Below are 52,876 nucleotides of genomic sequence, written 5' to 3'. Positions count from 1 at the left end.
CCAAATCAGAAGACCTTTAGAGAATCCTTTTTCCTCAACAATTCAATCCAATAGAAACCATATGCGATTCCCCTGCCGGAGGCGGGGAGAGGGGACTATGGCGCAAGTTCGGTCACCGCTCAGATCGGCCGATTGATCCTCTTATACGTCTCATCCAGCTCCTTCATCCGCTCCTGATAAGACGACGTCAAACACCCGACATCCGCGCCACATGCCTGCCGCTTCTTCAGCCAGGCGGACTGTTCATCCTGCAGCGTACCACGCGAACCCATGGCGAGCAGGCCGGAGAGCAGGTCGAAGGTCGTCACCATCTTCACGTCGGCATCGTTGAGCGCCCTGACATCGCAGATCGTCTTTTCGTCCGGCTGAAGATTCTGCGCGTCGCAATTGAAGCTCGCGGCCCGGGATGTGCCGGTTGAGGCAAGTGTGCCGAGGAGGGTGAGGGAGGTGATGAGGAAGGCTGCCGTCAGGCTGTTTGATCGCATAAGGTCACTCCATTTGCCTATTTCGGAAGTGAAATGCGCAATCACACAGTTTTGTTCATTCCACCTGTTTTTTATGAGCGCGCACGACCATCTATGCTTCATGCTTCCGCCCTCTTTTCTTTCTAGCGTCGGGCGCTACAACGTTGTTTCAAGAGCATTTAAAAAGGAAAATTCCATGCAGGTCCTGCTGAAGCGCACTGCCGTTTCGATGATTGCCCTCATCATGGCGATGCCGCTTTCCGCCGCGGCGCAGACTGCGAAGTCGGTGCCGGAAAGCCAGATGCAAATGCAGCTGTCGTTCGCGCCGCTGGTCAAGCAGACGGCCGGTGCGGTGGTCAATGTCTATGCCGAGCGGGTGGTGCAGCGGCAATCGCCCTTTGCCGGCGATCCCTTCTTCGAGCAGTTCTTCGGCCAGCGCATGCCGAATCGTACGGAGAAGCAATCCTCGCTGGGCTCCGGCGTCATCGTCGAGGCAAACGGTACTGTCATCACCAACAACCACGTTGTCGATGGCGCCGATGATATCAAGATTGCGCTGTCGGATGGCCGCGAGTTCCCCTGCAAAGTCATCCTGAAGGATGAGCGCGTCGATCTCGCGGTACTGAAGATCCAGTCGAAGAACGAGACCTTCCCGATTCTGCCGCTCGGCAATTCCGATGGCGTTGAAGTCGGCGATCTCGTACTGGCGATCGGCAATCCCTTCGGCGTCGGCCAGACGGTGACGAGCGGTATCGTCTCGGCGCTTGCCCGCAACCAGGTGAAGAACGAAGTCGGCTTCTTCATCCAGACCGACGCTTCGATCAATCCCGGCAATTCCGGCGGCGCGCTTGCGAATATGAGCGGCGAACTCATCGGCCTCAACACGGCAATCTTCTCGCAGGGCGGCGGCTCCAACGGTATCGGCTTCGCCATCCCGGCCAATCTGGTCAAGGTTTTCCTTGCTGCCGCGGATCGTGGCGACAAGACCTTTGACCGGCCCTATATCGGCGCCTCCTTTGAGCCGGTGACGTCGGACGTTGCCGAAGCGCTCGGCCTCGACAAGGTGCGCGGTGCGCTGGTGACCAAGGTGATTGATGGTGGGCCGGCGGCAAAGGCGGGCCTGAAGCCGGGCGAAGTCGTCACTGCCCTCAACAATATCCCGGTCGAGCATCCGGACGCATTGGGCTACCGTCTGACGACGGCCGGCCTCGGCGCCACCGTGACCTTGACGGTCCTGGATGGCGGCAAGGAACATGAGGCCAGCATGACGCTCGCAGCCGCGCCGGAAACCACGCCACGCGAGGAAAAGCTCATTCAGGGCAACAATCCCTTCGCCGGCATAACGGTTGCCAATCTCTCGCCACGCGTTGCCGACGAATTGCATTTGCCGCCGGATACTGCCGGGGTCGTGGTCGAAAGCCTGAAGGCGAATTCGCCGGCCGATCGCGTTGGTTTCGCGCCGAAGGATATCATTATTTCCGTCAACGGCGTCGCCATTGCCACGACCGACGTGTTACAGCAGACCGTTAGCGGCAATCCAAGCTTCTGGCGCGTCGAGATCGAACGCGACGGCCAGCGCATACGGCAGTTCTTCCGATGAGTGATGACCTGTTTGCACCGAAGATACCGGAAGGGGTCGCTAGCAAGCGGCCTCTTGCCGATCGTCTGCGGCCGCAAACTCTGGCTGATGTCACCGGTCAGTCACACCTGACCGGGGAGGATGGCGCGCTGCGGCGGATGATCGAGTCCGGTTCGCTTGGCTCGATGATCTTCTGGGGGCCGCCCGGCACCGGCAAGACGACGGTGGCGCGGCTGCTGTCGGGCGAGGCGGGCCTGGCCTTCGAGCAGATCTCGGCAATCTTCTCCGGCGTCGCGGATCTCAAGAAGGTGTTCGAAACCGCCCGTCTGCGCCGCATGGATGGCCGCCAGACGCTGTTGTTCGTCGACGAGATCCATCGCTTCAACCGCGCTCAGCAAGATAGCTTCCTGCCCGTCATGGAGGACGGAACCGTTATTCTGGTGGGGGCTACGACCGAGAACCCGTCCTTCGAACTCAACGCCGCTCTTTTGTCCCGCGCTCGCGTCCTGACGTTTCGCTCGCATGACGAGGAAAGCCTGGCGGAGCTGCTGAGCCGCGCCGAAAAGACGGAAGGCAAGCCGCTGCCGCTCACCGAGGATGCCCGGGCCAGCCTGATCCGCATGGCGGATGGCGACGGCCGCTCGGTGCTGACGCTGGCCGAGGAAGTCTGGCGTGCCGCCCGCAAGGATGAGCTTTTCGATCCAGACGCGCTGGTGAAGATCGTACAGCGCCGCGCGCCGGTCTACGACAAGGCGCAGGATGGCCACTACAATCTGATTTCGGCTCTGCATAAATCCGTGCGCGGCTCCGATCCCGATGCGGCGCTCTACTATCTCGCCCGCATGTTCGATGCCGGCGAAGACCCGCTTTATCTCGGGCGAAGGCTGGTGCGGATGGCGGTCGAGGATATCGGGCTTGCCGATCCGCAGGCGCTGGTGATCTGCAACGCCGCCAAGGACGCCTATGATTATCTGGGCTCGCCGGAGGGGGAATTGGCGCTGGCGCAGGCCTGTGTCTATCTTGCCACCGCCCCCAAATCGAACGCCCTCTACACCGCCTTCAAGGCTGCAACGCAGGCGGCCAAGGAAAACGGCTCGCTGTTGCCGCCCAAGCAGATCCTCAATGCGCCGACGAAGCTGATGCGTACCGAGGGCTATGGCGACGGCTACCGCTACGATCACGACGAGCCGGATGCCTTTTCAGGCCAGAACTACTTTCCGGAAAAGATGGGCCGCCAGACCTTCTACGATCCGCCGGAGCGCGGCTTTGAGCGCGAAATCCGCAAGCGGCTGGACTGGTGGGCGAAGCTGCGCAAGGAGCGCGGCGAGCGGTAGGTTAGATATCACCGATTGGTGAGCGTCTGGGCTCCGGTCTTCTGCATACGCGGTGCCGGCGCCTTGTCGATCATCTTGACGCTCGATTCCGCCAGGCCGTTATGACCTTCCATGTCGACGACGAGATGCCAAAGGCCGGTCTCCGGTATCGTCAGGCGGATCGGCGATTTCTTGGCGACACCGCCAAGGAACTGATGCTTCAGGGTTTCCGTAAAGCGTTCGAAATTGGAGCTGTTCATCAGCCGGACATTGGCGATGGCCGATAGCGTGATCTCGATCACGGTTCCGGCGCGCTGCTCCTTGAGATCGTAGTGGCTATAACGGAAGGCAGGCTTCGACATTGCGCTTTTACTCTGATGGCACCCGGCCGCTATTTTACCCAAGCGTGGGTTAAGGAAGCGTTGGGCCGGGTGCGCGAGGCGGTCGAAGAGTTTCTCGAACTATCCCGCCTTAATGCAGGTTGGAGAACGGTATGACGAGGCCGTTGAGATCGAGAACCGAACCTTCCGGGGCGCGGCAGATATCGGCCGGGTTATGATTGCACTCTTCCGCCGCGAAATGCAGCGCCGCTGCTTCGTTGGCGAACAGGCCGCCAACGAGGCCCTGCCGATCCTGGACGATCCAGGTGCCGCGCCGGTCGCGGCCGACGGTGAAACGGGCGGGTGCCGGGGAAACGGCCATATGAGCCGTGCGGCGCTGGATATGCTGTGCGTTTGCCATGGTTTTCTCTCGTAAATTCCCTTCGATAGGCTCAGTTGACGGCCCAGTGCATCAGCACCTGGACGACGCCGGCGGCGAGAACGACGAGGGCAAGCCGCGGCGCGATGGCGAGAAGGCCGTCTTGCAATGCATGCGAACGGGCCAGGCGCATGGCCCTGGCAGGGGCCGCGGCCCGAGGACGTTGAAGCGGGTCGGCGACACCGCCGTATTCCATGTAGCGTGACATCATAGTTCCTTTCCAAGTGTCACCGGCGCTGTTGTCGATTTTGACCGACGCGAGGGCCACGCAACCAAATCTATGTGCTATGCGGTATGATTTCCATTTGGCAGGAAAGGCTAAAATATAAAAATCTCATAGGGATAGAGCGCTTTTATAATCCCAGGCGGAAGGCCAGTGGGGCAGGAGCACGGTGATCGCAATCCAGTCGAAGCGAAGCAATGGCCGTCTGGATTGCCGCATGAGTCTCTGCCTCGACGCAGGTCAACGGCAGACGCACATCGGGGCTCATATCTTTCATCAAGGCTAGCGCATGCTTGACCGTCGCCGGGTCGCTTTCGCGCGCGAGGGCTTTGAACAACAATTGCAGCCGGTCATCGATCGACCGCACCGCCGCCAGATGCTCACATCCAGCTGACATCTGCATGGAGTGGTAGAGACGTGGCACGATATTGGCGGCGCTGGAAAATGCTCCTCGTCCACCCGCAAGGGTAAAGGCAAGCGCCGTCGCATCGTGTGTCGAATAAAGCCCGATCCGCTCCGGCAGCAACGGCCGCCAGGCATTGACGCGCGTGACGTCGCCGCTGCCGTCGGCAATGCCGATGATGCTGGGAATCTCCGCCAGCCGCGCAACCGTCGTTGGCGTCAGGTCGACAGCGGTGTGGGACGGAAGGTTATGAATGATCAACGGCAGATCGGTGCTCTCCGCCAGCTGCTCGAAGTGATGGATGATGCCCTTCCGGGTCGGCTTGGAATAATAGGGAAGGGTGACGAAGGCGGCGTCGGCGCCAAGCTTTTCAGCCTGCCGTGTCTCCTCGATGGTCGTTGCCGTATCATTGGTGCCCGTGGCGACGATGACGGGAACTCGTCCCTCCGTCAGTTCGACGCAGATTTCGATGACCCGCGCCCGCTCGGCTTCTTCAAGCACCGGACCTTCGCCGGTCAGCGAACAGGCGAGCAGCCCGTCGATGCCGCTGAGCAATTGCCATTCTACGTGTGCCATCAGACCGACGCTGTCGAGCACCCCGTCGCGAAACGGCGTTACGAGCGCGGTGATCGCGCCGCCAATGCGCCTTTGCAAGGCTGTTTTCGTCATGATCCTGAGGCCGCTTAGAGATAGTGCAGCACGATGAAGAGCTCGAGGGCGCCTAGCAGCAGCCCGAAGGCGAACATCGCATGAAAGGTGCGCTTCTCGCGGACCTGCCGGTTACGAAGCCGGCGTTTCGGCTGGACCCTGCCGACAGGGGTGGAAGCGGCAACGCGATGGTGCCTCTTGTCGCTATCATGGACAAGGAAGCGGATGGACTCGGTCAGGTTGGGCGAATGTGTATCAAGCATGGCGTCTACCTCTGCATTCGACCGTGAGGGTAACGCCGGGCGGCATAGGAAATCCATTCGCGGCGAGAGGCGAAGAAATAAGTGGGATATAAAGACGTGGATGCTGGGTTTGTAACTCCCTCTTCCCGCGCAAACGGGATGAGGGTCGAGGTGATCAAGGGCCAAGCCTGTTGCAAACCTGTCCGCTGTCGTCCGCTCGCATGACAACTCAGGGTGCGTTTCCATGCCAACATGCGTGGATGAAAGCATCAGGGCCGGAGGAAGTCGTGGACATTTACAGTCTTGCCATCACACACACTCACACCGGGGCTCGACCGGTGCGGATGAGCGCCTGGACAGAGGACCGCTACTACTCGAACCAGATGGGCCTGCGGCGCTTGAGCCCGGGGCTGCTTGGGTCGATCGCGATAACGGTTGGTGTGGTCCTGATCCTTGGCATGACACTGATCTGAGGTAGCCTAGTGCCGTGAGATATCAGCGTGTTATGCTGCGACCCGACGTCACCGGAGATCGTGGAATGGACGAAAGCGAGGCTGGCAAGGCCGCGATCATTGCAGTTGTCCGCAGCGAGACCGAGGCCTGGTTGCAGCGGGACTTCGAGGCAGTGGCAAGCCACTGGGTGCAGTCGCCGCAAACCCGGCGGATGGACTCCTTCGTCTCACTGGGCATCCGGGTCGACGAAGGCTGGGACGCGATCGCCGCGCGACTTAAGACGATCGTGGAGCGATTTCCGGAGAAACACCTCTTTTCAGAGCGCGTTCGGTGGGAGAAGGTCAACGTCATCGTTGCCGGGAATATGGCCTGGGTCACCTACGACGAGATCGGCACCAACGCCAACGACGATCTGAAGCGCATGCTAAAAATCCTGCACCGGGTCGATGGTATCTGGAAGATCGGTTGCATGGTGATGATGGAGAGCGCTGTCGAACAGGCGAACTCCCCGTTGATTGAGGTCGATGCTGATAGGCGTATCTTGTGGAGCAACCGACTCGCGCAAGAGCGGATACGCCACCATCAGGGACTCGCCGTCGCCGCCGGATGCCTCCGCGCCCGGCGGCGCGAACACGATCCCGCGCTTCGTGACGCCGTCCGCCTGGCCTTTCGCGAATTGCAGGGCCAGACACGGCTACGTTTATCGCCAAAGCAAGCCTGGGCGGTGGCACTTGGCGAGGACGCGGCGGGGATACCGATGCACTGCTGGGTCCTGCTCGAAGATGGCAAGGCACTGGTGTCGTTCGACGATGCGGAGACGGTCGCCCGCCGGATAGATGGGGCACGGGAGATCTATGGTTTGTCACCCGCGCAGGTCAAGCTTGCCCACCTCATCGTCGATGGCCACGATCTCGCGGAGGCAGCCGGCCTCCTGGCAGTTAGCGTCAATACGCTACGCACTCAGCTGCAGCGCATTTTCGACAAAACCGGTGTGCGTAGCCAGGCTGCATTGGTGCGTTCGCTGCTCAGCGTCACCGCGCCCAACAAGTAGCACTGCACCTTGCAGACTGCGACACCCTCCGTGAGCGGACCTCACAGAACCCTCCAGATTCCCACCTCAGCATGAGGGCGGGTGACGGCTACTCCGACGCCCGCAAGTTCTCCTGATCCAATTGCGTCACCAGCGCCAGGATCGTCGCCGAGGTTGGCGTTGGTATGCCCGTCAACTTGCCGAGCGAGACGACCGCGCCCACCAGCGGTGTGATTTCCAGCGCCTTGCCCGCGAGAAGATCCTGTAGCATGGAGGTTCGCACCGGGCCGATGTGGCGGGAGCGTTCGAGGCGCTCCTCGATGGAGATCGCCAGGTGTGAACCCACGGCTTCCGCGACTGACTTCACCTCGTTCATCACTTGGCCGACCATGGCCGACAAAGCAGGGTTGGCCATGATCTCCGACATCCGCGCCCGTGTCAGCGCGCTGATGGGATTGAAGGCGGCATTGCCCATCAGCTTGCTCCAGATCTCGTCGCGAATGCGCGGCGAGATCGAGATGTTGACACCCACCTGTTTCAACAGGGCCGCGATGGCTTCGATGTCGCCTGAGGTCTCGCCCGAGGGTTCGCCGAGGATGAAATGGCCGTTGTTGCTGAGTTCGATTTCGCCGGGATTGATGACCTCCGCGCCCTGATAGGCGACGCATCCGATGACGCGTTCAGGACCGATCGATCGCCAGAGATTGCCGTTCGGGTCGAGTTCCTCCATCTGGCGCTCTGCGTGGCCGCTTTGCTGGTCCCGATGAAAATACCACCACGGTATGCCGTTCAGGATCATCATGACGCGCGTGCCGGCATGCAGCAGCTTGGCGATGCCGGGCACTGCGGCGCTGAGCTGGTGGCCCTTAAGCCCGGTGATCACCAGGTCCTGCGGCGGCAGTTCTGTCGCATCGTCGGTCGCCGTCACCTGTGCCACAAGCGGCTTGTCCGCCCCGGCCTCCCAGAGACGGATACCCTGCGTGCGAATGCCATCCAGATGCGCGCCGCGTGCGATAACGGAAATGCATGCCTGTTCCCCAAGCCCTGACGCCAGTTTTGCCGCAATCGCGCCGCCAAGCGCGCCGGCGCCGTAGATACAAATATTCTTGAGGGGGGAGGATGTCATGGCCTTGATCTCCGGCTCTGTCACGATTGGAGCAAATTAGGCGATCTTGATGATTTGGCGAGCGGTTTATTGAGGCTCGTGACAAAAATCCGTGGCCTTTGCCGTCGACCGCGGCGGCTTCCCGGCCGGCAAGATTCTTTCGGGCTATTCTTTACCACAATCCCGTTTTAACTTCACCGGCGCTGCTCTGGACCAGGGACAACCGGTGCGATATCGGTTTATCGCTAGTCCTTTTAAAGTTGACGGTTTCGCCTGGGGAAAATCATTGCGTTTTGAAGCCTTAAACCGCCTCTGGGAGACAGCTCGGGAGACCAGCCATGATTTTCGGGCCTCGACCGATGTGTTTCCCGTTGTCGATATCGAGAAGCTAAGCACGACGCTCAGCCTGAAGGAGAAGGGTGCGACCGCCGGTAGGCTCAACCGGCCAGGGTCGAGCGCGCAATCCCTCGACGAGACCGAGCAGCATGTCGTCGCCTGGATCGAGGCGGAAAAGAAAAGCTCCCATCAGGTCCTCGAGGATCAATTTCAGACCTTCGACAGCCGCCTGCGCAACCTTGATTTCGAAGGGCAGTTCGGGCTGATCCGCCAGGCGAATGCGTCGAGCATTTCCGATTTCAAGGCGGAGGTGGCGAGTGGGGTCGACGAACTGCACGGCCTGCGCCGCAAGTTGAAGACTGCCGAGGATGAGTTGGTGGACTTCAAGTCGAGGCACAAGTTGCAGCGGGCCGCGAAGATTTCCAGCAAGGCCGCCTGGGGTTTCAAAGTGGCGCTGATCGTCTTTCTCATCCTGATCGAAATGGTGATGAACGGCAGCTTCCTTGCCAAGGGAAGCGAGCAGGGTGTCGTCGGCGGCGTGACGGAAGCGGCGGCCTTCGCCTTCCTGAATATCGGCGCGGCGCTGATGTTTTCCTTCTTCTGCGTTCGTTTCCTCGTGCATAGGTCGTTTCTTCTGAAGCTGCTCGGCTTGCTCGGTCTGGTCGCCTATGTCGCCGTGGCGCTGGCGATCAACATTGCGCTGGCGCATTACCGCGAGGTGTCGGCAACCATTCTTTCCGGCGCCGGCGTGGAGGTGATGCAGCGGCTGAAGACGGCGCCGCTCGGCCTGCAGGAGCTGAATTCCTGGATGCTGTTTGCCGTCGGCCTGATGTTTTCGCTCGTAGCCTTCATCGACGGCTGCTACCTGACCGATCCCTATCCGGGCTTTGCTGGCGTGCAGAAGCGGCTTGATGCGGCGAGAAGCAGCTATATCGACCGCAAGCTCGATCTGATCGACGATCTCCGGGATATCCGCGACGAACATAATAGCAAGATCGAGGCGATTATCCGCGATCTCAGCATGCGCCGGCAGGAGACCGCCGCGATCCTTGCCCACCGTGCACGGACGGCCGGCCTCTTCGCCGAACAACAGAACCATCTCGAGCGCACCGCCAACACGCTTTTGACCATCTATCGAGAGGCCAATCGAGGTGCGCGCACGGAGCCGGAACCGGTCTATTTCGCCTCCCGCTATCAGCTTGAGCGGCTGGTGCCGGTGCTGCACAGCAACGAGGAATGGGATGACAAATTGCTCGGCGAGCGCATCCAGAGCGCGCAGGCCGAACTAAGCGAGCAGATCAAGCGGATCGGCGACGAATTCGAGAGCGCCATCGAGAAGTATCACAAGCTCGACAATCTTTTCCCGGAGAGCACCATTGGCACGACGCAAGCGGCGTAGTCGGGGCGGCAGCTCGGCGGGTCTGATCATCGCGACGGTTTGCCTTGCCGTCCTGTCCCTTGGCATTGTCGGCGCGTTCGGCTGGCTGCGTTACAAGGCGAATGCCAATGTCGCGGTCGATCAGGCATCGCTTTGCCCGGTGGACGGACCGAAATCGGAAACGGCAATCCTGCTCGACGTCACCGATCCCATTTCGGACACGACGGCGCTCGACCTGCGCAACCATTTCCAGAAGATCGTCGCCGATGTGCCTATCGGCGGCGCGATCGATATCTACGCGTTGACGGCGAAGGAAGGCGAGCTCATCCAGACCTTCCACGGCTGCAATCCCGGAAGCGGCGCCAATGTCGATGAATGGACCAGCAATCCGCGGCTGGCGCAAGCGCGTTGGGAGAAGGGGTTCCAGAAGCCGCTTGCCGATATTGCCGGCAAGCTGAGCGTCGGCGAGGCGGGCAAGCTGTCGCCGATCATGGCCGCCATCCAGAAGATCAATCTGGAGGTCTTCGCGAGCGCTGCCCCCGGCGTGCCGAAACATCTCTACATCGCGTCCGACATGCTGGAGCACACAGACGCCTTCTCGAACTATCGCGACGGCGCCTCCTACCAGAAGTTCCAGGCGAGCCCCGCGCGCGACAAGTACCGGACATCACTGGATGGTGTCATGATCAGGATCCTCGCCTTTCAAAGGCCGAATACGAAGTTCACCATGGAGGAGCTTGCAAACTTCTGGGCGCAGTGGATCAAGAACAACAATGGCTATTTCGACGGCTTCGTCCGATTGGAGGGGATACGCTGATGGCCGACAGTGAGGCAAGGTTCGCCATGCGCGACTATGGGCCGATGGTCCTCTTCGCCTCCACCACCATCGGCGGCATGATCTTCATCTGGACCTCAAAGCTTTTGGACTGGCCGCTGCCGGTCGTCACCGGCGTTCCGCTGCTGCTGATGGCGATCTATTTCGTGACCTCGCTGGCCTTCGCCGGGTTCCGCCTTCAGAACGAACAGACTGGCGACAATCTCTACTACATGGGCTTCCTGTTCACCCTGTCGAGCCTCGGCGTCTCGCTCTATCTCTTCGCTGGCGAGACCTCGATCGAGACGATCGTCCGCAATTTCGGCATCGCTGTCACCTCGACCATCGCCGGCGTGACGCTGCGCATTCTCTTCAACCAGATGCGGCGCGATCCGATCGACATCGAGCGCAGTACTCGCCATGAGTTGGCCGAGATGACGCGGCGTGTGCGTACGGAGCTTGACGCTTCCTCGCGTGAATTTTCCCACTATCGTCGCGTCAGCCAGCAAATGTTGTCGGAGGGGTTCGAGGAGATTGCGCACCAGGCCGAGCGCAATGGCGAGGAAATCCAGAAGATACTCGAGGTCCTGGCGAAACAGGCGGTCAAGCCGATCAACGATGCGGCGGCGCAACTGACTGAAACCACCTCGCAGCTTTCCGAGATCATCGGCAAATTCGGCTCAGCCGTTGAAACCGTCGGCAAGAAGCTCGAGGATATCCGCGCGCCGGAAGATTTGGTCCGGGCCGAGCTCGCGCCGGCCATCGCCGCCATCAAGGAGATGGCCGAGGCACAATTGCAGCCGCTGCGGAATATCGAGCGGACGCTGAGCCGGATAGCCGATCTGCCGGGACGGCCGCTATCGCCTGAACTCAAACTGGTTGATGCGCAACCGGAAAAATCGTCGGCAGTCGAGACTGCGCCCACCCATGAAGATGTGCTCTCCGAGGCTGCGGAGCGCAAACGCCGGTGGCATCTATGGTGATACGTGCCACGGACGCCAAGCCGAAGCTGGAACACAAGGGTTACAATCGTGGCCTCATCCTCGGCTTGACCATGGCTGAATCCATGCTGCTCCTGGTTTTTTGCCTGTTGCTGGTCGCGGCGGCGATGATTTCCAAAGAGAGGAGCCATCGCTATGAGGCCGAGCGCAAACTGAAGGAGGCCGAGCAGCAGCTTGTTCTTCTGGAGCAGAAGCGGTCCGAGCAGAGCCTGCTCATCGTGCAGCTGCAAAGGCAGCTCAAGTCCGGCGACCTCTCGCCGGCGGATCAAGCGAAGCTGGAAAAGGACTGGCGCGAGCTGGTATTGGCGCGCGAGACGCTGGACAGCATAGGCACGGAGGGAACAAAACCCGAGGATCTGCGAGAGCTTGCCAAGATCGCCACAGTGTTGAAACAGCATGGTGTTGAGCTCGCCAAGGCGCCCGACGAAGTGGACAAGCTTCTGGCGGCAGGGCTTGGCGGGACAGGCCCCCACGAATGGCCGCCGATCATCAATCTGGAGGATGTCAGGACGAATTATTTTCAGTCGGGCAGCACCGATTTGACCAGGACCTTCGTGCAGTTGCTCAATACCACTGTCGCCGATGAGATCGCCGGCAACCTCAACGACTACGATGCCAATATCGTCGAGGTGATTGGCCACACGGATGAACAGCCGGTAGCGCGAAGGGTCTCCAACCTCGACGATACGTTGATCGGTGCCATGGATGGCAGGCTGCCGATATCGGCCGTCGAGCCGGCCGACAATGCTGGGCTAGGTCTCGCCCGTGCCATCGCCGTCGCCAATGTTCTGAAAGCCAATCCCAAGCTGAAGAACGCGACAATCCTGCCAATGTCGGCGGCCCAGCTGATCCTGCCGGGCGATACGATCTCGGCAGGGCAGGCGGGTGCCGTGGAAACCCGCCGCCGCATCGAAATCCGCGTCCGCGGCAGGACGACGCCTGTCGCCGTGATCGGCGGAACAACGCCTCTCCCCGTCAGCGTGCACTGAGGGGGACTTACTTTATGCCTCAGTTATGCAGGCCGGGCGCCTCATGGCCGGTGCGCGCCACATATTCCGTATAGCCGCCGCCATATTGATGAACGCCTTCAGGCGTCAGCTCGAGCACGCGGTTGGAGAGTTCAGCGAGAAAATGCCGGTCATGCGAGACGAACAGCATGGTGCCCTCATATTGCGACAGCGCCTTGATCAGCATTTCCTTCGTGTCGAGGTCCAGATGGTTCGTCGGCTCGTCGAGCACGAGGAGGTTCGGCGGGTTGAAGAGCATGATCGCCATGACCAGCCGTGCTTTCTCGCCGCCTGACAACACCCGGCATCGCTTCTCGACATCGTCGCCGGAGAACCCGAAGCATCCGGCAAGCGCGCGCAGCGATCCTTGACCTGCCTGCGGGAAATCATGTTCGAGCTGCTGGAATACCGTGCGTTCGCCGTCGAGAAGATCCATGGCGTGCTGGGCGAAATAACCCATCTTGACGCTGGCGCCCAAAGCAACGCTGCCTTCGTCCGGCTGCGTTGAGCCGGCAACCAGTTTCAGCAGGGTGGACTTGCCGGCGCCGTTGATGCCCATGATGCACCAGCGCTCCTTGCGCCGTACCATGAAATCCAGCCCTTCATAGATGACACGGCTGCCGTACTTCTTGTGGACGTTCTTCAGATTGACCACGTCTTCGCCGGAGCGCGGTGCCGGCTGGAATTCGAAGGCGACCGTCTGGCGGCGCTTAGGCGGCTCCACCCGGTCGATCTTCTCCAGCTTCTTGACGCGGCTCTGCACCTGCGAGGCATGCGAGGCACGCGCCTTGAAGCGCTCGATGAACTTGATTTCCTTGGCGAGCATCGCCTGCTGACGTTCGAACTGCGCCTGCTGCTGCTTCTCGTTTTGCGCTCGCTGCTGTTCGTAGAACTCGTAGTCACCCGAATAGCTCGTCAGCGAGCCAGCGTCGATTTCGATGATCTTGGTGACGATGCGGTTCATGAACTCGCGGTCGTGCGAGGTCATCAGCAGTGCGCCTTCATAACCCTTCAGGAATTCTTCAAGCCAGATGAGGCTTTCGAGATCCAGATGGTTGCTCGGCTCGTCGAGCAGCATGACATCGGGGCGCATGAGAAGGATGCGGGCGAGCGCCACACGCATTTTCCAGCCGCCCGACAGCCCGCCGACGTCGCCGTCCATCATTTCCTCGCTGAAGCTCAAGCCCGCCAGCACTTCGCGGGCGCGGCCTTCCAGGGCATAGCCGTCCAGTTCCTCATAGCGCGCCTGCACCTCGCCGTAGCGCTCGATGATATCGTCCATGTTGTCGGCCTGATCGGGATCGATCATAGCGGCCTCAAGCTCGCGCAATTCGGCGGCGACAATGCTGACCGGGCCTGCGCCCTCCATCACTTCGGAGACGGCGCTGCGGCCTTCCATCTCGCCGACATCCTGGTTGAAGTAGCCGATGGTGATGCCCTTGTCGGCGGAGACTTGCCCTTCGTCGGGCTGCTCCTGTCCGGTGATCATCCGGAACAGCGTCGTCTTGCCGGCCCCATTGGGACCGACGAGCCCGACGCTCTCGCCCCTGTTGAGCGCTGCGGACGCCTCGATGAAAAGGATGCGGTGGCTGTTCTGCTTGCTGATATTTTCGATACGGATCATATTGTCTACGCGAGGTCCGAAGAGAGAGATTTTGGCGCCCTTATGCCATGTGTCTCTCGGTCTGTCCCAGGTTTTCAGCCATCCGGTCCGTCGAAAATCGCCGCCGATACGAGAAGAGCACAGTCGGCCGGGCCGCTGCTATGCAGCCTCGGTCTTTTCGGGTGATAGCAGAAGCTTGTCGATCCGCCGGCCGTCGAGATCGATGACCTCGAAGCGCCAGCCGTTCCTGCTGAAGCTTTCCCCGAGTTCCGGAAGGTGCTTCAGCTCCTCAAGGACGAGACCCGCGACGGTCTGATACTCGGCGTCCTCGTCGAGCGGGATGTTCATGAACTCCGAGAACTCGTCGATCGGCATCCAGCCGGAGACGAGATAGGAGCCGTCGTCGCGCCGCGCGATCGCCGGCTCTTCGCCATGTTCCGTCTGGAACACGCCCATGATGGCTTCCATGATGTCGCCGGAGGTGACGACGCCTTCGAAGTGTCCATATTCGTCGAAGACGAGAACCATGTCGGTGGGCGACGTGCGGATCATCTGGATGACGGTGTTGGCGGTGGCAAGGTCCGATACGACCGGAACCTCGCGCGTCAGCGCCTTGATATCGGCGCGACCGTCGGTGGACATCGCGTCGTAATAATCCTTGACGAACAGAACGCCCAGAACCTCGTCGGAACTTCCTCTGCGCACCGGAAGCTGCGAACGGTTGGTGCGATGAAGCTGCGCGCGTATCTCTTCCGCGCTGTCATCGACGTCAATCAGCTCGACCTCGCGTCTGGGCGTCATCAGCGCCCGAGCGGTGCGGTCCGCCAGACGCATGACGCCCGAAATCATCGCGGACTCTTCCCTCTCGATCACGCCGGCGCTTTGGGCCTCGGCAAGAATGGTCTTGATCTCCTCGTCGGTGACACCGTCGCTGCCTTTTCCGGACTGGCCGAGAAGGCTGAGCACCAGACGGCCGGATGCATCGAGAACCCACACCAGCGGCAAAGCGAGCTTCGACAGAACGGTCATCGCCGGGGCGACCTTGCTGGCCACCGTCTCGGGCGCTCGAAGCGCAATCTGCTTCGGCACGAGTTCGCCGACGATCAGCGAGAGATAGGTGATCGCCACGACGACCGTTCCGACGCCAAGGGCATCGGCCAACCCCTGGGACAGCCCTTGCGCGACCAGCCAGTTTGTGAAGCGGGCGCCAAGCGTTGCGCCTGAGAATGCGCCCGAGAGGACGCCGACGAGCGTGATGCCAATCTGGACCGTCGAGAGAAAACGGCCGGGGTGCTCGATCAGCCTGATCGCCAGTCGGGCGCCTCTGCTGCCTTGATCCGCAAGCACCTTGAGACGCGCCGGTCGTGCAGAAACCACGGCGAGCTCCGACATTGCCAGGACACCGTTAAGGATGGTCAGCAGGACGACGATTGAAATTTCGAGAAACAAAACCGGCTCTTATAATTGATGAGGATGCCGGTGAAGATATGCGTCAATGCCTCGCCGCGCCAGTGGGGAGGGTGCCTTAATATCCTCGAGGGGCTGGTTGTAGGGCTTAAAAGAAGGCCGACTGCCGGTTTTGATCATTCGGAGATTTTTTAACATACGATCGACCTTGATGGCTCTGTGGGGTGGAAAACGCAGGAAACCTAAAATGCGAACAATCTTCTTTTGAATAAATTTGACGGCCTTTCGGCTTCATGGCGTCGTTCATGGAGCCAAAGATGCGATCGCTACTCGTCACATGCATTCTGTTTTTAGCCGGACTGTTGTTCTTTTCGGGCGCGACCATCGCGAAGTCCGCAGGCAATGTGTCCGGCTCGCAGCCGCATAGTTTTGCGCGGGTAACCATGAGGACGACCGTGCCCATCGGCTGGATCAGCTTCTGCCAAGCCCAACCCGCCGAATGCGCCGCAGGGCGGAAGAGCGAAGAATTCGCGAAGGTCGACGAGGACCGCTGGGCGGAACTGCAACAGATCAACCAATTGGTCAATCATGAGATCCAGGGCGTCGGGGACGACGACCACTATGGAATTTACAAGCTGGGCATCATGAACTGGTGGACCTATCCCGATGACGGCATGGGCAATTGCAACGACTATGTCCTGCTGAAAAGGAAGCTCCTCATAGAAGCTGGCTGGCCCCGTTCGGCCCTACTGCTGACGGTCGTTCTCGACAAGCACAATGAGGGGCATCTCGTGCTGATGGCTCGAACGAACGACGGTGACCTCGTTCTGGACAATCTGGCCGATACCGTGAAGACGTGGAGCAGCACGGGCTATACCTACATCAAGCGGCAGTCCGCCGACGATCCGAATGTCTGGCTCCGACTTGAGCCGGGCCGTACGCCCGAAGAACTCGCCATGATCAGCAAGGCCCTGGCAAATCACTTGCACTGATTGGCAGACCAGTAGGTATCCACGAGCTTCTGCCCGTCGCGGTCGAGGATCGCGAAGTCACCGGGTATGACGACAAAGAAGCGCTCGTTTCTGTCCCCATCGGCTGATTGCTCGTCGACAATCCCGCAGACGACGAAGCCGGGCATTCTCGTGCTCGGTTTCGCGCTCGATATGTGGATGCTCGACATCGGGACATCGATCCTTCGCGTAATCGCAGCCGCGGCGAGCGCCGGAACATCCGCAATGGTCGGAATTGCGGCGCCAGGGGCGGCAGCGAGCAAAATACCTCCGGTCACGAAAAGATGGTTCACCGGGTTCCTCTCTGAAGCTGTGGATTTGTGCACGGGCAAATGCCACGTCAATTAAAGTTTATTGCGATTCGCCTCGCGGCTGAACCGCTCAGCCTTGTTTCAGGAGCCTGTTCGAATATGAAGGCGGTCCTGTGGTCGGGACCCTTTACGAGAGCGATTATCAAATGCGAACAAGCCTATCGAAGATTTCGGCGACCAGCCTCATTCTTTTTCTCGCCGTTGCCTCCACTTGCGCGGCTCGGGACATGGTGCGCGTGCCTCCCGGCAACCGCAACTCCGAGCAGCCCGCAATCCCCTCGACATCGGCGATGCGCGCCAAGGCCTTCTCGACGACCTATGAGGAGAAATACCAGAAGATCCTCACGGTGCTTCGCCAGGACAAGAGCCTGATGCAGCAGATCAAGAAGGCGGCCGAGACCTATCAGATCGATCCGATCCACATTATCGGCGCCCTTGTCGGCGAGCACACCTACAACATCACGATCGTCGACAGGGTTCAGTCCTACTACGTCAAGGCGCTCGCCTATTCGAAGGCTGATTTCACGTTCAGCTATAAGGGCGTGTCCGTGCAGTCCTTCGTGAAGAGGCCGGAATTTGCGCGTTGCGATAGTTTCACCGGCAGCACCGAGCTTTGGGAATGCCGCGACGAGGCGTGGGATCAGAATTTTCGCGGCAAGACCGTCGACGGCGTCTCCTATGAGAACATGACGTTCCAGCGGGCGTTCTTTCAGCCCTTCTATGCCGGACAGACCTTCGGCCTCGGGCAGATCAGCCCCCTGACGGCGCTGGAGGTCACCGACCGGGTACATGTTGCTAGCGGATTGGCGAAACTATCGCCGGACGATCCGCAGGCGATCTATCGCGACATCATGGATCCGGCGCGCAGCGTTCTCTACATTGCCGCGATCATCAGGGATGCCATAGAGGCATACCGCGATCAGGGCTTCGATATCTCCGATAATCCCGGCCTGACCGCAACGCTCTACAATGTCGGTCAACCGCGCCGCCGGGCGCTGTCGCTCCGGCAAGACGCCGACAAGCCCGGTGGCCGCAAGCTGCCGGAGGAAAATTATTACGGCTGGCTGGTCAACGAGAAGCTGACGGAGCTTCAGGGCCTGTTGGCCGGATCTTGAATGGCCAAAGGCGGATGAGGCAGCGATGCCGACCCGCCTTCGCCGTTAGAGGCCCGAAGGATCCACCCTTACGCTCTCGCGCCCTTCCATCCGAGCAGCCGCATCGCATTGGCGGTGACGAGCACGGTGGCGCCGGTATCGGCGAGGATTGCCGGCCAGAGGCCGGTGATCCCGACGATCGTGGTCACCAGAAACACCGCCTTCAGGCCGAGCGCCATGGTGATGTTCTGATGGATATTGCTCATCGTCGTGCGCGACAGCACCACCATGTTGGCAACGTCGGTCACGCGGCCATGAAGAGCTGCGGCATCGGCCGTCTCCAGCGCCACGTCCGTGCCGCCGCCCATGGCGATGCCGACATCGGCGGCCGCCAGTGCCGGCGCGTCGTTGATGCCATCTCCGACCTTGGCGACGACCTGCTTTTGCGCCTGCAACTCGCGCACGATGCGCTGCTTGTCCTCCGGCAGGAGCTGGGCGCGCGGTTCGATGCCAAGACCCTTGGCGATGGCCGCCGCCGTCCGTGCATTGTCGCCGGTCAGCATGACGGCGCTGATCCCAGCTGTTCTGAGTGCCTCGATCCCGGCGCGAGCGTCAGTGCGCGGCTCGTCGCGCATGGCAATCAGGCCCGCGATCCTGCTTTCCACGACCAGCACGGAGACACTCTTGCCGTCATCGTTCAGGGCCACGATCTGTGCTTCCTGCTCGGTCGAGAATGCTTCGATCTCCCGCGCCGCCTGCGGTGAGAGCAGCAATATGGCCTCGCCGCCAACCCGACCGCTGACACCCTTGCCGGGCAGGGCCTTCGCTTCGGCGGCAGGCGGAACCGGGAGCCCGTCCGCCTTTGCCCGCTCCAGGATCGCAAGCGCAAGCGGATGGCTCGAGCCGTTCTCCAGCGCGGCGGCTCTGGACAGTACCTGCGTCTCGGTAAAGCCGAAACCGGTGACATTGGTCACCTTTGGCTTGCCCTCGGTCAGCGTGCCCGTCTTGTCGAAGGCGACCGTCGTCACCTTGCCCATGGTCTCCAGCACGGCGCCGCCCTTCAGCAGCAAGCCGTTGCGAGCACCCGCCGAAAGGGCGGCCGCGATGGCCGCGGGCGTCGAAATGACGAGCGCGCAGGGGCAGCCGATCAGCAGGATGGCGAGACCCTTGTAGACCCATTCCATCCAGCTCGCGCCGGCCGCCAGCGGCGGCGTTACCGCGACCAGCGCCGCGACGGCGACGACGCCTGGCGTATAATAGCGAGAGAAACGGTCGATGAAGCGCTCGGTCGGCGCCTTGCACTCTTGCGCTTCCTCGACCAGCTTGACGACGCGGGCAATCGTGTTGTCGGCGGCGGCCGCGGTGACTTTGACGCGCAGCACGGCATCGGTGTTGATCGTGCCCGCGAAGACCTTGGCGTTGATGCCCTTGCGCACCGGCGTGCTTTCGCCGGTCACGGGTGCCTCATCGATGGCGCTTTCACCTTCGACGATGACGCCATCGGCGGCGATACGGTCACCGGGGCGGATCAGGATGACAGTGCCCACCTTGAGACTATCGGCCTGGACTTCGCGGGTCTGGCCACCATCCTCGACAAGCGCTGTTTTCGGAACCAGCGTCGCCAGCGACTGGATGCTGGCGCGCGCCTTGCCGGCGGCCACACCTTCCAGCAACTCGCCGACGAGGAAGAGGAAGACCACCGCTGCCGCTTCTTCGCCGGCGTTGATGACGATCGCGCCGACTGCCGCAATGGTCATCAGCATTTCGATGGAAAAGGGCGTACCCGCCAGAGCCGCCATGACCGCGCGGCGCGCGATCGGCACGAGACCGACCAGCATGGCGACGATGAAGGCATAGGGTGCGATCGAGGGGACGAGATGGCCGATAGCATAGGCGGCAACCAGCGCCCCGCCTGACAGGATCGTCAGCCGGCCCTTCTTGCTCGCCCACCACGGGCCGTTCGTCGGCGCATGGTCGTGGCCATGCAGCTCCTCGATCTCCTTTTCCGCGTGCTTGTGATCAGCATGGTCATGCGCCGAATGATCGTGGCCGCTGTGATCATGGGAATGGTCATGATCGCCTTTGCACTGGTGACCATGATCGTCATGTTGGTGCTCAGCGGGCGAGGGCGCTGCCTTGCCGGCAAGCGGCGCGACGGAATAGCCGAGGCCGACCACCTTCTTTTCGATGGCGACAAGGTTGCTGGTCTCGTCATGGCGCACGGTCATCGTGCCGGCGGTCACCGAAACCGAGACATCCTCGACGCCGGGCATGCGCCGCACAGCCGTATCGATCTTGGCCGCGCATGATGCGCAATCCATGCCGCCAACTCTGTACTTTGTCTGTGTCGCTGCTGCCATGATCCGCTTCCTTGTCAAACCGTGACATCCTTCCTACATCCTCTAGTGACTAGAGGTGCAAGAGGAAAATATGAAAAAGATCACGATCGGCGAAGCGGCCCGGCAAAGCGGCGTCAAGGTGCCGACGATCCGCTATTACGAGAGCATCGGTCTCCTGGCCGAGCCGGAGCGGAGCGAGGGCAACCAGCGCTCCTACGAGCAGTCGCATCTGCACAGGCTCGCCTTCATCCGCCACGCCCGCGAACTCGGCTTCGAAGTCGACTCCATCCGCACTCTGCTGGCGCTACAGGACGACCCGCACCAATCCTGCGCCTCGGCCGATGCTATCGCCAAGGCCCGCCTGATCGAGGTCGAACAGCGCATCCGCAGCCTGACGGCGCTGAAAGCCGAACTGGAAATGATGGTAAAAGGCTGCGGCCACGGCCGCGTCGACCAATGCCGGGTGATCGAGGTCCTTGCGGATCACGGGGAGTGCATGCATCCGCAGCATTGATGTGGTGAGTGTTGATCCACCTCAATTGCTGTCTTGCAATGCTCCATCGAGCATCATGGAAATCAATGTTTTTCAAGCCAGGGCTGGTCAGCGTCAGACTGGATAGCAGCCTATCCTTCGTCCAAGCGGCTTATCGCAGCCAACTGCTTACCATTGCGACGGCGCTTCTCTTTATGTCGGCGACAGAATTCCGAACAACCTCCACACGATCCATAATCCATTTCAGCCAGCCGTAAGTCAGCAGCTTCTCGCGGCCTGCGTGGAAAAGGCGCTCGACTAGGAGGAAGCTCATCAGATACGCCAATGCGATTATGATGAGTCCGGAAATCACGTGACCCCTGGCGATGACGAATAGAGCATAGATCTTCAGCGGCTCGGCAATCGCAAGCGGGACGACGAACAGAACGAGAATGACGCCTCGTGGCAACGAACCAACAAACTCGCCGAAGTGCACTACGATGGAGAGCGAGGAGAACCAGTTCACGAACGGCCGATACAGTGGTCGGGCGACCTCGCTGATGATGACGAGCACGGTTATGACGAGCCGCAAGGGCAGCAAAAGGAGTTGCCAGGCAGACCGGCGTCGGGTTTTGATGACCATCTCTGAATGCCTCGACATGCCATCAATTGATCGACGGCTGATTAGGTGTGTTTGCCCGGGCGCCCTACGATATCTAGCAAACTCTTTGCGGGCAAACGCGAAGCCATCCCACGACCGTTACGTCGGCTCGAACGAGCTTTCGAACATCACCACGCGCCAACCAGGGAATTGCCGACGAGCGGCACAAGGTTGGTTTTCCCGTCCTGATTCCGAACTGTGATTGACGTCTGCATTTGCTTGGGAGACTTCCGAAACCAGTTCGTGGCAACGGTGGCGAGGTCTCCGATCATCGGATGCTTGCGCCAATCCGCGAAACGCTCGGCCGTCGCCTCCGGCTCGGAATGATAGAAGAAATCTCCTGTTTGGCTGAGATCGTTGATGGATTGAGCCATGGATGAAAGCGGACGCTGAAACATCTTCGAACGGATAAACAGGCCTGGTGCGGTTTCTGAGAATGCCGGAGCCATGAAGTCGATTGCCCAACCATCCGCTTCGAGCCAGCAGTGGAAGTTTTCGCCAGCGCCGGAGACATAGCCATCGTCGCGCTGGTCGGCGAAAAGAATGTGTTTTCCATCAAGATTGTAAGCGGCGAGACCGCCCTTCGGCTTTGCCTTGATCTTGAAATGATGTTCGAGAATGAAGGCTCCGAACGTGCTGAAATACATCGAAGCCGTGGCAGGGTTGGCGTTTTCGTTGATCAGCAGGCTATTGATGACCCGGTATATCCGATGGTAGTCGCTTTGCTTGATCAGCATGATCGTTCGCCCTTAAACCCACAATATGGGCCTTCCCGTAAGTGATGGCGGCGACCATGTAAACGTCAGATGTGACAGATATGGCCTCTATCCTTCGCCCAGGGTCACATTCGATCTTGTGTTGCTACGGACAGTCTTGGACGGCAGGAGTTGAGCGCAATTAGGCATCGAATATAAGGGAACGCGATTTCAGGCCGTTTCGGCCGCAGTCGAAAGCGCCTCCCCAATGGCATAGAAGTGCCCACCCGCTACGTGATGAAGGCTGCGCCATTCCGGCCCCGCCGTTTCGAAATGCCAATGCCCGTCCCGGAACACGCGGTCGTCCGCCCACGCAGCGGTGACCTCGCCAATGAAGAGGTCGTAGGCATCCTGAATATGCGGCTCGCTGACCAGTCGGCAGACAAGCCAAGCCGAGCACCCCTCAACGAACGGCAGATCGTATCCTGGCACTTCGAAGACCGAGACACCTGATGTCTGAAGCTTATCTGGCTCCTCGTGCAATGTCCGGGTTCCGACCTCCCGTGTCAGCGCAAGTTGGGCGACCGTCGGAACTTGCACGACGAAAACCCCGCTCGTCTCGATGAGCGCGCGCGTCTGCGCAACCTTGTCGACGACCAGGGTGAGCTTCGGTGGATCGATATCCAGACCGCAACACCAGGCCACGGCCATGACATTGTCGATGCCGCCATGTCGTGCCGACAGGAGCACGGTCGGGCCGTGATTGATCAGACGAAATGCCTTCTTAAGCTCAACGGAATTCATGTGTTCGTTCATCGGAAGTCCAGATAGATGAAGTTATAACTGCCCGTGGTTTCCTGGCCGGTACTTATGCCGTTCGGACGCATGCGAAATGAAATAAGCCGAAACAGGCACCAGGAGGTTCAAAACAAGGAAGAGTGGTAGCGCGCGTCTTACCTCGACAATGACCTCAATTCTTCTGGTGCAACTAGAATAAGATCCGCGCCAGCAAGTTCGAGTTCTTCACGGTTGCCGTAGCCCCAAAGAACACCGACGGCACGCATCTGGTTCGCGTGGGCTCCGACGACATCAAATTTTCTATCGCCGACCATCAGGCAGTTCTGGGCGGCCAGTCCAGTATCCTGCAGAATATGCGCCAGCAGTTCGGGCTTATGGTCCAGACCGGCTCCGGGTATCGAGCCATATATGCCTTGGAAAAGGTCCGATAGTCCGTGATTGTCAAGAATACGCTGTGCGAATGTTTGCCGTTTGGAAGTCGCCAGAAGGAGGCGGATGCCTTGAGAATGCAGCTCGACGAGTGTTTCCCTGATGCCGGGGTAAAGCTCGCTCAGCAACAGACCGCGAGTTCCATAGTCAGCTCGGTAGGCGTCGACCGCTTCCGCGATACGATTATCGCCGAATGAGCTGAGAAGGTACCGCATCACGTCTTCGATCGGTGGCCCAATGATCGAGCGGATATCCATCTCCGGGTCCGTTTCATGGCCAAGAGCCCGCAATGCCGCCCGGCAGCTTGAAAGGATACCTGGTTGGGAATCGACCAATGTTCCGTCAAGATCGAGGAGGAGGTTGGAAGCGGTGTAGGACACGGGGATCTCACTTTCTCTATCGATGGTCGAAAACAGAGCCAAGTATAAACACGGATATCAAGGGAACGGGTCAGGGGAAGCGAACAGGAACCTATGGCCTTGCAATGATTGCGGCAAAAGGTTCGCTCTAACGAATGAGAGCGGCCTTTCGGCCGCTCTCTGACATTTCTAACAGAACAAAATGCGCGGAAACCTGGGCATAATCACTTTGTGACAAGCCCAAGCAAAGCCCGCCCACCTTTCCTTAGCTGCACCCACTGGTGCTGCCGCATGTGTCGCACTTCTCGCAAGTTCCATTCCGGACCATCGTGAAGTTCTGGCATTCGGTGCACATGTTGCCGGTGTAGCCCTGCATGATGGAGCGGGCGCGGCGTTCGGATTCCAGCTTCTTGGCGTCGGCCTTGGCCGCTGCCGCGTCTTCTGCCGACTTGTCGGTGAAGAGGCCGGTTTCTTCGACCACTTCCTCGGCAATCTCTTCGGCCAGTTCCTTGGCGCGTTCCTCATAGTCGCGCTTGAAGGCGACGACTTCCGAGGTGGAGATGGCGCTCGTCGGTTCCAGCTTGCGCACGGCATTGCCGGAGAAAGCGGAGATCGTCGAGACCGAGGAGGCGCGGGCAGGGGCGGCCGTGGCCGAACCCTTGACCTCGGCTGCCGGGCGCTCGCCCGAAGTCGGCACCAGCGTCGGCTTGTAGCCGCGGGTCAGGCCCTTGGAGAACACATCCGCCTTGCCTTCCGAAATGCCGCGGCCGAGTGCCGTGGCGTTGAAGTCCGAAGTGTCGACATGGGCGAGGTCGTGGCGGCCGAGATAAGAGATGGCCAGTTCACGGAACACGTAGTCGAGGATCGACGTGGCGTTCTTGATCGCGTCGTTACCGGTGACGATGCCTGCCGGCTCGAACTTGGTGAAGGTGAAGGCGTCGACATATTCCTCGAGCGGCACGCCATATTGCAGGCCGAGCGAGACGGAGATGGCGAAGTTGTTGATGAAGGCGCGCAGGGCCGAGCCTTCCTTGTTCATATCAAGGAAGATTTCGCCGAGGCGGCCGTCGTCATATTCGCCGGTGCGCAGGAAGATGGTGTGTCCACCGATCTTGGCCTTCTGGGTATAGCCCTTGCGGCGACCGGGGAGCTTTTCCTGGCTGCGAACGACCTTTTCGATGACGCGTTCAACGATCTTCTCGGTGATGGTGACGGCCTGGGCGGCAGCCGGAGCCTGCAGGAATTCCTCCAGTGCATCCTCGTCATCCTCGTCCTCGATCAGCGAGGAGTTGAGCGGCTGGCTGAGCTTGGAGCCGTCGCGATAGAGCGCGTTCGCCTTCAGGCCGAGCTTCCAGGAGAGCATGTAGGCGTTCTTGCAATCCTCGACGGTTGCTTCGTTGGCCATGTTGATCGTCTTGGAAATGGCGCCGGAGATGAAGGGCTGGGCAGCCGCCATCATGCGGATGTGGCTTTCGACCGAGAGGTAACGCTTGCCGATCTTGCCGCAGGGATTGGCGCAATCGAAGACGGCGAGATGCTCGTTCTTCAGGAACGGTGCGCCTTCCAGCGTCATCGCACCGCAAACGTGGATGTTGGCGGCCTCGATGTCCTTCTTGGAGAAGCCGAGATGGTCGAGCAGGTTGAAGCTGATATCGGCCATCTGCTCGTCGGAAACCTTGAGCGTACCCTTCAGGAAGTCGGCGCCGAGGGTCCACTGGTTGAAGACGAACTTGATGTCGAAGGCGCTCTTCAGCGCGGCGTTGACGGCCTCCACCTTCTCGTCGGTGAAGCCCTTGGCCTTCAGCGTCGAGGGGTTGATGGCCGGCGCCTGGTTCAGGTTGCCATGGCCGACAGCATAGGCTTCGATCTCGGCAAGTTGGCTTTCGCTATAGCCGAGCGCCCGCAGTGCTTCCGGAACGGCGCGGTTGATGATCTTGAAGTAGCCGCCGCCGGCGAGCTTCTTGAACTTCACCAGGGCGAAGTCAGGCTCGATGCCGGTGGTGTCGCAATCCATGACGAGGCCGATCGTGCCGGTCGGCGCGATGACGGTTGCCTGGGCATTGCGGTAGCCGTGCTTCTCGCCGAGCGCCAGCGCCTTGTCCCAAGCAGCCTTGGCATGAGCAACGAGATCCTGATCCGGATTTTCGGAGTGGATCAGCGCCACCGGGTTGACCGCCAGACCTTCATAGCCGGAGGTCTCGCCGTAGGCGGCGCGGCGGTGGTTGCGGATGACGCGCAGCATGTTCTCGCGGTTCGGCTTGAACATCGGGAATGTCCCGAGTTCGGACGCCATTTCGGCCGAGGTCGCATAGGAGATGCCGGTCATGATCGCGGTCAGCGAGCCGGCGATGGCGCGGGCTTCGTCTGAGTCATAGGGAATGCCGGAGGACATCAGCAGGCCGCCAATATTGGCGTAGCCGAGGCCGAGCGTGCGGTATTCATAGGAGAGTTCGGCAATGCGGCGCGACGGGAACTGCGCCATCATCACCGAGACTTCGAGAACCACGGTCCAGAGGCGGACGGCATGCTCGTAGTCGGCGATGTTGATGCGCTTGCTGGCCGCGTCCTTGAAGGTCATCAGGTTCAGCGAAGCGAGGTTGCAGGCGGTGTCGTCGAGGAACATGTACTCCGAGCACGGATTGGATGCGCGGATCGGGCCGGCAGCCGGGCTGGTGTGCCAATCGTTCATCGTCGTGTTGAAGTGCAGGCCCGGATCGGCCGATGCCCAGGCGGCGTAGGAGATCGATTCCCAGAGGTCGCGTGCCTTCAGGGTCTTCATGATCTTACCGTCCTTGCGGGCGGTCAGGTGCCAGTCGGCATCGTTCTCGACAGCGCGCAGGAACTCGTCCTTGATCGAGACGGAGTTGTTCGAGTTCTGGCCGGAAACGGTCAGATAGGCTTCCGAGTCCCAGTCGGTGTCGTAGGTCTTGAACTCAAGGTCCTTGTAGCCCTGGCGAGCGAACTGGATGACGCGCTGGACATAGTTTTCCGGAACCTGATCCTTCTTGGCCGCGCGGATTTCGCGCTTCAGGGCAGGGTTCTTGGCCGGATCGAAGCAATCGTCATTGTCGCCTTCGCAATTGACGGTGGCTTTCATGATCGCCTTCAGGTGCTTGGCGACGATCTTCGAACCGGTGACGAGGGCGGCAACCTTCTGCTCTTCCTTGACCTTCCAGTTGATATATTCCTCGATATCCGGATGGTCGATGTCGACAACGACCATCTTGGCGGCGCGGCGCGTCGTGCCGCCCGACTTGATGGCGCCGGCAGCGCGGTCGCCGATCTTCAGGAAGCTCATCAGGCCGGAGGAACGGCCGCCGCCGGACAGCTTTTCGCCTTCGCCGCGCAGCAGCGAGAAGTTGGAGCCGGTGCCGGAGCCGTACTTGAAGAGGCGGGCTTCACGAACCCAGAGGTCCATGATGCCGCCTTCGTTGACGAGATCGTCCTCGACCGACTGGATGAAGCAGGCATGCGGCTGCGGATGCTCATAGGCCGACTTGGACTTGGTGAGCTTGCCGGTGAAGGGATCGACATAATAGTGGCCTTGGCCGGGGCCATCGATACCGTAGGCCCAATGCATGCCGGTGTTGAACCACTGCGGCGAGTTCGGTGCGACGCGCTGGGTGGCGAGCATATAGGCAAGTTCGTCCTGGAAGGCGGAGGCGTCTTCCTCGGACGAGAAATAGCCGCCCTTCCAGCCCCAGTAGGTCCAGGTGCCGGCCAGACGGTCGAAAACCTGACGCGCATCGATTTCGGAGCCGGTCTGGCTTTCCTTCGGCAGGTCCTTCAGGGCAGCTTCATCCGGAACTGAGCGCCACAGGAAGGAAGGAACGTCGTTTTCCTCAACCTTCTTCAGCTTGGTCGGAACGCCGGCCTTGCGGAAATACTTCTGCGCCAGAATGTCGGCGGCGACCTGCGAGAACTGCGCCGGCACGTCGATGTTTTCGAGGCGGAAAACGATCGAGCCATCGGGATTCTTGATCTCGCTGGTGGCCTTGCGGAATTCGATCTCCGCATAGGGTGACTGGCCTGCCTTCGTAAAGCGACGTTCGATGCGCATGGTCCCATAACCTCATTCGTTGGAGCACACCTGCCTCGTAAACAGGGCGCAAAAATTCTCGTCTGGCCTCGCGACTTCAACGCGCAGCCATTGCTCATTCCGCTATCTGACAGGGGATGTCATTCGGAGATGACTTTCCTGTATCTTGTGGCGATGGTGGCTGCAAACACTAAATATAGTATTAACAGCTTATTGCCGCCAGTCCCCGCATGTGTTTTTTTGGCAGCTTCGACATCGGCACAAAAAGCCTCACGGCGCCACCAGCATTGGTGCATCGCCCTGAATTCAAATCCGATTTCGAGTTGAGGACCAGCCCCTCGTTATTCCGCCTGGCCCAGTCGCCGCCGCAACGGTTCTCATTAAGTTTGAAAGACCCGATTCCGTCAAGGGGTGGTTTGCGACAGATTTTTAACCACAATATCTTGTGGGCTTACCTGTGGAAACTGGGGAAACGCTGGGATGTCAGAAGATTCAAGTGCTTGGCGGAAAATGCTCGCCCTTCGCACGACCGCTTTAGGGGTAAATACCTTCAACGACCGAGGCCAGCGCGACAATATTGTGAACGTGGCCCCGAAACCATTGGTTTTGGAGCAAAACCATGCTGTGGCGTCTTATGATTCGCGTGGAAGGCCTTGAATCCCGCGTATTCTTGTGGGGCGAAGGCTACTAAATATAGTGGGCGCCGGAGCGCCCACCTCTATTGCTGATATATTAGATGGGTCGCATGCATTGCGGAGAATCACCGCTGATTCGTGCGAGCCCCGAGTCGATTTCAGCCTTTATGGCCCTTGGCGATCGGCTCCTGATACGTGAAGCCCATGTCCCAGGGGAAGTAGATCCAGGTGTCCTGGCTGACCTCGGTGACGAAGGTGTCGATGGTCGGCACGCCGGTCGGCTTGGCATAGACGCAGGCGAAATGTGCTTTCGGCAGCATGGCGCGCACTTCGAGGGCGGTTTTGCCGGTATCTGTCAGGTCGTCGACAACCAGCACGCCTTCGCCGCCGTCAGTGAGGAGTTCCGCGGTGATTCCCTTGAGCAGGTTCATTTCGCCCTGGCTCGAATAATCATGGTAGGAGGCGACGCAGACGGTCTCGATCATGCGGATGTTGAGTTCGCGTGAAATGATGGCCGCGGGAACGAGGCCGCCACGGGTGATACAGACCATCGCCCTGAAATTCTTGTTGAGGCCGGCAAGCCGCCAGGCAAGGGCGCGGGCATCGCGATGGAACTGATCCCAGGATACGGGAAAGGCTTTATCGGGCAGGGACATGGCTCAGGAGCTCCGGGAGCAGACATAACAACACACCGGCGCTACCGGCGACCCTGAGCAGACCCCGCGACGGGCGCGGACCATGGACCTAATCCTGAAACGCAATTCGCCGCCGTCTGCCGGAACATGATCTCACCCAGAAGCTTCTGGGCAGTTTGGGGCATGTTCCCTGGACCGCGCGAATGGTTCCCTGGCGGGAATTCTGTCATCGGTCGCTGTTTTCTGCTGGATTTACGGCCAAAAGGCAAGAGCTGCCGCTTTGCCGCGCGCTCCGCAGGGTGTGCAAAAGCTGGGTTGGCGCGCCGAAGCGGGGCGATCGCATGCCTTTCAGGAGATTACACGCGCACTTTACCTTGCCAGCAGCGTCATCGCCGTCATCGACTTCAACAGTGTTCGTGTCGTGCCGCCGAAGATCAGCTGCCAGAGCCAGGAATGCGTATAGGCGCCCATGACGAGCAGGTCGATCGAGTTGTCGGCAAGGCGGTTCTCGATGACCTGTGATGGCGTCTTGCCGCCGCAGCTTTCCGTCGTCAGCGTGGCACGAACGCCATGGCGGGCAAGCGTCGCCTCGATCTCGCGGCTAGTCTCCGTCGGTGAATGCTTGGAGCTCTGAGATGTGTCGACCGAGAAAATCTCCACGGTGTCGGCAGCCTTCAGAAACGGCATGGCGTCGAAGGTGGCGCGGGCGGCTTCTTTCGAGCCGTTCCAGGCGATCAGCACGCGGCGGATCGGCCTCGGCTGGGTGAATATATAGGGGATCATCAGCACTGGCCGGCCGCTTTCGAACAGGAAGCTTTCGACGTCGACATTCGAGTCGGAGGATCTGGACGGATCGGGCTGTACGGCAACCAGCAGATCGGCGCTGCGAGCGCTTTCGATCAGGGGTTCGGAGCCATAGCCAACGGTGCTGGTAAAGCTGCGCCACTCATAGTCGAGACCCTCGCGCTCCATTTTCGCGCGAAACAGCTGCTCGATTTCGACGGCCTGGCTATGTGCCATATCCTGCAAGGCCTGCACGGCGACCGGATCGGGGATCTCCATCGGCGCGACCAGCGGCACGGTCGAGACGATTTCCGCATGCAGGCCGACAATGTGAGCACCGTGCTCCTTGGCGAGAGCTGCCGTAAAATCGACGGCGACCTGCGCGTTGTCGGGCGTGTCGAGAATGACCAGAATGGTTTTGTAGGACATGACGTGATCTCCCGTGCGGAAGGGATCGGATCGGTTCATTATATCATCATTCCGCATGATATTAATGCGCCGATCTCACTCCGGTTCCCTTCCGAAGGAAAAGACCTCGTTGAGCGTCATGCCTCAGCGGACTGATTTTCCTTGGCTTTCGACTGCCTGATGGTCTCGATCATCGCCCGCACCTCGGCTGCGACACTTTCAACCAGTTCGGCGGAACGGGCGCGCACGACGATCTCGGTGGAGAAGGATTGGCCGACATAGCGCGGATAGGAACCGATGCTGGTATCCGGGTGTGCTTTCTGGATGGCGCCGAGCGGCGTGCCGATCTCGCCTTCGCCGTAAGGGCAGGAAATCGCCGTCGACAACATGCGGGTGCCGGAGCGCAGTGTCGGCACGACATTGTCGAGCATCGCCTGAAAAACCTGCGGCACGCCGGCCATGACATAGACGTTGCCGATATTGAAACCCGGTGCCGTCGAAACCGGATTGGCGATGTGCTTCGATCCGACCGGCATGCGCGCCATGCGCTGGCGGGCCTCGGTGAACTCCATCTCGCGCTTGGCATACATCTCCGCCATTATCCGCATCGCCTCCGCATCATGTTCGCAGGGCACGCCGAATGCCTTGGCGATCGCATCGGCGGTGATGTCGTCATGCGTCGGCCCGATGCCGCCGGAGGTGAAGACATAGTCATATTGACCGCGCAGCGCGTTCAACGCCGCAACGATGGCGTCTTCATCGTCGGCAACGATACGGACTTCCTTGAGGTCGATGCCCGACAGCAGCATGACATCGGCGAGATGGCCGATATTCTTGTCTTTCGTCCGGCCGGAGAGCAGTTCGTCTCCGATGGCCAGCATGGCGGCGGTGACAATGGTTTCATTGGTCATGGAAGTATCCGTGGAATTGCGCAGGCGCGCGTTCGAAAAAGCGTTTCAAATAGGTAGCGCCGTTTGCGGCGAATGAAAACTGCCGTTTTCATGTCTACTGCAGCGGGCGAAAGCGACCGCAAATGAATTTTCGTCTTCGTCAGGTGAACAGTCCGTTCCCGTTGCGGGGGCTGCGTCCTTATCCCGTCGCTGATACAACTTGGCCCGACAATCAACGCGTCCAACGAACGGGAGACATTCATGGCTAAGGTTCTGGTACTTTACTATTCCGCCTATGGTCACATCGAGAAGATGGCCTATGCCGTCGCTGAAGGTGCCAAATCGGCCGGTGCCGAGGTAACCGTCAAGCGCGTTCCTGAACTCGTGCCGGAAGAGGTCGCCAAGGCGTCCTACTTCAAGCTCGACCAGGAAGCGCCGATCGCAACGCCGGACGAGCTGGCCGAATATGATGCCATCATCGTCGGCGCCGGCACGCGCTTCGGCACGGTCGCCTCGCAGATGCGCAATTTCTGGGATCAGACCGGCGGCCTCTGGTTTGCAGGCAAGCTGGTTGGCAAGGTCGGCTCGGTCTTCACGTCATCCGCGACCCAGCATGGCGGCCAGGAATCGACCATTCTCGGCTTCATCCCGACCCTCCTTCACCACGGCATGGCCGTCGTCGGCCTTCCCTACGCCTTCGCCGGCCAGATGGGCACGGAAGAAGTCAAGGGCGGCTCGCCCTATGGCGCATCCACGATCACCAATGGCGACGGCTCGCGCCAGCCTTCGGAGATTGAACTGGAAGCCGCGAAATACCAGGGCGCCCACGTCGCCAAGATCGCGGCCAAGCTCGTCGCCTGATTCGCACTCAACTTACTGGAAAGCGCAGCGAAAGCTGCGCTTTTTGCGTTATGGAGCCGGCGAGCATTAGCACTAATAACCGCGGCCCCATCAGCAAAAAAGACCACTGCAAAGTGCGAAAGAGGCAATGCCTTTGATGTGATCGCTATTTCTAGTGGCATTCATGATGCGTTCATCAATTAGGGTTCAATGATGGGCTGCAAACTTCGAATGGAGACGTCATGAGCAAAATTTTCAATATCGTCGGCGCAGGTGCGTTGACGCTGATCATGGGACTCGCATCCTTTACGCCTTCGGTCGCCGCGCCGCTCAACACGGCCAAGCCGGCAGCGAGCACCGCCGTCGAACAGGTCCAGTACCGCGAGGGTGACCGCCGGCGTTGGGACGACAGAAGGCATCGTCCGAACCGTCGTCAGCCGCATTACCGTCCCGGTTCGTGGAACGGCTATCAGGGCTATCAACGCGCCCGCCCGGGCTACCGCCGCCACAGCGACGGCTGGTGGTATCCGCGCAGCGCATTCAGAATTGAAATTCGCTAAGCGTTCAACGCTAGCGCAGACGAAAAAAGGCGGCCCACCGGGTCGCCTTTTTTGTTGGGAACCACTAGGTTTCTGGTTCCAATAAGGTGGCAAGCACCTGGCATCTGCTCAAAGATTTTCCCGCACTTATTGAGTTTGAATCCATCGAATAGGGACGAAACTGCGTCCTAGATTGACTACTCACGGGTGGCTCTCCATCATGGTCATACAACCGGGAGATATGTATGTGGCCTTTTAGTCGGAAGAAGAAAGAACTCAATTCGGCGGAGTTGAGGGATCGCTTTCAAAAGCAGGGCCAGTGGGCGATGAATCTTATCGGGGATTTCAGCGCCTACATCGAAGACACCGATCTCCAGTTTAACGTCCGGGATATTGCAAAGCTCCCGTGGTCGAAGGAGGACCTGATCCGAGCATTCACCTTTGGTCTCTCCATCCAGCCAGATGGCGAGATAAGAGAGGCGATGAAAATTACTTTACTCGCCCTCTCGCAGTTCCAGCCGAACGTTGGCGAGATTGATCTTGGCCCCATGCCAAAGTTCACGGGGCCTGTTGGCAATCTCAGCACACAAGAAATGATTGCGGCGATGACCGCACATGAGCCAATACAAAAAGCCTATCAGTTGTTCCAGCTCAAGGTCGAAAGTGAACAGGCAGCTCTGCTTGTACTTTGTGAGCAGCCGTCCTTAGTGAAGTGAGGGTTGGTGTGGACGACGGGTCGAACCCGTACGGATCCCTCCAAGGGATTTTAATTCTTGGAATCAATGCCTTGTGGGGTCATTCCTTACCTGTTTCATGGCATATGCCTAGCGCTTTTCGTGACATCATCGTCATGCGGGACCGTGTCGGATTTGGCCTTGTGCCGGGCCGGACGCCGGGTCCAAACCATGCGACAAGCAGCGAAGACATGACGACGAAATTGACTCAGGGCGCCAGGAACAAGATTGCCGAGACGCATCCCGCCGGAACTCAAATCTACGGCACGGAGATGGCTGGACTGCGGGTGAGGGCGGTGAGGAGCAAGTCCTCCGGCGACAAGCTCGTGGGCAGGGTCAATAATGGGAGCGGCCGGTGCGTCTCGATCGTCATCGGCAGGACCGACGAGGTGAGCCTCGGGACTGGGCGTGAGCGCTCGACGGAGCTCAGGCTCGCGCTTCGGCGTGATCACGGGCGGAATCCAGGATCTGCCCGCGTCAGGGTCGAAGGCGAGACGCAGGATGGCAAGGCCGCGGCAATCGGCCCAGAGATCGGGAGGCAGGAAAAGCCGACCGTTGGTCCAGCGCCAGGCGCAGCCCTGGACAGCCTCCTCCGGGTAAAGGCCCTCAACCTCGTCGAGCGAAACCTGGCGGTTGGCACGGAGACCGTCGAGGAATGTAAGGCCATGGATCGAAAGGCCGAGCGTCCGTTTGTCCCGGCTTGCGCCGTCGTCAGCCGGGACCCAAGTATGCGACGCAAGTATGGCTTCCTTGGCATCGGCTGGGAAGATAAACACCGCGAGATTGCCGTCGATCGTCGGCTCGACGCGCCGGCCATCCACGATGAGATGCGGGTCCATTCCCGTGGCGTGGCGCCAGCCCATCGATTCCGCGCGGGAGAGCAGACGCTGGCGGATTGCTGCCACGACCGCGCCGCCTTTTACCAGCGGCCGGGCGCATTGCTCGACGACGGCCGTCGTTTGTTCCGGGGGCGGAGCGTCGGCGAGCCAAGTGGCGCCGCTATTCAGGCAGCTCTCGCAGCCAAGCCCCTCGACCAGGAGCACCTCGCGGCTTTCCAGCTCGAGATGCCAATAGGTGACTTCATCGACGTCGACTGAAGCAACCGTGGCATCATTGATCAATTGGCCGATCGGGATCAATACCTCGTCCACCGCCCGCACGCACACCGCGTGGCCGGGTGACAGCAGCAGGTCCCGCCGGGGTACATCGCCCGGAAAAGCCCGGGCCTTGATCTGAACCGGACAATACTCGCGCGCGGGCTTATGGATCGTCTGTGAATCGATGCTGACGATGGTGCGCACGTTTCCGGCCGCAGTTATCACCAGGTTGCCCGCAATCAGGTCCTCCACGGCGATTTCGCCGCGCGGGGTGCGGATGCGAGTTCCCGAAACGAAGCTGGCCGGCACCTCGGACATGGTCGCCACGACGACTTCGCCATTGCCGATCTCGGAGGACATCATTGGACAACCCCTGACAAACTGCTAGTGAGTTGAGACCAGCGTGTGACGAATTCCACCATCCCACCGCTCCAATTCGCGGACCAAGAGCTAATTCCATCTCGCAAAAGGCTGTTACGCCTGCCGGCAGAGGAAGGCGGGCACCCAAGGTCATGCAGCTTTATTTTCCTGTTTTGGTCGGAGCGTTTCGGCGCGGCAGGCGAGGCGTTCCCTGATTGCCTCGACGATCAAGCCACCATCAACGAACGGCCGGGCATATCGGGTCAAGCTCTCGGCGACGCGCTGAGGATCAACTCCGCCGAGCCGTCCATACGCGCGGCCAAAGAAAGCCCCATTGCCGGCGTCCATGTAGCTCTCGCAGGGCATCCCCTCGGCGAGCAGCACATCATGGCTCTCAAGCTCCACATGCCAATAGGTCACCTCTGGAACCTCGACCCAGTCGATGGTCGATCCATTGACCAGCTGGCCGACGGGTACGAATATCTCGCCGGCCATGTCGACGCAAACCGCGTGGCCGGAGGAGAGGAACAGGTCGCGGACGGGAAGGTTATCGCCGAACGCGCCGGCCATGACCCGCACCGGCCAGACCGCTGGCGCCGGACGCTCGATCCGGCTGTGGCCGATCCAGACGATGGGGCGTTTTTCGCCGGAGGATGTCACGGCCAGGTCACCGATCCGGAGGTCCTCCACCGCTATCTCGCCGCGCCTCGTTCGGATGCGCGTGCCGGAGACAAAACAGGGCACCTGGTTGGTGGTAATGGTGTTGCCCGAGATCACGAAGTCGGCGGTGTTCACGCTCGGATCGAAGTTGATCGTGAATGTTCCGGCCGTTGTGTTGAACACGGCGGTATTGCCGACGATATCGACCGAATTCACCGTGCCGGTGCCGCTATAGGAGATGATGTCGCCGGCGTTGAAGTCCGTGATAGTGCCGTTGAAGGGCTGCGAGAACATGAACGTGCCATTATCCGTCGCACCGAGATCGACGGTAAGGCCCGAGGCGTCGGCGCCTCCCACGAACTGGCCGCCATTCCACTGGAATGTTCCGTAGTTGGAAAGGATGATGGTCCCGCTGGCCGAAGTGAGGAAACCACCGGCGATCAGCGCGCCGCCGTTAACGGTGATCGGGCCGATCGCCGAGAGCGTGTTGGGAACCATATTGAGGTGGGCCGCGCCGATTTCGAGTACGCCCTCGATCGTCATGCTGCCCCCGGCGTTCACCGTAAGGGCGGAAGCTCCCACAAAGTCGATGGAGCTGACGTCGACCGAGCCGCTGTTGACCGTGGCGGTGTCTACCGCCCCCGGCGTCCCATTGGGCGACCAGTCGCCGGCGGTGCTCCAGTCGCCGTTGGTCCCATTCCAGGTGTAATTCGTCATTCTCCCCTCCTGAGCGGCTCCACCGCTCTCGTAACCCTTGGTTGCAAGATTCCTGCAGCCAGTGCGCCAAGGTGAAATACGTCGACACTCAAAAGTAATATTTCCACGAAAGGTCGAGCGACTACGTAAGTAACTGCATCGTAGATTGAATCTGGCTAGCGGCTTGGCGGAGAGTACTTATACGACGTCCCCTGAATTGTATCCGGTGGGCCGGCTACAGTCGGTGGATTGCGATCGCTGATGTAAGTATAGATGGCCATGATTGCACTTTGTTCCGCTACAAAGCTACTTGCCGTTGGCTACGCGTAACCTATCCCATGCCCTTGTTCAAGCACATATATATTGCATATCTAAAATAATGCCCGCCTAATAACCGTAACGTTTCGGGCTGATGGGCGAGGCCGAGTGTGTCCACCCGTCCAGGCTATCGTCGCCAGAGCGACTGCTGCTGGTATCCGGGCGCAGTATTTGAATCCAGCTTCGTTAAGCGCGAAAGACAGACGCAAATAACACCAAGGCGGTCCAACGGGCCGCCTTGTTTTTTGACGCAACGATTTCCGACAGGAAGGCAAGCGTTCAGCGTCTGCCTGAAGATTTGGTGCGGACGACGAGGATCGAATCCGTACGGATCACTCCGAGGGATTTTAAGAGCTCCAAGATCGGCTATCCTTTGTTTATCCGGGGGTATTCGATTTCCCGATAACCGTATGTTAATACTAGATTTTTTCGGATATCGATCCATCCATGCCTAACCGGATGTACGCCACGGTTGGTTTTCTCGATGCACCTATTCTGCATTTGAAATCCAGCCTCAACGGAGGTTAGAAATGGTTAAAGTCAAGATCACAAAGACGGCTGTGGACGTCGCCACTCCCAAGGAGCGCGATTACGATCTCCGGGATACCGTCATACCGGGGTTTCTCGTGAAGGTCACGCCGGCCGGTCGAAAAGTCTTCATGATTGCCTATGTTGCCCACAACGGTCAGCGTCGGAGGCCGGCTATCGGCCGTTATGGGGAGATCACCGTCGAGCAGGCGCGAGGGATTGCCCAGGATTGGCTTGCGAAGGTGCGGAGCGGAGTTGATCCCAGTGCCGCGCGGATGGCTATGCATCAAGCGCCGACGGTGAAGGAGCTCTTCGACCGCTTCATGACTGATTATTCTGAAAGCCGGAACAAGCCTTCGACGGTCGTGTCGAACCGGCTCCGTGGCAAACGTCACGTTCTCCCGGTGCTTGGACATATGAAAGTACCCGAGGTGACACGCGCCGATATAGCAAACCTGATGAAGAAAATGTCGAAATCGCCGGTGAACGCTAACCGCGTCCTCGCAGTTGTGCGGAAAATGTTCAACATGGCCGAGGTACGGGGGATGCGGCCGGACGGTTCCAACCCTTGCCGGCACATTCCGAAGTACCCGGAACGCGGCAAAACTCGCCTCATCACCGATGCGGAAATGCGCAGGCTTTTCGAATATCTCGACCGTGCTGAAATTGACGGACTAGAACATCCGTTCATCCTCTTCGCGATCAGGCTTCAGTTCGAGTTCGCCGCGCGCATGTCGGAGATTATTGAGCTCGAATGGGCGTGGGTTGATTTTGACAACCGTCGTGTCGTCTGGCCGGACAGCAAGACCGGCGGTATGTCCAAACCGATGAGCGCGGAGGCACTACGGCTCTTCGAGCGCATGCCGCTATTGGAGGATTCACCCTTCGTCTGCCCGTCCGTGTTTGACCCGAAAACGCCGATGTCGTCCCACACCTATTATCAGAGCTGGCGACGCATCCTGAAGCGTGCTGGGGTTCCCCATATTGGCACGCACGGCATTCGCCACCGGTCCGCGACAGATATCGCCAACTCCGGTGTGCCCGTGAAAATTGCTACGGCACTCACCGCCCACAAGACGGTGACGATGTTCATGCGCTACGTCCACGTCGAGGACGATCCCGTCCGAGCGGCGGCGGAAGCCGTGACGCAACACCGGTTGAATGTGATCGGCGCCGACCGCCAGCCCCCAGCGCCGCCACCACCCGTTCTCGAGCCGCCGTCCGTGGCTCCATCGGTCGAACCCGTACCCGTAGAGTTGGGCCTGGAAGGCAAACCGCTCGGCTTCGAGGACGGGAAATATGTGTCCCGGACGCGCCTCGGCAACTATCGCCCCTTCCGTCACCGCAGTGGTGCGAACCGCACGGTGCCTCCTGGTAGCACGCGGGCCGATGGTTAAAGAGGCAGGCCATGCGTGGGGACGCCAACGTCCAACACCGCCGGCCGACGCCGAACATCCTGCCGCACGCTCAATTCGTCGATGTTGCTGGTCTTATTTTGTTCGTCGATACCGAGGCCGTCACCCGATGTCTTGCGCTGGAGGCTCACACACTCGAATGCCAATGCTCACTCAGCCGTAGCCCAAGCTACCACAAATTCGGCAAGTTAGCTCACTGACCCCTTATGCTAAAGGGTGATAAGGTTGAGAGCTTTCCTAAGTAAAATTGACAGAATCAGGTTCAAATCCTGCCCCCGCAACCAATCTTTCCCCTCCAAGATCACTATCGCTCGCGCGAAAACTGCATCCCAATAAAGTCCCTTCCCGGGGCTTTTTGCGTTTTAAACCCCTAGATACCCAAAGGCCAGATAGACCAAAAGCCGTAGAGCACAACAGTGATCCGCAGGCCGTCCAGAGGGCCGTCTCCTAAAGAAAAAAACGCCACGAATAATCCATGAACGCCGAAGCGGCTAAGCCGGAAACCGAAACCAGATACATAAAAGCCCGCCGCGTGCGGGCTTCTTGGCGTAGTGGGTAACGGGTCGAGTGGACTGGACTGGACTGGGGACTGCAGCTCTCGCCATCGGCGTTGGTGGCCGAGCCCGGACTGTCCATGCCACCAAACTCAGCGGTCTTGCGATCGATCTCGGATGCGGCCGTGGCCACAATATCGATACCGGGCAGGGAGCCTGCAATCTGCTCGGCTTCCACCCATCCGGAACCGATACCCGCGGCCTGGTTCGAAGGCATGCTGACGATGCTGATGGCCGGGCGGGCAGCCGAGGCTCTTGTGCTCAAGCGTGTATCGATCTGCAAGATCGCAGGGATGTGTTCAACGCTCTGATCAGAGCGTCGTTCGATGCCCACGCGCTCAATGCGGCAGTGGAGACCGTGTGTAAGGGAGGGCGGGGAGCTGACCCGGCCGTGGCTGCTCAACCAATGACGAGCGACCTGCTCTGGATCACCCAGACGACCATCGCCAACGCAATCAGGACCCCGCCGCCCGTGACGACAGCGACCCAGCCGCCGCGTTCCCATAGGACGCCTGCCATCATCGAGCCCACCGCGCCGCCGATGAAGTTACAGGCGACGAAGGCCGTGTTCAGGCGGCTGCGCGCGCCAGGATCGACCGCGAACAGTCTTGATTGATTGAGAACGTTTGTGGCCTGAATCGCGACGTCCAGCAGCAGGACAGCGGCCAGGACAGGAAGGATGTGCGTTGAACCAAAGCCCGCAATCACGAGAGAGATCAGCGCCAGAGCAAGCGCGGCGCCCGTACCTTCGACCGACCAGCCCCGGTCATGCAGCCAGCCGGCACGGCGGGCTGCAAGCGCGCCCGCAAGACCGACAAGGCCGACCAGACCAATCTGACTGACGGAGTAGCCGAAAGGCGGTGAACTGAGAAGGAAGGTCAGCCCGGTCCAGAATAATGTGAAGACGGCAAATGCGCAGGCACCGATGAAGAGCGTAATTTGCACAGGCCGATGTTGACGCACGACTGTGAAGACTGATGCTAATAATTTGCCATAGGAAACGGCAGGCCTCGGCTTCTCCGCCGGCAGAGCCCGCGCGAGAAGGATCGCAAGCAGAAGGATGAACAGGGCTGCCGCAACGTAGATCGCCCGCCAACCGAAGGCATGCGCGAGAAAGCCGCTGATCGTGCGTGACAGCAGGATACCGGTGATCAGCCCCGAGACGATTGTTCCGACCACGCGGCCGCGCTGGTCAGGCTCGGCAAGATCGCCGGCGAGAGGTGTGAGAAGTTGTCCAGCGACCGTCGTCAATCCAACGGCTGCAAGCGCGGCGAGCAGAGCCGCGAAACTCGGTGCGAGCGCGCACGCGATAAGCGCCACCGCAGAACAGATCATGATGGCCGGGATCAAGCGCCGCCTGTTCATCGTATCGCCGAGCGGGACGACGAGCAGAATGCCAAGCGCATAACCCATCTGTGTGACTGTAATCAGTGTGCCGGCGGCAGCGACCGAGACACCGAGCGATCCGGCGATATCGAACAGCAAGGGCTGGGCCCAATAGAGATTGCCGACCGCCGCGCCACCGGAAATCGCAAACAACAGTGTAAGCGCGGGCGACATTGCGGTGGACGCTGGAGTTTCAGAGTGCGCGCGCGACATGGTTCGTTCCTTGAACAGAAATCGAGGCGCGCCGACCTTGCTGGCTCACCTCGTGTTTTTCTCAGCAATTTTCGTTATCGACCTGCAATCAGGACCGGGTCTCAGCTTGCGGGACCTTCGACAATATAGACGCGCGACGTCGCCGATTTGTGCCGGATCGGTTTGAGTTTTTCATATTCGGGCGAGTTATACCAAGCCTTTGCCTTGTCCATGCTGTCAAAAGCGATCACCACCATGCGCCCTTTGAAACCCGCGCCTTCAAGGGAAACGATATCTCCGCCACCCCTGACAATGAAGCGCCCCCCGAATGGCTTGAATGTGGATTCCACCTGGGCGCTGTATGGCTTGATCCCCTCCGGATCAGTCACTTGGAACTCCGAGATGTAATAGGCAGGCTTCACGTCGGAAGCCGGCTCCTGAGCCCGGGGCGCGGACATCGTGAAAAAGACGGCTGCGCCAAGCGCAATCAAGAGCGTTGCAATGCGAACTTTCTTCATCTTGGGTTCCTTGCGCTTAAAGGGAGGTGGATCGGCGTTACTTTGGCTATCATGGCTGCTTCGCGCTGAGCTGGAAATTGTCCGTTTCGAACAGCTTCCGATCGAGGATCATGTCCTTGGTGGCGGCGACATAGGTCTTAAAGTGCGCAGAGTTGCGGTGGGCCTCGTAGGCAGCATTGTCGGCATACATTTCGAAGAAGCGAAGATGATTTGGCTTGCCCTTGATCGAAACGGCATAGAGCGCCAGCACTCCCGGCTCCACCCGGATCGACGTCTCCATCTCGACTTTGACGGCGGCCGAATAGGCGTCCATCTGGGCCGGATCGATTTCCAGTTCGGCGATGCGGACCACGGGAGTGCTCGTATCTTGAGCCTTTGCCGAATGGCCAGCCAGCGTCAGCATAACCACCGCAAAGACGACGAAAATCTGCTTGATATCCATGGAAGGTTCCTCAGCTGATCACGACCGGTTTGCAAAGACATCCTTGACGACCGGCATAGCTGAGAACACACATGGCCAGCCGCTATAAAAGGCGAGCTGCGTCAGGGCTTCGGACGCCTCTTCCTGCGTCAGGCCGTTATCCATAGCGCGGCCGAGGTGGTAGGTGATCTGGGCGGCCTGACCATTCGCGATAAGCGCCGCGACAGTGACGAGGCTGCGATCTCGCGGCGCTAGACCGGGACGGAGCCAGAGGTTTTTGAACAGGATCTCTGCGGTGTAGTGTACGACGCCGGGGGATACATCGCCGAAATTGGCCTGGACGCCAGTCGCGCGCTTTGTTTCCACCTCCTCGTTCAAGGGGAGAAGCTGCGGTGACGCATCCGGCAACTGATCGGCGCCGATGCCACGTTCGGTGAAAATATCCTTGATGATCTCGACAGCGAAGAAGGCGTTGGACCATCCGGCGTAGAAGGCGAGATGCGTCACGATCTCGGAGACCTCTGCAGCCGAGACGCCACTGTCGAGTGCCTTGTTGACGTAATGCGGCAAGCCGATCGTCTGGTTGCGCGCGACGAGTGCTGCCACGGTCACGATGCTCCGGTCTCTCGCCGACAGCCCGGAGCGGCTCCAGAGATCGCCGATGACCGTGTTCTGGGTATAGGCGGCCAAGGCCGGTGATACGCTGCGTAGATCGTCAAGCGTCAGTGCGGGATGGTTGTCGGTTGGTTTTGCCATGATGTTGATCCAGTCGTCACGGGTTTAGGGGTGTCACTTTGATCGTCGCTGCGCGGGCGCGCGCGCCGATCATCGGGTTGAGATAACGGCTCTTGGCGTATTTCGCGCGGTAGGCATCGTCGATACGGTCGTTGATTGGCCCTTCGACAGGCGCGAATTCGACGTCTTTGGTCATGCCGGCGACCGACACGCGGCCGGCCTTCTGTGCGACAGCGGCCTGGTACCAGCGAGATGCCTGCCCGTTGTATCCTCTTACATAGAGGGCACCATCGACAACCACCGACCAAATCCATGTCGGCGTGCCATAGGTGACGCCGTCTTCGCGAAACGGGGAGATATGCAGATCATCCGATAAGGAGACCTTGCCGAGCTCCTGATCTGACCAAGCCATGAGAAAATGCCTTCCGTTGATTTTAAGGATAGAGGCGGCCAATATCGACAGACATCACACCGGGTGTCGCCGATGGCTGGCACCGTCCCCCACGGAATGTTGAAGCCGAGGCCAGATGACATTCAGGCTTTTGCGGAGAGCCTCAAGGGGAAGGGGGGGCCGAGTTCGAAGCGCTGCCTACAGTCAAAGCCTCCCAATTCTGGTGCGCAAACTTCAGTCTTTCACCGTCGTCGAGAGAGAGCCCTTCGACGAACAGCCGGGCGTCGTTTCCTGGACGATATTGGTAGGGATAGTCAGTGGAGAACAAGATCCGATCGACGCCGACCGCATCAACGGCCTGGCGCAGATAGGCCTCATTATACATGCCGCTTGGGGTCAGATAGAGGTTGTTGCGCACGTAGTGAATGAAGGGATGCTTCAATCCCGACACGCGATCGAGCATCACAAGGCGCTCGAGATAAAAGATGACAAGCTCGCCCCAGTGGCCAAGGATCACCTGTAGGTTGGGATGCCGGTCGAAGACGCCGGCCAGAACGATGCGAACGAACTGCATGCCGGCTTCATAATGCCAACCAAGTCCGAACGTTGAAAGCGCGAGGTCGACCGGCGCGCCGAAGCCTGAATAATAGGCTTCGCGAACACTCGATTGAGGGATTTGGGGGTGAATGAGCAGCGGGACACCGAGTTCGGCGGCGACGGCAAATGTCGGCCCGAAGATCGGGTGATCCATGCCTTTTTCTCCAACCCGGCCATACAGAATGGCTCCTTTACACCCGAGGTGCTCTACGCTTCGCTGCAATTCCCTCGCAGCGGCATTGGCGTCCGCTGAAGGCAGCACAGACAGTGCCTGGAAGCGGGATGGATGGGTCGCGACGACCTCGGCGAGCATGTCGTTCGTACGACGCGCGAGATCGACGCCGTGATCACCGAGATTGTTGAGACCAGGCGTCGTGAGGGAGAGCACCTGCACATCGACCCCGGTCTCATTCATGAGCGCCAGGCGCTTTTCGCCAAGATCGGCAAGGCGTTCTTCGATCACGCCACGGTTCAGCGCTAAGGTTCCATCGTCGGCGCCAGGGGTCGTGTTCCAGGCGTTTTTCACGTCATTTGGCAGCACATGCTCTTCTATGGCGATAATCTTCATAGTCGGCTCCAATTACTTTCGACGCCATTTTTCTGGCGTGCGAGGTTGGGGCGGCGACAAGCGAGTAGTGCCGCCCCACTATTTGAAAACTCGGCCGATCAGCTTTTGGCCGCGAGCTTATCGACGATTGCCTTGCCGACGCCATGCGCCGATGCTGGATTTTGGCCCGTGATCAGGCGACCATCGGTGACGACATTCTCCGACCAGTTCGGCGCCGGCTGGTGTAGCGCGCCGCGGTCCTTGAGGGTTGATGCCAGCAGATAGGGTACAACCTTGTCGTATTTAACCTCCGCCTCCTCTGCATCGGTGAAGGCAGCAAGCTTCTTGCTGGCCACGAGATAGCTGCCGTCTGACAGCTTCGCGTTCACCAAGGCCGCCGGGCCGTGGCAAACCGCGGAAACGATGCCGCCGGCTTCCCATATTTCGCGGATGACCGTCTGCACCGCTTCGCTGTCGGCGAAGTCCCACATCGTGCCGTGGCCGCCGGCGAAGAACACCGCCGAATAGCGCGACGGATCGAGATCCTTCAGAATCAACGAGTCCGCCAGCGCGCTGCGGAAGTCCTTGTCCTTCCAGTAATGGGCGTTGGCCGCATCGGACAGATCGAAGAAGTCGATCGGCGGATGGCCGCCCCGGATCGAGGCTATCTCGTAAGGAATCCCCGCCTTGTCGAAGACGTCGAGCGGATGGGTCAGTTCGACCATCGCGAAGCCGGTCGGCTCGCCGCTGTCGCCGCGGATCGGGTGGCTAGTCACCACACACAGGATAGGCTTGATCGTGCTTGTCATGGATTCGGGTTCCTCAGGATTTAAGCGAGGCCATGTCGATGACGAAGCGATACTTCACATCGCTCTTCAACATGCGCTCATAGGCTTCATTGATCTTCTGGATGGGAATGATCTCTATGTCCGACACGATGCCGTGCGCTCCGCAGAAATCCAGCATCTGCTGGGTTTCGGGCACGCCGCCGATGAAGGAGCCCGAGATCGCCCGGCGGCCGCGCACGACACCCCCGGCATTGACCGGCGTACCGAGCGGACCGAGGTAGCCGACGAGGACAAGTACGCCTTCCAGCGCCAAGGTTGGCATGTAAGGATTGACGTCGTGATCATAGGGAACAGTGTCGATGATGACGTCGAAGCGGCCGGCAACGGCTTTCATCTGCTCCGCATCGCCCGACAACACGACATGGTCCGCGCCGAGGCGGAAGGCGTCCTCTTCCTTGCCGGCTGAGCGTGTGAACAAGGTGACACCGGCACCAAGAGCTTTGGCGAGCTTCAGGGCCATGTGACCGAGCCCGCCCAGGCCGATCACCGCGACCTTGCTATCCTTGCCGACGTTCCAGCGGTGCAGCGGCGACCAGGTGGTGATGCCTGCGCACAACAGCGGAGCGGCGCCCGCCGGATCGAGCCCGTCGGGCAACGACAACACGAATTTGTCGCGCACGACTATGGACTCCGAATAGCCGCCATAGGTAGTGCTGCCATCCTGCCGATCGCTGCCATTATAGGTGAAGGTCGGCCCCTCGACGCAGTCCTGCTCCCAGCCCTTGAGGCAGGGTTTGCAGTGCTGGCAGGAATCGACCATGCAGCCCACTCCGACCATGTCCCCTGTCTTGAAACGGGATACGTCGGCTCCGATTTCACGCACCCGGCCGATGATCTCGTGGCCCGGCACGATCGGGTAGGTTGTGAACCCAAAGTGGTTACGGGCCAGATGGACGTCCGTATGGCAGACGCCGCAATAGAGGATGTCGATGACGACGTCATCTGTCCGTGGCGCGCGCCCTTCGAAGGCGAAGCGCTCTAGCGGAGCAGTGGCCGATTGGGCGGCAAAGCCAAGTGCGTTCATGGTGGTTCTCCATTCATGCCTGTTCTGCAGGCGTGACTACCCAGGTCATGCCAAGGCAGCGTGACCTGGGCTAAAGGTGCGAGCTGGAATCAGACATTGCCGGGTGCGAAAAGGGGTTCCCAGTGGAAGGGGCCGAGCGGGATGACTTCCCAGCCGATGAGACCGGCCTTGGCGAGTGGGAAGTCGGCAAGCACCGCCTTGGCTGCCTCAACGGACTCAGCTTCCGCGATGATCGCGACTCCTGGACGGTCCTGTCGGAAATAAATGTCGCGGATGACGCCATCCTTGTACATCTTCCAGGAGTGCCGGACTTCATCCAACATGTGCGGCTGGTATTTCTCAAGGCTGGCGCCGGGCTGCGGAATATCAAGGCAAAGCAGTTTCATCTCAAGGATCCTTTTTGTGTTATGCGGATTGGGTGAGGGTAAATCGTCGCGTGATCTCGGCCACGCGACGGCCTAGATAGCGCGCGGTCCGAAGGTCGCACTCTGGCGGCGCTACATCCGGTGCCTGGTCAATGTTGGCGTGGGTCATCACCCCAAGCCAGCTCCCAAGTCGATTGAGGTCGTCCGGGCTCGATGTGCTGCTGTTGTTTCCTGGCATCAGGTCGAGACCGACCCAGATCATGCCGTGCTGGGCGGCGAACAGCGCCATGGAAACAAGCGAGTTCAGCTTGTCTCCATGCTGTGCGCCCGAATTGGTGAAGCCGGCGCTGATCTTGTTACGCCATTTGAGCTCAGTCCAGGCGGCCTTGGTGGACTCCTCGAAGAACTGCTTGAGCCGGGCGCTGATCATCCCATTGTAAGTCGGTGAGCCGAAGACGATCGCATCGCTCTTCTCAAGAGCTTCCCAATCGACCGGCCCGTCGGCGACGGCAATCAGCTCTGCCTGAACATTGTCCACGTCTCTGGCACCCTCGGCCACCGCCTGGGCAACACGCGCCGTGTGCCCGTATCCACTGTCAAATACGATCGAAACCAGCAATTGTCTGTCCTTCTTGGTGATGAAGGCCCGCGCTCCGACGGGATCGCCGTTTTTCGGGCCGTTGAAACTCGTTTACCGATACGGGTTTCTATCGTAGAATTGAGGTCGGCAGTGGCGATAGTTTTTCCGTTATATGCTTCCCCACATTCTACATCAGAGGCAGAAATGGTTGGTTCAAAGTCGGTTCGTGACAGATTTGACGGTATCGAAGTGTTCGTCGAGGCGGTCGAGGCCGGCGGTTTCGCCAAGGCGGCAGATCGGCTGTCGCTGACACGCTCGGCGGTCGGCAAGTCGATCGCGCGACTGGAGGAACGGCTCGGCGTCCGCCTTTTTCAACGGACGACGAAAATGCAATGCCTCACGGAAGACGGTCAGCAATATTATGAGCGGTGTCTGCGCGCCATTGAAGAACTGCGTGCAGGAGAAGCGATGCTGGAGACCGGCCGTCAGGAAGTCGCCGGTCGGCTTAGGGTGTCGGCTTCAGTCCTGTTCGGGCGCTATTGCGTCGCCCCCATCTTGCGGGCCTATGCTCGTCAACATCCCCGACTTGAACTCGAACTGAGTTTCAGCGACCGCCAGATCGACCTGATCGCCGATGGCTTTGATTTGGCGATACGGAACGGTGCGCTGGGTCATTCATCAGCCTTACGCGGACGCCGGTTGGGCAGCCAGCGCAAAGTCCTGTGTGCGTCGCCAAGCTATATTGCGACAAGAGGCGAGCCTCGTTCAATCAAGGACCTTACCAATCACGAGCTGCTGGCCTACTGGAGGGGCGATCATGGGCTGGCTTGGCAATTACCCGACCAAACGGGCACAATCATAGACGTTGCGGTAACCGCGCGACTGCGTTTCGACGATCTCGAGGTGATAGCGGATGCCGCCGTCGAAGGCATGGGCCTTTGCTGGCTGCCTTACTGGCTTCTTCGCGATCGGATAGGGCAGGGTGAGTTGGTAGAGCTTTGGGCAGATCGCCCGAGCGCATCAATGGAATTCTACGCTGTCTGGCCCGCAGCCCAGTATCTGCCGCTTCGCTCCAGGCTGGCGATCGACGTGCTTGCAGCAGAACTCCCCAAAAAGCTTTGAAGGATAGGACTGGATTGCGGGCCTTTGCCCCAGGCGCAGGCCAACATCGCCATGAAGCACAGACGCCGAGGCGTAACGGCCGGTCTGTGATGATCGGTTGGCACAAGCGGCGTGTCAAGAATGCGAGATATGTCACGGGAAACGGTAAACACGACCCAATTGTGCATTCCCGCAACGTCTGATAAAAAATTCTCGTCGAAAGAGTGCTGACCGGATGGTAGCCCGGTCGCCGTCTTAGTGGACGGCAACTCTTCCCCTCGAGGTATCCGCGACACCTGGACCGGCTTGCCGGTTGCAAAGGTGTGTCCGCCGATAACCCCAAGTCATAGTGGGCGCACCTTCTCAATTCGTTAGAAGGATGTACGACTTTGAAACTTACAGGAAACACAATACTCATCACTGGCGGCGCAACGGGCATCGGCTTCGCGCTCGCGCGGCGCTTTTCCGAGAACGGCAATCAGGTCATTGTCTGCGGCAGAAGCCAATCCGCGCTGGAGAAGGCGAAGACGGAAGTGCCAGCAATAGCGACGCACGTTTGCGACGTAGCCGACACAGATAGCCGCCGCGCGATGGTCGAATGGCTGAAAGCCGACTACCCGACCCTGAATGTGGTCATAAACAATGCAGGTATTCAGGCGCGGCGTGACTTCACCGCCGATCCGGAGATCGCGACGCTCGACCAGGAAATTGCGATCAATTTCACGGCCCCCATCCATCTGATCGCAGAGCTGTTACCCACATTGAGACAGCAGGGGCAGGGGTTTATCATCAACGTCAGCTCCGGTCTGGCCTTCTCGCCGATGGCGGATGTTCCTGTCTACTGCGCGACAAAGGCCGCGATACATTCCTTCACGCTCAGCCTGCGTCACCAATTAAAATCGACAGGCATTCGGGTGGTGGAAGTCGCACCACCAATTGTCGACACCGGGCTCGGTGGCAATACCCGCAGTGGAGGCACAGCCAATCAGATGATGGTGACCCCGGAAGAGTTTGCCATCGAGGCGCTCGCGCAGCTTGAAGCGGACAAGGACGAGGTGCTGGTCGGTGTTTCTGCCAAGACACGCGAGCTAGGCGAAGCCATGTTCGAGCGCATGAACAGCCGCGCCTAAGGCATTGCGGATTGCCGTGATCGTCGCGGCAGTCCTCTCAAGCTCTGCAAGAGTATGGTGCCAGAAACTGTCACGCAGATGTGCATAGTGGTTTTCGGCCAGAGCAAGATTCTCCATCAAGTTTGCCGGGTTTGCCGCGATCTCGACGCGAAGGATGCTGGTGCGCAGGTAGGCCACGCGACGGCTAGGAGAGTGCGCTAGTCGCACGATCAGAACTTAGCATCACAAGTGTCGGAGCGCCTGCCTAACTCCGAAAAAGGAAAGTATATGAAAGCCGTTAAATTCAACGAATATGGTGGCACCGATGTCCTGCGGGTCATCGAGGTGGAGGCGCCGCACGCAGGCCCCGGTCAGGTACGCATTGCGGTGCGGGCCGCAGGGGTCAATCCGATCGACTGGAAGCTGCGGGCAGGATATGTTCGCGACTTCATGCCGCTTACCTTTCCCGCCGGCGTTGGTTCCGAAGCTGCGGGCATCGTCGATGAGATCGGGGATGGCGTCTCGGGCGTCGCCATCGGTGATGCCGTTTTCGGTTACGGACAGAATACGGTAGCCGAACAGGCGGTATTGAGGGCCTGGGCACACATACCGGACAACATGCCGATCGAGGTGGCCGGTGGCCTACCGGTCATCGTTGAGACGGCCACGCGCATCCTCGATCACGTTAACCTTAAGGCCGGTGAGACGCTGTTGATAGCAGGTGCCGCCGGCGGGGTAGGAACCGCCGCCATCCAGCTTGCGCGCCACCGTGGCGCTATCGTGATCGGCACGGCGAGCGAGCTGAAGCATGATTACATCCGCGAGCTAGATGCTATCCCGACGACCTACGAACCTGGGATGGCCGCAAGGGTACGCGAACTGGCGCCGCAGGGCGTGGACGCGGCGCTCGACCTGGCCGGTGCCGGCGTCATCCCGGAGCTGGTGGAGATTGTCGGCGATCCCGCGCGCGTCGTTTCCATTTCCGACGTCACGGCCCCGCAACATGGCGCGACCTTCTCCGGGCGATCGGCCGATCACCCCGAGCACGCCTTTGCCGAGGCAGCGCGGTTGTATGGCGAAGGCGCATTTCATCTCCGCATCGAGCGGACCTTCCCGATCGAGCAAATCGCCCTGGCGCAGGAGGCTAGCGCTGCGGGGAGGGTGACCGGCAAGCTCGTCATCACAGTGGCCTGAGCCGATCTCCGGCCCGCACGATAGTTGCATCTGCGGGCCGGAGAACTCAGTTTTACTGGCCGCTTGCTGGCTACCGGTCGTTCGAGACGACGGAAAAAATGACAATTGCAACGAAAAACCCTCATTTTCTAAGGATCTAGAACCATGTCTAGCGTCGAGCCACTCGACCCGTCATTCCCGTTAACCCGCCAGATGGAAGTCGACGCGGCCCCCATCGTGTTGGTCAATCTCTGCACCATGGCGCCCGAAGACGAAGCAGCGTTCTTGGTCGCCTGGGCCGCTGATGCCGCCTTCATGAAGAGCCAGCCCGGCTTTATCTCGACGCAGCTCCACCGCGCGCTAGGAGACAGCCCAACCTACCTCAACTATGCGGTCTTTGAATCCGCAGCGTCGTGGCGCGCGGCCTTCAAGCATCCCGATTTTCGGGAGGCGACCAAGGCGCATCCGGCGTCGGCGGTCTTTCGTCCTCATCTCTTTCAGAAGGTCGCTGTCCCGAACCTGTGCACCGCGTAGCGGGGCAGCGATTTCTGAGTGCCCTGGTCAGAGATACGCAATCGCTCCCGACAAGGCGCTCATTGCCCACGGCAACGTAGAAAGCCTGTTGCGGCTTTGACGCAAGGCAGAGCCGCATCCTTGAATAGCACGACCGGCGACCGATTGCGGCAAATCCAACTGTCATTCCAAGTGGGCCAGCCGCATTAACTCGCGCTTGCCCAACCATGCGGCCAAGTCGAAGGGGCGTTGGTGAACTCGGCACTTATCTGTACTTCGTTGCAGCCGTCCATGCTGTTCCGGAGCTTTGCGTTGTCAAGGGCCGAAGCTGTGACCGCTTGATCTTGCGTTTGATCGTTCTGAAAGAATGGTGACAGAAACTGTCCCCATGCTGGTTTATGTACGTTTGCAATTGCAGAGAGAGACGTCGAACCCTCTCTCGTACAACGCCAGAAAGGATCTGAAAGTATGTCCAGACTTAAATCAATCGACGCTTCTTCAGTCGCTTGCAAGAAGGCGGCGCGACCTCGCCTCTTTGGCAAAGCAACCGTTTTCGAATTTGCTTGGCTTGAGGCACTCTGATGAAAAGAATTCAATATAGCAGGTATGGCGGCCCGGAGTTGATGCGGGTCGAGGATTTCGAGTTGCCCGCGGTCGGAAAAGGCGAGGTTGCCGTGCGGGTCAAGTTCGCGGCGATCAATCCTATCGACTGGAAGCTCCGCGCAGGCCAAATGAAGATCGTCACCGGCAGAACCTTTCCCCGCGCCATGGGAATGGACTTCTCAGGGATAGTCACTGCAATCGGCTCCGACGTCACGCGGTTTAAGATCGGCGACGCGGTATTCGGTCTTGCCAAGTTCAAGGAAAGTGGTGCGTTCGGACAAGCCGTGGTGACAAAAGATATGTTCCTGGCTCGAAAGCCGGATAATGTTTCTTTCGAGGATGCCGCATGCCTTGGCACACCCGGCGTCACGGCTTGGAACGGGCTTATCGACAAGGCAAAGCTGCGGCCTGGCCAGCACGTGTTTATCAACGGCTGCGCTGGCGCTGTCGGCGAAGCAGCCGTGCAGATCGCGCAGCTCTTTGGCGCCATCGTTTCGGGGAGTTGCAGTGCGCACGACATGGAGCGTGCCAGATCGCTTGGCGTAAAGACGGTCTATGACTATCGTACCACCGATCTGTCCAAGATTGCTGATCGCTTCGACGTCGTCTACGATACGGCGGCGACGCTGACACTTTCCGACGGAATGAGTATGCTGAGCAAGGGTGGCGTATTCCTGGATTTGAACCCTGGGCTCGGCAAGTTCATTCGCGCAGCCTTTGATCGCCGGCTAAAGCCCATCATTGGTTCTCCCCGGGCCGAAATCCTGGAAAAAGTTGCCGAAGCTGCGGGCGCAGGCAAGTTCAAAATCCCAATTGGAGAAATTGTTTCCCTGAGCAGCGCGATCCCACTCATTAGCGAGCTTGAGAGAGGTCGCAAACTTGGTGGCAAGGGCGTCATGGCAATGGAGTAGAAATGGCAAGAAGTCATCGACTGTTTGACCTGATGCAAGTACTACGCAGACATCGCGCGACGGTGTCGGGGCAAACGCTTGCCAACGAACTCGGCGTGTCTCTGCGCACCATACGCAGAGACGTCGCCACCCTGCAGGACATGGGCGCAGACATCGATGGTGAGGCAGGTGTCGGCTATATCTTGCAGCCCGGCTTCCTTCTCCCACCGCTGTCGTTTACGGACGAGGAAGTCCAGGCGCTCGTGATCGGCGCCCAGTGGGTTAGTCGCCAGACGGACGACTCGTTGGCCTTCGCCGTGAAGAACGCGCTGGCCAAGATCAATGCTGTTCTTCCGCCTGACATGCGATCGGCTCTCAACGAAGATATGATCTATGTAGGACATCCCCGGAAGGGCGCCGGTCCGCTGGATCTAAGCGAGATCCGCAGGTCACTGCGAGAGCAGCGCAAACTGCGCATCACGCTGTCTCTGAAACATGTCAACCTGGGAAAGGAAATCATCTGGCCCATCATGCTGGGGTTCATTGAATCAAAACGCTTTATCGCGGCCTGGTGCGAGCTGGACGAAAAGTTTCGTGTGATCGGATTGGAAGATATCGAAACTGCGGAGGTCCTGGCCGAGCGATATTCACGAAACCGCCGCCAGCTCGTAAAGGAATGGCGAGCGCAAGAGTTGAGGCCCTGTAACAGCGACGGCGAAGTTTGTTGAGCCTAATTTAGCGCGTAAGCATCCGGTGAAGGACGCAGGTCAGGCCGCTTGAGCATCTAGCGCCGTCGGCGTCCAGTTCCACGGAAGTAAT

General features: G+C 59.7%; 53 protein-coding genes. 21 read left to right on the top strand and 32 right to left on the bottom strand.

Annotation, left to right across the window (positions count from 1 at the left end; all coding sequences use genetic code 11):
* Positions 1 to 119 precede the first annotated feature (119 nt).
* The gene (locus AC1RO0_RS30405; protein ID WP_498596247.1) at positions 120 to 485 is read right to left on the bottom strand and encodes a lysozyme inhibitor LprI family protein; all 366 of its coding nucleotides are present in this window, start codon (positions 483 to 485) and stop codon (positions 120 to 122) included.
* Positions 486 to 660: 175 nt separating this feature from the next.
* On the opposite strand from AC1RO0_RS30405, the gene AC1RO0_RS30400 reads away from it, so the two are divergent.
* Positions 661 to 2,064 (top strand): DegQ family serine endoprotease, encoded by a 1,404-nt coding sequence (locus tag AC1RO0_RS30400; RefSeq protein WP_498596246.1) that lies wholly within the window; start codon positions 661 to 663, stop codon positions 2,062 to 2,064.
* Positions 2,061 to 3,377 (top strand): replication-associated recombination protein A, encoded by a 1,317-nt coding sequence (locus AC1RO0_RS30395; protein ID WP_498596245.1) that lies wholly within the window; start codon positions 2,061 to 2,063, stop codon positions 3,375 to 3,377. Before AC1RO0_RS30400 ends, AC1RO0_RS30395 begins: the two co-directional genes overlap by 4 nt.
* A gap of 8 nt (positions 3,378 to 3,385) precedes the next feature.
* Here AC1RO0_RS30395 and AC1RO0_RS30390 read toward each other — a convergent pair whose 3' ends face one another.
* The 5 genes from AC1RO0_RS30390 to AC1RO0_RS30370 all read right to left on the bottom strand — a co-directional run bounded on the left by AC1RO0_RS30390 (position 3,386) and on the right by AC1RO0_RS30370 (position 5,652).
* Positions 3,386 to 3,718, bottom strand: a complete 333-nt coding sequence (locus AC1RO0_RS30390; protein ID WP_498596244.1) for a DUF1883 domain-containing protein — start codon at positions 3,716 to 3,718, stop codon at positions 3,386 to 3,388.
* Between the two features lie 109 nt (positions 3,719 to 3,827).
* Positions 3,828 to 4,097: a hypothetical protein gene (locus tag AC1RO0_RS30385; RefSeq protein ID WP_498596243.1), complete on the bottom strand. Its 270-nt coding sequence runs from the start codon at positions 4,095 to 4,097 to the stop codon at positions 3,828 to 3,830.
* 31 nt (positions 4,098 to 4,128) lie between these two features.
* Positions 4,129 to 4,326 carry a hypothetical protein gene (locus tag AC1RO0_RS30380; RefSeq protein WP_498596242.1) on the bottom strand — a complete coding sequence of 66 codons (198 nt, stop codon included), beginning with the start codon at positions 4,324 to 4,326 and terminating at the stop codon, positions 4,129 to 4,131.
* A gap of 142 nt (positions 4,327 to 4,468) precedes the next feature.
* Positions 4,469 to 5,410 (bottom strand): 4-hydroxy-tetrahydrodipicolinate synthase, encoded by a 942-nt coding sequence (gene dapA / locus AC1RO0_RS30375; protein ID WP_498596241.1) that lies wholly within the window; start codon positions 5,408 to 5,410, stop codon positions 4,469 to 4,471.
* A 14-nt stretch (positions 5,411 to 5,424) separates the two neighbouring features.
* Positions 5,425 to 5,652 carry a hypothetical protein gene (locus AC1RO0_RS30370; RefSeq protein WP_498596240.1) on the bottom strand — a complete coding sequence of 76 codons (228 nt, stop codon included), beginning with the start codon at positions 5,650 to 5,652 and terminating at the stop codon, positions 5,425 to 5,427.
* A gap of 266 nt (positions 5,653 to 5,918) precedes the next feature.
* On the opposite strand from AC1RO0_RS30370, the gene AC1RO0_RS30365 reads away from it, so the two are divergent.
* A complete protein-coding gene (locus AC1RO0_RS30365) occupies positions 5,919 to 6,104 on the top strand; it encodes a hypothetical protein (RefSeq protein WP_498596239.1) in 186 nt (61 codons plus the stop codon).
* Positions 6,105 to 6,136: 32 nt separating this feature from the next.
* Complete coding sequence (locus tag AC1RO0_RS30360) at positions 6,137 to 7,135, top strand: LuxR family transcriptional regulator (protein WP_498596238.1); 999 nt, start codon at positions 6,137 to 6,139, stop codon at positions 7,133 to 7,135.
* Positions 7,136 to 7,223: 88 nt separating this feature from the next.
* Here the strand turns inward: AC1RO0_RS30360 and AC1RO0_RS30355 are convergent, their stop codons facing one another.
* Positions 7,224 to 8,240: a ketopantoate reductase family protein gene (locus AC1RO0_RS30355; RefSeq protein ID WP_498596237.1), complete on the bottom strand. Its 1,017-nt coding sequence runs from the start codon at positions 8,238 to 8,240 to the stop codon at positions 7,224 to 7,226.
* 265 nt (positions 8,241 to 8,505) lie between these two features.
* Between AC1RO0_RS30355 and AC1RO0_RS30350 the strand changes: the two genes are divergently transcribed.
* Genes AC1RO0_RS30350 through AC1RO0_RS30335 form a run of 4 tightly spaced genes read left to right on the top strand, consistent with a single transcriptional unit; the run spans position 8,506 to position 12,737 of the window.
* Positions 8,506 to 9,954: a hypothetical protein gene (locus tag AC1RO0_RS30350; RefSeq protein ID WP_498596236.1), complete on the top strand. Its 1,449-nt coding sequence runs from the start codon at positions 8,506 to 8,508 to the stop codon at positions 9,952 to 9,954.
* Entirely contained in the window at positions 9,932 to 10,750 is an 819-nt protein-coding gene (locus tag AC1RO0_RS30345) for a hypothetical protein (protein ID WP_498596235.1), read from the top strand. The genes AC1RO0_RS30350 and AC1RO0_RS30345 overlap by 23 nt, the downstream gene beginning before the upstream one ends.
* Positions 10,750 to 11,730 carry a hypothetical protein gene (locus tag AC1RO0_RS30340; RefSeq protein ID WP_498596234.1) on the top strand — a complete coding sequence of 327 codons (981 nt, stop codon included), beginning with the start codon at positions 10,750 to 10,752 and terminating at the stop codon, positions 11,728 to 11,730. The genes AC1RO0_RS30345 and AC1RO0_RS30340 overlap by 1 nt, the downstream gene beginning before the upstream one ends.
* The gene (locus AC1RO0_RS30335; protein ID WP_498596233.1) at positions 11,724 to 12,737 is read left to right on the top strand and encodes an OmpA family protein; all 1,014 of its coding nucleotides are present in this window, start codon (positions 11,724 to 11,726) and stop codon (positions 12,735 to 12,737) included. The genes AC1RO0_RS30340 and AC1RO0_RS30335 overlap by 7 nt, the downstream gene beginning before the upstream one ends.
* Positions 12,738 to 12,756: 19 nt before the next feature.
* On the opposite strand, the gene AC1RO0_RS30330 is transcribed toward AC1RO0_RS30335, so the two are convergent.
* The gene (locus AC1RO0_RS30330) at positions 12,757 to 14,379 is read right to left on the bottom strand and encodes an ABC-F family ATP-binding cassette domain-containing protein (RefSeq protein ID WP_498596232.1); all 1,623 of its coding nucleotides are present in this window, start codon (positions 14,377 to 14,379) and stop codon (positions 12,757 to 12,759) included.
* A 138-nt stretch (positions 14,380 to 14,517) separates the two neighbouring features.
* Positions 14,518 to 15,807, bottom strand: a complete 1,290-nt coding sequence (locus tag AC1RO0_RS30325; RefSeq protein ID WP_498596231.1) for a hemolysin family protein — start codon at positions 15,805 to 15,807, stop codon at positions 14,518 to 14,520.
* Between the two features lie 275 nt (positions 15,808 to 16,082).
* Here AC1RO0_RS30325 and AC1RO0_RS30320 point away from each other — a divergent pair, with 275 nt between their 5' ends.
* Complete coding sequence (locus AC1RO0_RS30320) at positions 16,083 to 16,757, top strand: transglutaminase-like cysteine peptidase (RefSeq protein WP_498596230.1); 675 nt, start codon at positions 16,083 to 16,085, stop codon at positions 16,755 to 16,757.
* Here the strand turns inward: AC1RO0_RS30320 and AC1RO0_RS30315 are convergent.
* A complete protein-coding gene (locus tag AC1RO0_RS30315) occupies positions 16,745 to 17,068 on the bottom strand; it encodes a hypothetical protein (RefSeq protein WP_498596229.1) in 324 nt (107 codons plus the stop codon). The genes AC1RO0_RS30320 and AC1RO0_RS30315 overlap by 13 nt on opposite strands.
* A 164-nt stretch (positions 17,069 to 17,232) precedes the next feature.
* Between AC1RO0_RS30315 and AC1RO0_RS30310 the strand changes: the two genes are divergently transcribed.
* Positions 17,233 to 18,201 (top strand): DUF1402 family protein, encoded by a 969-nt coding sequence (locus AC1RO0_RS30310; protein WP_498596228.1) that lies wholly within the window; start codon positions 17,233 to 17,235, stop codon positions 18,199 to 18,201.
* Between the two features lie 68 nt (positions 18,202 to 18,269).
* Here AC1RO0_RS30310 and AC1RO0_RS30305 read toward each other — a convergent pair whose 3' ends face one another.
* Positions 18,270 to 20,540, bottom strand: a complete 2,271-nt coding sequence (locus tag AC1RO0_RS30305) for a heavy metal translocating P-type ATPase (protein WP_498596227.1) — start codon at positions 20,538 to 20,540, stop codon at positions 18,270 to 18,272.
* Positions 20,541 to 20,610: 70 nt separating this feature from the next.
* On the opposite strand from AC1RO0_RS30305, the gene AC1RO0_RS30300 reads away from it, so the two are divergent.
* Positions 20,611 to 21,033, top strand: coding sequence for a MerR family transcriptional regulator (locus tag AC1RO0_RS30300; protein WP_183692840.1), 423 nt, complete (start codon positions 20,611 to 20,613; stop codon positions 21,031 to 21,033).
* Positions 21,034 to 21,163: 130 nt separating this feature from the next.
* Here the strand turns inward: AC1RO0_RS30300 and AC1RO0_RS30295 are convergent, their stop codons facing one another.
* The 8 genes from AC1RO0_RS30295 to AC1RO0_RS30260 form a co-directional block, all read right to left on the bottom strand.
* Positions 21,164 to 21,634 carry a hypothetical protein gene (locus tag AC1RO0_RS30295; protein WP_498596226.1) on the bottom strand — a complete coding sequence of 157 codons (471 nt, stop codon included), beginning with the start codon at positions 21,632 to 21,634 and terminating at the stop codon, positions 21,164 to 21,166.
* A gap of 146 nt (positions 21,635 to 21,780) precedes the next feature.
* On the bottom strand, positions 21,781 to 22,389 hold the full coding sequence (locus AC1RO0_RS30290; RefSeq protein ID WP_498596225.1) for a DUF2026 domain-containing protein: 609 nt from the start codon (positions 22,387 to 22,389) through the stop codon (positions 21,781 to 21,783).
* Positions 22,390 to 22,578: 189 nt separating this feature from the next.
* Positions 22,579 to 23,163: a flavin reductase family protein gene (locus tag AC1RO0_RS30285; protein WP_498596224.1), complete on the bottom strand. Its 585-nt coding sequence runs from the start codon at positions 23,161 to 23,163 to the stop codon at positions 22,579 to 22,581.
* A 137-nt stretch (positions 23,164 to 23,300) separates the two neighbouring features.
* Positions 23,301 to 23,954 carry an HAD hydrolase-like protein gene (locus AC1RO0_RS30280; RefSeq protein ID WP_498596223.1) on the bottom strand — a complete coding sequence of 218 codons (654 nt, stop codon included), beginning with the start codon at positions 23,952 to 23,954 and terminating at the stop codon, positions 23,301 to 23,303.
* A 244-nt stretch (positions 23,955 to 24,198) separates the two neighbouring features.
* Positions 24,199 to 27,993 carry a vitamin B12-dependent ribonucleotide reductase gene (locus AC1RO0_RS30275; RefSeq protein WP_498596222.1) on the bottom strand — a complete coding sequence of 1,265 codons (3,795 nt, stop codon included), beginning with the start codon at positions 27,991 to 27,993 and terminating at the stop codon, positions 24,199 to 24,201.
* A 772-nt stretch (positions 27,994 to 28,765) separates the two neighbouring features.
* Positions 28,766 to 29,263 carry a xanthine phosphoribosyltransferase gene (gene gpt / locus AC1RO0_RS30270; protein WP_007690857.1) on the bottom strand — a complete coding sequence of 166 codons (498 nt, stop codon included), beginning with the start codon at positions 29,261 to 29,263 and terminating at the stop codon, positions 28,766 to 28,768.
* A 348-nt stretch (positions 29,264 to 29,611) separates the two neighbouring features.
* The gene (locus AC1RO0_RS30265; protein ID WP_498596221.1) at positions 29,612 to 30,454 is read right to left on the bottom strand and encodes a universal stress protein; all 843 of its coding nucleotides are present in this window, start codon (positions 30,452 to 30,454) and stop codon (positions 29,612 to 29,614) included.
* A 116-nt stretch (positions 30,455 to 30,570) separates the two neighbouring features.
* Positions 30,571 to 31,344, bottom strand: coding sequence for a competence/damage-inducible protein A (locus AC1RO0_RS30260; protein ID WP_498596220.1), 774 nt, complete (start codon positions 31,342 to 31,344; stop codon positions 30,571 to 30,573).
* A 240-nt stretch (positions 31,345 to 31,584) separates the two neighbouring features.
* Here AC1RO0_RS30260 and wrbA point away from each other — a divergent pair, with 240 nt between their 5' ends.
* From wrbA to AC1RO0_RS30245, 3 genes are all read left to right on the top strand, one after another.
* Complete coding sequence (gene wrbA / locus AC1RO0_RS30255; RefSeq protein WP_174162855.1) at positions 31,585 to 32,184, top strand: NAD(P)H:quinone oxidoreductase type IV; 600 nt, start codon at positions 31,585 to 31,587, stop codon at positions 32,182 to 32,184.
* Positions 32,185 to 32,405: 221 nt separating this feature from the next.
* Positions 32,406 to 32,723 carry a hypothetical protein gene (locus tag AC1RO0_RS30250; protein ID WP_498596219.1) on the top strand — a complete coding sequence of 106 codons (318 nt, stop codon included), beginning with the start codon at positions 32,406 to 32,408 and terminating at the stop codon, positions 32,721 to 32,723.
* Between the two features lie 224 nt (positions 32,724 to 32,947).
* Positions 32,948 to 33,418, top strand: a complete 471-nt coding sequence (locus AC1RO0_RS30245; protein WP_498596218.1) for a hypothetical protein — start codon at positions 32,948 to 32,950, stop codon at positions 33,416 to 33,418.
* Positions 33,419 to 33,513: 95 nt separating this feature from the next.
* Here AC1RO0_RS30245 and AC1RO0_RS30240 read toward each other — a convergent pair whose 3' ends face one another.
* Together AC1RO0_RS30240 and AC1RO0_RS30235 are read right to left on the bottom strand one after the other, a co-directional pair.
* Entirely contained in the window at positions 33,514 to 34,896 is a 1,383-nt protein-coding gene (locus AC1RO0_RS30240) for a Hint domain-containing protein (RefSeq protein WP_498596217.1), read from the bottom strand.
* 147 nt (positions 34,897 to 35,043) lie between these two features.
* On the bottom strand, positions 35,044 to 36,270 hold the full coding sequence (locus AC1RO0_RS30235; RefSeq protein WP_498596216.1) for a Hint domain-containing protein: 1,227 nt from the start codon (positions 36,268 to 36,270) through the stop codon (positions 35,044 to 35,046).
* 827 nt (positions 36,271 to 37,097) lie between these two features.
* Between AC1RO0_RS30235 and AC1RO0_RS30230 the strand changes: the two genes are divergently transcribed.
* The gene (locus AC1RO0_RS30230) at positions 37,098 to 38,492 is read left to right on the top strand and encodes a tyrosine-type recombinase/integrase (protein ID WP_498596215.1); all 1,395 of its coding nucleotides are present in this window, start codon (positions 37,098 to 37,100) and stop codon (positions 38,490 to 38,492) included.
* Between the two features lie 465 nt (positions 38,493 to 38,957).
* Here AC1RO0_RS30230 and AC1RO0_RS30225 read toward each other — a convergent pair whose 3' ends face one another.
* The 11 genes from AC1RO0_RS30225 to AC1RO0_RS30175 all read right to left on the bottom strand — a co-directional run bounded on the left by AC1RO0_RS30225 (position 38,958) and on the right by AC1RO0_RS30175 (position 46,707).
* Positions 38,958 to 39,329 carry a hypothetical protein gene (locus tag AC1RO0_RS30225; RefSeq protein WP_498596214.1) on the bottom strand — a complete coding sequence of 124 codons (372 nt, stop codon included), beginning with the start codon at positions 39,327 to 39,329 and terminating at the stop codon, positions 38,958 to 38,960.
* A gap of 134 nt (positions 39,330 to 39,463) precedes the next feature.
* Positions 39,464 to 40,663, bottom strand: a complete 1,200-nt coding sequence (locus AC1RO0_RS30220; RefSeq protein WP_498596213.1) for an MFS transporter — start codon at positions 40,661 to 40,663, stop codon at positions 39,464 to 39,466.
* A gap of 101 nt (positions 40,664 to 40,764) precedes the next feature.
* Positions 40,765 to 41,160 carry a DUF1330 domain-containing protein gene (locus AC1RO0_RS30215; RefSeq protein WP_498596212.1) on the bottom strand — a complete coding sequence of 132 codons (396 nt, stop codon included), beginning with the start codon at positions 41,158 to 41,160 and terminating at the stop codon, positions 40,765 to 40,767.
* A gap of 49 nt (positions 41,161 to 41,209) precedes the next feature.
* Complete coding sequence (locus tag AC1RO0_RS30210) at positions 41,210 to 41,563, bottom strand: putative quinol monooxygenase (protein ID WP_498596248.1); 354 nt, start codon at positions 41,561 to 41,563, stop codon at positions 41,210 to 41,212.
* Positions 41,564 to 41,620: 57 nt separating this feature from the next.
* Positions 41,621 to 42,337, bottom strand: a complete 717-nt coding sequence (locus AC1RO0_RS30205) for a carboxymuconolactone decarboxylase family protein (RefSeq protein ID WP_498596211.1) — start codon at positions 42,335 to 42,337, stop codon at positions 41,621 to 41,623.
* Between the two features lie 16 nt (positions 42,338 to 42,353).
* Entirely contained in the window at positions 42,354 to 42,728 is a 375-nt protein-coding gene (locus AC1RO0_RS30200) for a DUF2255 family protein (RefSeq protein WP_498596210.1), read from the bottom strand.
* A gap of 142 nt (positions 42,729 to 42,870) precedes the next feature.
* Entirely contained in the window at positions 42,871 to 43,872 is a 1,002-nt protein-coding gene (locus AC1RO0_RS30195; protein ID WP_498596209.1) for an amidohydrolase family protein, read from the bottom strand.
* Positions 43,873 to 43,970: 98 nt separating this feature from the next.
* Entirely contained in the window at positions 43,971 to 44,660 is a 690-nt protein-coding gene (locus AC1RO0_RS30190) for a type 1 glutamine amidotransferase domain-containing protein (RefSeq protein ID WP_498596208.1), read from the bottom strand.
* Positions 44,661 to 44,673: 13 nt separating this feature from the next.
* Positions 44,674 to 45,723: an NAD(P)-dependent alcohol dehydrogenase gene (locus AC1RO0_RS30185; RefSeq protein ID WP_498596207.1), complete on the bottom strand. Its 1,050-nt coding sequence runs from the start codon at positions 45,721 to 45,723 to the stop codon at positions 44,674 to 44,676.
* Positions 45,724 to 45,812: 89 nt separating this feature from the next.
* Complete coding sequence (locus AC1RO0_RS30180) at positions 45,813 to 46,109, bottom strand: YciI family protein (RefSeq protein ID WP_065663738.1); 297 nt, start codon at positions 46,107 to 46,109, stop codon at positions 45,813 to 45,815.
* Between the two features lie 19 nt (positions 46,110 to 46,128).
* A complete protein-coding gene (locus AC1RO0_RS30175; protein WP_498596206.1) occupies positions 46,129 to 46,707 on the bottom strand; it encodes a flavodoxin family protein in 579 nt (192 codons plus the stop codon).
* Positions 46,708 to 46,872: 165 nt separating this feature from the next.
* On the opposite strand from AC1RO0_RS30175, the gene AC1RO0_RS30170 reads away from it, so the two are divergent.
* The 6 genes from AC1RO0_RS30170 (at position 46,873) to AC1RO0_RS30145 (ending at position 52,785) form a co-directional block, all read left to right on the top strand.
* Complete coding sequence (locus tag AC1RO0_RS30170) at positions 46,873 to 47,790, top strand: LysR family transcriptional regulator (protein WP_498596205.1); 918 nt, start codon at positions 46,873 to 46,875, stop codon at positions 47,788 to 47,790.
* 368 nt (positions 47,791 to 48,158) lie between these two features.
* A complete protein-coding gene (locus AC1RO0_RS30165; protein ID WP_498596204.1) occupies positions 48,159 to 48,899 on the top strand; it encodes an SDR family oxidoreductase in 741 nt (246 codons plus the stop codon).
* 267 nt (positions 48,900 to 49,166) lie between these two features.
* A complete protein-coding gene (locus tag AC1RO0_RS30160) occupies positions 49,167 to 50,072 on the top strand; it encodes an NADP-dependent oxidoreductase (protein WP_498596203.1) in 906 nt (301 codons plus the stop codon).
* A gap of 144 nt (positions 50,073 to 50,216) precedes the next feature.
* Positions 50,217 to 50,585, top strand: coding sequence for an antibiotic biosynthesis monooxygenase family protein (locus AC1RO0_RS30155; RefSeq protein ID WP_498596202.1), 369 nt, complete (start codon positions 50,217 to 50,219; stop codon positions 50,583 to 50,585).
* 560 nt (positions 50,586 to 51,145) lie between these two features.
* Positions 51,146 to 52,078, top strand: a complete 933-nt coding sequence (locus tag AC1RO0_RS30150) for an NAD(P)-dependent alcohol dehydrogenase (RefSeq protein WP_498596201.1) — start codon at positions 51,146 to 51,148, stop codon at positions 52,076 to 52,078.
* 2 nt (positions 52,079 to 52,080) lie between these two features.
* The gene (locus AC1RO0_RS30145; RefSeq protein ID WP_498596200.1) at positions 52,081 to 52,785 is read left to right on the top strand and encodes a helix-turn-helix transcriptional regulator; all 705 of its coding nucleotides are present in this window, start codon (positions 52,081 to 52,083) and stop codon (positions 52,783 to 52,785) included.
* The last annotated feature ends 91 nt before the right edge of the window (positions 52,786 to 52,876 follow it).

The organism is Rhizobium sp. GW821-FHT14E12 (genome assembly GCF_058803745.1).
Note: the sequence above shows the minus strand (reverse complement) of the source record. Positions and strands in the feature narration are given on the sequence as shown.

Excerpts from the sequence above, each read along its gene's own strand:
- AC1RO0_RS30405 (WP_498596247.1), bottom strand. The coding sequence starts at position 485 with ATGCGATCAAACAGCCTGACGGCAGCCTTCCTCATCACCTCCCTCACC.
- AC1RO0_RS30400 (WP_498596246.1), top strand. The coding sequence starts at position 661 with ATGCAGGTCCTGCTGAAGCGCACTGCCGTTTCGATGATTGCCCTCATC.
- AC1RO0_RS30395 (WP_498596245.1), top strand. The coding sequence starts at position 2,061 with ATGAGTGATGACCTGTTTGCACCGAAGATACCGGAAGGGGTCGCTAGC.
- AC1RO0_RS30390 (WP_498596244.1), bottom strand. The coding sequence starts at position 3,718 with ATGTCGAAGCCTGCCTTCCGTTATAGCCACTACGATCTCAAGGAGCAG.
- AC1RO0_RS30385 (WP_498596243.1), bottom strand. The coding sequence starts at position 4,097 with ATGGCAAACGCACAGCATATCCAGCGCCGCACGGCTCATATGGCCGTT.
- AC1RO0_RS30380 (WP_498596242.1), bottom strand. The coding sequence starts at position 4,326 with ATGATGTCACGCTACATGGAATACGGCGGTGTCGCCGACCCGCTTCAA.
- dapA (WP_498596241.1), bottom strand. The coding sequence starts at position 5,410 with ATGACGAAAACAGCCTTGCAAAGGCGCATTGGCGGCGCGATCACCGCG.
- AC1RO0_RS30370 (WP_498596240.1), bottom strand. The coding sequence starts at position 5,652 with ATGCTTGATACACATTCGCCCAACCTGACCGAGTCCATCCGCTTCCTT.
- AC1RO0_RS30360 (WP_498596238.1), top strand. The coding sequence starts at position 6,137 with ATGCTGCGACCCGACGTCACCGGAGATCGTGGAATGGACGAAAGCGAG.
- AC1RO0_RS30355 (WP_498596237.1), bottom strand. The coding sequence starts at position 8,240 with ATGACATCCTCCCCCCTCAAGAATATTTGTATCTACGGCGCCGGCGCG.
- AC1RO0_RS30340 (WP_498596234.1), top strand. The coding sequence starts at position 10,750 with ATGGCCGACAGTGAGGCAAGGTTCGCCATGCGCGACTATGGGCCGATG.
- AC1RO0_RS30335 (WP_498596233.1), top strand. The coding sequence starts at position 11,724 with ATGGTGATACGTGCCACGGACGCCAAGCCGAAGCTGGAACACAAGGGT.
- AC1RO0_RS30330 (WP_498596232.1), bottom strand. The coding sequence starts at position 14,379 with ATGATCCGTATCGAAAATATCAGCAAGCAGAACAGCCACCGCATCCTT.
- AC1RO0_RS30320 (WP_498596230.1), top strand. The coding sequence starts at position 16,083 with ATGCGATCGCTACTCGTCACATGCATTCTGTTTTTAGCCGGACTGTTG.
- AC1RO0_RS30310 (WP_498596228.1), top strand. The coding sequence starts at position 17,233 with ATGCGAACAAGCCTATCGAAGATTTCGGCGACCAGCCTCATTCTTTTT.
- AC1RO0_RS30305 (WP_498596227.1), bottom strand. The coding sequence starts at position 20,540 with ATGGCAGCAGCGACACAGACAAAGTACAGAGTTGGCGGCATGGATTGC.
- AC1RO0_RS30300 (WP_183692840.1), top strand. The coding sequence starts at position 20,611 with ATGAAAAAGATCACGATCGGCGAAGCGGCCCGGCAAAGCGGCGTCAAG.
- AC1RO0_RS30295 (WP_498596226.1), bottom strand. The coding sequence starts at position 21,634 with ATGGTCATCAAAACCCGACGCCGGTCTGCCTGGCAACTCCTTTTGCTG.
- AC1RO0_RS30290 (WP_498596225.1), bottom strand. The coding sequence starts at position 22,389 with ATGCTGATCAAGCAAAGCGACTACCATCGGATATACCGGGTCATCAAT.
- AC1RO0_RS30285 (WP_498596224.1), bottom strand. The coding sequence starts at position 23,163 with ATGAACGAACACATGAATTCCGTTGAGCTTAAGAAGGCATTTCGTCTG.
- AC1RO0_RS30275 (WP_498596222.1), bottom strand. The coding sequence starts at position 27,993 with ATGCGCATCGAACGTCGCTTTACGAAGGCAGGCCAGTCACCCTATGCG.
- gpt (WP_007690857.1), bottom strand. The coding sequence starts at position 29,263 with ATGTCCCTGCCCGATAAAGCCTTTCCCGTATCCTGGGATCAGTTCCAT.
- AC1RO0_RS30265 (WP_498596221.1), bottom strand. The coding sequence starts at position 30,454 with ATGTCCTACAAAACCATTCTGGTCATTCTCGACACGCCCGACAACGCG.
- AC1RO0_RS30260 (WP_498596220.1), bottom strand. The coding sequence starts at position 31,344 with ATGACCAATGAAACCATTGTCACCGCCGCCATGCTGGCCATCGGAGAC.
- wrbA (WP_174162855.1), top strand. The coding sequence starts at position 31,585 with ATGGCTAAGGTTCTGGTACTTTACTATTCCGCCTATGGTCACATCGAG.
- AC1RO0_RS30250 (WP_498596219.1), top strand. The coding sequence starts at position 32,406 with ATGAGCAAAATTTTCAATATCGTCGGCGCAGGTGCGTTGACGCTGATC.
- AC1RO0_RS30245 (WP_498596218.1), top strand. The coding sequence starts at position 32,948 with ATGTGGCCTTTTAGTCGGAAGAAGAAAGAACTCAATTCGGCGGAGTTG.
- AC1RO0_RS30240 (WP_498596217.1), bottom strand. The coding sequence starts at position 34,896 with ATGATGTCCTCCGAGATCGGCAATGGCGAAGTCGTCGTGGCGACCATG.
- AC1RO0_RS30235 (WP_498596216.1), bottom strand. The coding sequence starts at position 36,270 with ATGACGAATTACACCTGGAATGGGACCAACGGCGACTGGAGCACCGCC.
- AC1RO0_RS30230 (WP_498596215.1), top strand. The coding sequence starts at position 37,098 with ATGGTTAAAGTCAAGATCACAAAGACGGCTGTGGACGTCGCCACTCCC.
- AC1RO0_RS30220 (WP_498596213.1), bottom strand. The coding sequence starts at position 40,663 with ATGTCGCGCGCGCACTCTGAAACTCCAGCGTCCACCGCAATGTCGCCC.
- AC1RO0_RS30215 (WP_498596212.1), bottom strand. The coding sequence starts at position 41,160 with ATGAAGAAAGTTCGCATTGCAACGCTCTTGATTGCGCTTGGCGCAGCC.
- AC1RO0_RS30210 (WP_498596248.1), bottom strand. The coding sequence starts at position 41,563 with ATGCTGACGCTGGCTGGCCATTCGGCAAAGGCTCAAGATACGAGCACT.
- AC1RO0_RS30205 (WP_498596211.1), bottom strand. The coding sequence starts at position 42,337 with ATGGCAAAACCAACCGACAACCATCCCGCACTGACGCTTGACGATCTA.
- AC1RO0_RS30200 (WP_498596210.1), bottom strand. The coding sequence starts at position 42,728 with ATGGCTTGGTCAGATCAGGAGCTCGGCAAGGTCTCCTTATCGGATGAT.
- AC1RO0_RS30195 (WP_498596209.1), bottom strand. The coding sequence starts at position 43,872 with ATGAAGATTATCGCCATAGAAGAGCATGTGCTGCCAAATGACGTGAAA.
- AC1RO0_RS30190 (WP_498596208.1), bottom strand. The coding sequence starts at position 44,660 with ATGACAAGCACGATCAAGCCTATCCTGTGTGTGGTGACTAGCCACCCG.
- AC1RO0_RS30185 (WP_498596207.1), bottom strand. The coding sequence starts at position 45,723 with ATGAACGCACTTGGCTTTGCCGCCCAATCGGCCACTGCTCCGCTAGAG.
- AC1RO0_RS30180 (WP_065663738.1), bottom strand. The coding sequence starts at position 46,109 with ATGAAACTGCTTTGCCTTGATATTCCGCAGCCCGGCGCCAGCCTTGAG.
- AC1RO0_RS30170 (WP_498596205.1), top strand. The coding sequence starts at position 46,873 with ATGGTTGGTTCAAAGTCGGTTCGTGACAGATTTGACGGTATCGAAGTG.
- AC1RO0_RS30160 (WP_498596203.1), top strand. The coding sequence starts at position 49,167 with ATGAAAGCCGTTAAATTCAACGAATATGGTGGCACCGATGTCCTGCGG.
- AC1RO0_RS30155 (WP_498596202.1), top strand. The coding sequence starts at position 50,217 with ATGTCTAGCGTCGAGCCACTCGACCCGTCATTCCCGTTAACCCGCCAG.
- AC1RO0_RS30150 (WP_498596201.1), top strand. The coding sequence starts at position 51,146 with ATGAAAAGAATTCAATATAGCAGGTATGGCGGCCCGGAGTTGATGCGG.
- AC1RO0_RS30145 (WP_498596200.1), top strand. The coding sequence starts at position 52,081 with ATGGCAAGAAGTCATCGACTGTTTGACCTGATGCAAGTACTACGCAGA.